Source organism: Pseudomonas taiwanensis (assembly GCF_013393345.1).
Lineage (GTDB): Bacteria > Pseudomonadota > Gammaproteobacteria > Pseudomonadales > Pseudomonadaceae > Metapseudomonas > Metapseudomonas resinovorans_C.
In genome coordinates, this window is the sequence record NZ_QJRF01000053.1 from 1 (window position 1) to 55,652 (window position 55,652).

At 65.6% G+C, this 55,652-nt stretch carries 51 protein-coding genes, 1 tRNA gene and 1 pseudogene (1 of these 53 running past the window's edge); 32 read left to right on the forward strand and 21 right to left on the reverse strand.

From position 1 onward, the window contains the following. The coding region (locus tag DM872_RS11650; protein WP_218649246.1) for a VCBS domain-containing protein at window positions 1-961 on the reverse strand (961 nt) is incomplete at its 3' end. A gap of 481 nt (window positions 962-1,442) precedes the next feature. Between DM872_RS11650 and pbpC the strand changes: the two genes are divergently transcribed. The 3 genes and pseudogenes from pbpC (at window position 1,443) to DM872_RS31060 (ending at window position 5,861) form a co-directional block, all read left to right on the forward strand. Next, a complete protein-coding gene (pbpC, locus tag DM872_RS11655; RefSeq protein ID WP_256873385.1) occupies window positions 1,443-3,794 on the forward strand; it encodes a peptidoglycan glycosyltransferase PbpC in 2,352 nt (783 codons plus the stop codon). Window positions 3,795-4,031: 237 nt separating this feature from the next. Continuing rightward, window positions 4,032-4,997 (forward strand): annotated as a pseudogene (locus tag DM872_RS31055) (HAMP domain-containing protein); the annotation flags it as partial. 135 nt (window positions 4,998-5,132) lie between these two features. Then, window positions 5,133-5,861 (forward strand): methyl-accepting chemotaxis protein, encoded by a 729-nt coding sequence (locus DM872_RS31060; protein WP_444860448.1) that lies wholly within the window; start codon window positions 5,133-5,135, stop codon window positions 5,859-5,861. A 273-nt stretch (window positions 5,862-6,134) separates the two neighbouring features. On the opposite strand, the gene DM872_RS11665 is transcribed toward DM872_RS31060, so the two are convergent. After that, window positions 6,135-6,581: a DMT family transporter gene (locus DM872_RS11665; RefSeq protein ID WP_179059647.1), complete on the reverse strand. Its 447-nt coding sequence runs from the start codon at window positions 6,579-6,581 to the stop codon at window positions 6,135-6,137. 248 nt (window positions 6,582-6,829) lie between these two features. Between DM872_RS11665 and DM872_RS11670 the strand changes: the two genes are divergently transcribed. Together DM872_RS11670 and DM872_RS11675 are read left to right on the forward strand one after the other, a co-directional pair. Then, window positions 6,830-8,734: a collagen-like triple helix repeat-containing protein gene (locus tag DM872_RS11670; RefSeq protein ID WP_179059648.1), complete on the forward strand. Its 1,905-nt coding sequence runs from the start codon at window positions 6,830-6,832 to the stop codon at window positions 8,732-8,734. A 73-nt stretch (window positions 8,735-8,807) separates the two neighbouring features. Beyond that, the gene (locus tag DM872_RS11675) at window positions 8,808-10,478 is read left to right on the forward strand and encodes a ShlB/FhaC/HecB family hemolysin secretion/activation protein (protein WP_179059649.1); all 1,671 of its coding nucleotides are present in this window, start codon (window positions 8,808-8,810) and stop codon (window positions 10,476-10,478) included. Between the two features lie 52 nt (window positions 10,479-10,530). On the opposite strand, the gene DM872_RS11680 is transcribed toward DM872_RS11675, so the two are convergent. After that, window positions 10,531-10,944, reverse strand: coding sequence for a response regulator (locus tag DM872_RS11680; RefSeq protein WP_179059650.1), 414 nt, complete (start codon window positions 10,942-10,944; stop codon window positions 10,531-10,533). A gap of 65 nt (window positions 10,945-11,009) precedes the next feature. Next, window positions 11,010-11,204 carry a Flp family type IVb pilin gene (locus DM872_RS11685; protein ID WP_179059651.1) on the reverse strand — a complete coding sequence of 65 codons (195 nt, stop codon included), beginning with the start codon at window positions 11,202-11,204 and terminating at the stop codon, window positions 11,010-11,012. Between the two features lie 368 nt (window positions 11,205-11,572). Here DM872_RS11685 and cpaB point away from each other — a divergent pair, with 368 nt between their 5' ends. Genes cpaB through DM872_RS11730 form a run of 9 tightly spaced genes read left to right on the forward strand, consistent with a single transcriptional unit; the run spans window position 11,573 to window position 20,762 of the window. After that, window positions 11,573-12,505: a Flp pilus assembly protein CpaB gene (gene cpaB, locus DM872_RS11690; protein WP_179059652.1), complete on the forward strand. Its 933-nt coding sequence runs from the start codon at window positions 11,573-11,575 to the stop codon at window positions 12,503-12,505. A 19-nt stretch (window positions 12,506-12,524) separates the two neighbouring features. Further along, window positions 12,525-13,748, forward strand: coding sequence for a type II and III secretion system protein family protein (locus DM872_RS11695; RefSeq protein ID WP_179059653.1), 1,224 nt, complete (start codon window positions 12,525-12,527; stop codon window positions 13,746-13,748). A gap of 7 nt (window positions 13,749-13,755) precedes the next feature. Then, window positions 13,756-14,922, forward strand: coding sequence for a pilus assembly protein (locus tag DM872_RS11700; RefSeq protein ID WP_179059654.1), 1,167 nt, complete (start codon window positions 13,756-13,758; stop codon window positions 14,920-14,922). Further along, window positions 14,922-16,193 (forward strand): CpaF family protein, encoded by a 1,272-nt coding sequence (locus DM872_RS11705; RefSeq protein WP_179059655.1) that lies wholly within the window; start codon window positions 14,922-14,924, stop codon window positions 16,191-16,193. Before DM872_RS11700 ends, DM872_RS11705 begins: the two co-directional genes overlap by 1 nt. Further along, window positions 16,190-17,074: a type II secretion system F family protein gene (locus tag DM872_RS11710; protein ID WP_179059656.1), complete on the forward strand. Its 885-nt coding sequence runs from the start codon at window positions 16,190-16,192 to the stop codon at window positions 17,072-17,074. The genes DM872_RS11705 and DM872_RS11710 overlap by 4 nt, the downstream gene beginning before the upstream one ends. Window position 17,075: 1 nt before the next feature. Next, window positions 17,076-17,978 carry a type II secretion system F family protein gene (locus tag DM872_RS11715; RefSeq protein ID WP_179059657.1) on the forward strand — a complete coding sequence of 301 codons (903 nt, stop codon included), beginning with the start codon at window positions 17,076-17,078 and terminating at the stop codon, window positions 17,976-17,978. Next, the gene (locus DM872_RS11720) at window positions 17,975-18,724 is read left to right on the forward strand and encodes a tetratricopeptide repeat protein (protein WP_256873377.1); all 750 of its coding nucleotides are present in this window, start codon (window positions 17,975-17,977) and stop codon (window positions 18,722-18,724) included. The genes DM872_RS11715 and DM872_RS11720 overlap by 4 nt, the downstream gene beginning before the upstream one ends. Next, window positions 18,721-18,999, forward strand: coding sequence for a DUF3613 domain-containing protein (locus DM872_RS11725; protein WP_179059658.1), 279 nt, complete (start codon window positions 18,721-18,723; stop codon window positions 18,997-18,999). Before DM872_RS11720 ends, DM872_RS11725 begins: the two co-directional genes overlap by 4 nt. Before the next feature lie 8 nt (window positions 19,000-19,007). Continuing rightward, the gene (locus tag DM872_RS11730; RefSeq protein WP_179059659.1) at window positions 19,008-20,762 is read left to right on the forward strand and encodes a TadG family pilus assembly protein; all 1,755 of its coding nucleotides are present in this window, start codon (window positions 19,008-19,010) and stop codon (window positions 20,760-20,762) included. Window positions 20,763-20,906: 144 nt separating this feature from the next. On the opposite strand, the gene DM872_RS11735 is transcribed toward DM872_RS11730, so the two are convergent. Both DM872_RS11735 and DM872_RS11740 read right to left on the reverse strand, forming a co-directional pair. Next, window positions 20,907-21,668, reverse strand: a complete 762-nt coding sequence (locus tag DM872_RS11735; RefSeq protein WP_179059660.1) for a response regulator transcription factor — start codon at window positions 21,666-21,668, stop codon at window positions 20,907-20,909. Between the two features lie 123 nt (window positions 21,669-21,791). Further along, entirely contained in the window at window positions 21,792-22,262 is a 471-nt protein-coding gene (locus DM872_RS11740) for a prepilin peptidase (RefSeq protein WP_179059661.1), read from the reverse strand. A 115-nt stretch (window positions 22,263-22,377) separates the two neighbouring features. Between DM872_RS11740 and DM872_RS11745 the strand changes: the two genes are divergently transcribed. The 11 genes from DM872_RS11745 (at window position 22,378) to DM872_RS11795 (ending at window position 36,423) form a co-directional block, all read left to right on the forward strand. Continuing rightward, on the forward strand, window positions 22,378-22,830 hold the full coding sequence (locus DM872_RS11745; protein WP_179059662.1) for a TadE/TadG family type IV pilus assembly protein: 453 nt from the start codon (window positions 22,378-22,380) through the stop codon (window positions 22,828-22,830). 8 nt (window positions 22,831-22,838) lie between these two features. Beyond that, a complete protein-coding gene (locus tag DM872_RS11750) occupies window positions 22,839-25,616 on the forward strand; it encodes a PAS domain-containing sensor histidine kinase (protein WP_256873379.1) in 2,778 nt (925 codons plus the stop codon). Between the two features lie 149 nt (window positions 25,617-25,765). Further along, window positions 25,766-28,840 carry a formate dehydrogenase-N subunit alpha gene (gene fdnG, locus DM872_RS11755; protein ID WP_179059663.1) on the forward strand — a complete coding sequence of 1,025 codons (3,075 nt, stop codon included), beginning with the start codon at window positions 25,766-25,768 and terminating at the stop codon, window positions 28,838-28,840. Between the two features lie 11 nt (window positions 28,841-28,851). Continuing rightward, complete coding sequence (gene fdxH, locus DM872_RS11760; protein ID WP_179059664.1) at window positions 28,852-29,778, forward strand: formate dehydrogenase subunit beta; 927 nt, start codon at window positions 28,852-28,854, stop codon at window positions 29,776-29,778. 73 nt (window positions 29,779-29,851) lie between these two features. Further along, the gene (locus tag DM872_RS11765; RefSeq protein ID WP_179059665.1) at window positions 29,852-30,484 is read left to right on the forward strand and encodes a formate dehydrogenase subunit gamma; all 633 of its coding nucleotides are present in this window, start codon (window positions 29,852-29,854) and stop codon (window positions 30,482-30,484) included. A 175-nt stretch (window positions 30,485-30,659) separates the two neighbouring features. Then, complete coding sequence (fdhE, locus tag DM872_RS11770) at window positions 30,660-31,589, forward strand: formate dehydrogenase accessory protein FdhE (protein WP_179059666.1); 930 nt, start codon at window positions 30,660-30,662, stop codon at window positions 31,587-31,589. Window positions 31,590-31,637: 48 nt separating this feature from the next. After that, window positions 31,638-33,044, forward strand: coding sequence for an L-seryl-tRNA(Sec) selenium transferase (gene selA, locus DM872_RS11775; protein WP_179059667.1), 1,407 nt, complete (start codon window positions 31,638-31,640; stop codon window positions 33,042-33,044). Beyond that, complete coding sequence (gene selB / locus DM872_RS11780) at window positions 33,041-34,954, forward strand: selenocysteine-specific translation elongation factor (RefSeq protein ID WP_179059668.1); 1,914 nt, start codon at window positions 33,041-33,043, stop codon at window positions 34,952-34,954. Before selA ends, selB begins: the two co-directional genes overlap by 4 nt. Before the next feature lie 11 nt (window positions 34,955-34,965). Further along, a tRNA-Sec gene (locus tag DM872_RS11785) sits at window positions 34,966-35,061 on the forward strand. Between the two features lie 434 nt (window positions 35,062-35,495). Next, on the forward strand, window positions 35,496-35,777 hold the full coding sequence (locus tag DM872_RS11790) for a hypothetical protein (protein WP_179059669.1): 282 nt from the start codon (window positions 35,496-35,498) through the stop codon (window positions 35,775-35,777). A gap of 193 nt (window positions 35,778-35,970) precedes the next feature. After that, on the forward strand, window positions 35,971-36,423 hold the full coding sequence (locus tag DM872_RS11795; RefSeq protein ID WP_179059670.1) for a hypothetical protein: 453 nt from the start codon (window positions 35,971-35,973) through the stop codon (window positions 36,421-36,423). Between the two features lie 86 nt (window positions 36,424-36,509). Here the strand turns inward: DM872_RS11795 and DM872_RS11800 are convergent, their stop codons facing one another. From DM872_RS11800 to DM872_RS11830, 7 genes are all read right to left on the reverse strand, one after another. Beyond that, window positions 36,510-36,977, reverse strand: coding sequence for an aminoacyl-tRNA deacylase (locus tag DM872_RS11800; protein ID WP_077523645.1), 468 nt, complete (start codon window positions 36,975-36,977; stop codon window positions 36,510-36,512). 194 nt (window positions 36,978-37,171) lie between these two features. Then, on the reverse strand, window positions 37,172-37,669 hold the full coding sequence (locus DM872_RS11805; RefSeq protein WP_179059671.1) for a GNAT family N-acetyltransferase: 498 nt from the start codon (window positions 37,667-37,669) through the stop codon (window positions 37,172-37,174). A gap of 7 nt (window positions 37,670-37,676) precedes the next feature. Then, a complete protein-coding gene (locus DM872_RS11810) occupies window positions 37,677-38,234 on the reverse strand; it encodes a DUF4136 domain-containing protein (protein ID WP_179059672.1) in 558 nt (185 codons plus the stop codon). A gap of 92 nt (window positions 38,235-38,326) precedes the next feature. After that, window positions 38,327-38,926, reverse strand: a complete 600-nt coding sequence (locus tag DM872_RS11815) for a DUF4136 domain-containing protein (RefSeq protein WP_179059673.1) — start codon at window positions 38,924-38,926, stop codon at window positions 38,327-38,329. Window positions 38,927-38,937: 11 nt separating this feature from the next. Beyond that, window positions 38,938-39,687 carry a methyltransferase domain-containing protein gene (locus tag DM872_RS11820; protein ID WP_179059674.1) on the reverse strand — a complete coding sequence of 250 codons (750 nt, stop codon included), beginning with the start codon at window positions 39,685-39,687 and terminating at the stop codon, window positions 38,938-38,940. Then, window positions 39,684-39,986 (reverse strand): MazG-like family protein, encoded by a 303-nt coding sequence (locus DM872_RS11825; RefSeq protein ID WP_077523640.1) that lies wholly within the window; start codon window positions 39,984-39,986, stop codon window positions 39,684-39,686. The genes DM872_RS11820 and DM872_RS11825 overlap by 4 nt, the downstream gene beginning before the upstream one ends. Window positions 39,987-40,039: 53 nt before the next feature. Beyond that, complete coding sequence (locus DM872_RS11830; RefSeq protein WP_179059675.1) at window positions 40,040-40,894, reverse strand: MaoC family dehydratase; 855 nt, start codon at window positions 40,892-40,894, stop codon at window positions 40,040-40,042. 169 nt (window positions 40,895-41,063) lie between these two features. On the opposite strand from DM872_RS11830, the gene DM872_RS11835 reads away from it, so the two are divergent. Continuing rightward, a complete protein-coding gene (locus tag DM872_RS11835) occupies window positions 41,064-42,062 on the forward strand; it encodes an AraC family transcriptional regulator (protein ID WP_179059743.1) in 999 nt (332 codons plus the stop codon). 493 nt (window positions 42,063-42,555) lie between these two features. On the opposite strand, the gene DM872_RS11840 is transcribed toward DM872_RS11835, so the two are convergent. Continuing rightward, window positions 42,556-43,911 carry a 3-oxoacyl-ACP reductase gene (locus DM872_RS11840; protein WP_179059676.1) on the reverse strand — a complete coding sequence of 452 codons (1,356 nt, stop codon included), beginning with the start codon at window positions 43,909-43,911 and terminating at the stop codon, window positions 42,556-42,558. A gap of 162 nt (window positions 43,912-44,073) precedes the next feature. Between DM872_RS11840 and DM872_RS11845 the strand changes: the two genes are divergently transcribed. After that, window positions 44,074-45,351 carry an acetyl-CoA C-acetyltransferase gene (locus DM872_RS11845; RefSeq protein WP_179059677.1) on the forward strand — a complete coding sequence of 426 codons (1,278 nt, stop codon included), beginning with the start codon at window positions 44,074-44,076 and terminating at the stop codon, window positions 45,349-45,351. Window positions 45,352-45,465: 114 nt separating this feature from the next. Here the strand turns inward: DM872_RS11845 and DM872_RS11850 are convergent, their stop codons facing one another. Both DM872_RS11850 and DM872_RS11855 read right to left on the reverse strand, forming a co-directional pair. Continuing rightward, window positions 45,466-45,795, reverse strand: coding sequence for a hypothetical protein (locus DM872_RS11850; RefSeq protein ID WP_179059645.1), 330 nt, complete (start codon window positions 45,793-45,795; stop codon window positions 45,466-45,468). Window positions 45,796-46,026: 231 nt separating this feature from the next. Then, window positions 46,027-47,031 (reverse strand): bile acid:sodium symporter family protein, encoded by a 1,005-nt coding sequence (locus tag DM872_RS11855; protein ID WP_179059678.1) that lies wholly within the window; start codon window positions 47,029-47,031, stop codon window positions 46,027-46,029. 81 nt (window positions 47,032-47,112) lie between these two features. Here DM872_RS11855 and DM872_RS11860 point away from each other — a divergent pair, with 81 nt between their 5' ends. After that, window positions 47,113-47,907 carry an AraC family transcriptional regulator gene (locus tag DM872_RS11860; RefSeq protein ID WP_179059679.1) on the forward strand — a complete coding sequence of 265 codons (795 nt, stop codon included), beginning with the start codon at window positions 47,113-47,115 and terminating at the stop codon, window positions 47,905-47,907. A 123-nt stretch (window positions 47,908-48,030) separates the two neighbouring features. On the opposite strand, the gene DM872_RS11865 is transcribed toward DM872_RS11860, so the two are convergent. Both DM872_RS11865 and DM872_RS11870 read right to left on the reverse strand, forming a co-directional pair. Next, the gene (locus tag DM872_RS11865) at window positions 48,031-48,315 is read right to left on the reverse strand and encodes a DUF2218 domain-containing protein (protein ID WP_179059680.1); all 285 of its coding nucleotides are present in this window, start codon (window positions 48,313-48,315) and stop codon (window positions 48,031-48,033) included. Between the two features lie 11 nt (window positions 48,316-48,326). Further along, on the reverse strand, window positions 48,327-48,968 hold the full coding sequence (locus DM872_RS11870; RefSeq protein ID WP_179059681.1) for an NAD(P)-dependent oxidoreductase: 642 nt from the start codon (window positions 48,966-48,968) through the stop codon (window positions 48,327-48,329). A gap of 101 nt (window positions 48,969-49,069) precedes the next feature. Here DM872_RS11870 and DM872_RS11875 point away from each other — a divergent pair, with 101 nt between their 5' ends. From DM872_RS11875 to DM872_RS11890, 4 genes are all read left to right on the forward strand, one after another. Then, window positions 49,070-49,963 (forward strand): LysR family transcriptional regulator, encoded by an 894-nt coding sequence (locus DM872_RS11875; protein WP_179059682.1) that lies wholly within the window; start codon window positions 49,070-49,072, stop codon window positions 49,961-49,963. A 72-nt stretch (window positions 49,964-50,035) separates the two neighbouring features. Next, a complete protein-coding gene (locus DM872_RS11880) occupies window positions 50,036-50,929 on the forward strand; it encodes a PA4780 family RIO1-like protein kinase (protein WP_077526330.1) in 894 nt (297 codons plus the stop codon). A 66-nt stretch (window positions 50,930-50,995) separates the two neighbouring features. Further along, window positions 50,996-51,460, forward strand: coding sequence for a bacterioferritin (gene bfr / locus DM872_RS11885; protein ID WP_077526329.1), 465 nt, complete (start codon window positions 50,996-50,998; stop codon window positions 51,458-51,460). A 294-nt stretch (window positions 51,461-51,754) separates the two neighbouring features. Continuing rightward, entirely contained in the window at window positions 51,755-52,657 is a 903-nt protein-coding gene (locus DM872_RS11890) for an EamA family transporter (RefSeq protein ID WP_179059683.1), read from the forward strand. On the opposite strand, the gene cueR is transcribed toward DM872_RS11890, so the two are convergent. The 3 genes from cueR to DM872_RS11905 all read right to left on the reverse strand — a co-directional run. Continuing rightward, window positions 52,623-53,024: a Cu(I)-responsive transcriptional regulator gene (gene cueR, locus DM872_RS11895; protein ID WP_179059684.1), complete on the reverse strand. Its 402-nt coding sequence runs from the start codon at window positions 53,022-53,024 to the stop codon at window positions 52,623-52,625. The two genes, DM872_RS11890 and cueR, sit on opposite strands and share 35 nt — an antisense overlap. A gap of 92 nt (window positions 53,025-53,116) precedes the next feature. Then, entirely contained in the window at window positions 53,117-55,498 is a 2,382-nt protein-coding gene (locus DM872_RS11900) for a heavy metal translocating P-type ATPase (protein WP_179059685.1), read from the reverse strand. A gap of 61 nt (window positions 55,499-55,559) precedes the next feature. After that, on the reverse strand, window positions 55,560-55,652 hold the 3' end of the coding sequence (locus tag DM872_RS11905) for a hypothetical protein (RefSeq protein ID WP_179059686.1). Its footprint extends 279 nt past the window's final position; the window shows 93 of its 372 coding nt (coding positions 280-372); its start codon lies off the right edge, out of view — the gene reads right to left on this strand; its stop codon occupies window positions 55,560-55,562.

Below are 55,652 nucleotides of genomic sequence, written 5' to 3' on the forward strand. Positions count from 1 at the left end.
GGCTGTCACCGACATTCAGTTCGTTGAAGGCCGAATTGGCGGTGTAGGTCCAGGCACCGTTGGCGTCGATGCTGAACTTGCCGTAGTCGCCCACGACGTTGCTCTGCGCCTCGAAGGTCTCCGGGCTGTCGACGTCGCTGATGGTCAAGGTGCCGCCAGTGCTCAGCGGGAGATTGGATTCATCCAGTTCGACGGTGGCCGAACTCAACACGGCCGCGTCGTTGGTGCCCTTGATGGTGACCTTGACGCTGGTGGCGGTACCGTCGGCGCTGAGCACCTGGAAGGTGTCGACCAGGCTGTCATTGACGTTCAGCGCATCGAACGCGGAGTTGGCGGTGTAGGTCCAGACGCCGGCGGCGGTGATGCTGAAATGGCCATAGGTGCCGGCGGTATCGGGCTGGGCCTGGAAGGTCGCCGGGCTGTCGATGTCGTTGATGGTCAGGGTGCCGCCGGTGCTCAGCGGGAGATTGGATTCATACAGCTCGACATCGGCCGAGCCCAGCACGGCGGCATCGTTCACCCCTTCGAGCTGCACCGTAGCAGTGGCCCAACTGAGGGTGCCATTACCCATGCGGATGGCGTAGGTGAAGCTGTCGGTCATCAGCTCGCCGGCCGCCAGGCTCCGGTAGGCGTCGCTATTGAAAATCGCGCTGGCGTCGTAGAAAACCTTGACCGCCCCGCCCAGCGGGTCTTCGGCAATCCAGATCCGCGCGCCATAAGCACTTTCACTCACGATGGCATGGGCCAGGAGGTCGGCCTGGATCTCTGTCCGGCTTGCGGCGGTGCCATCGTCCTGCACGCCATCGGCCAGCGAGTAGAGGGTCTTGGCCTTGCCGCCCAGGTCATTCGCCATGACGTCCAGGCAGATGTAGTTGGAACCGGTCCGCACCAGGTCGTCGTAGATGAAGCTGTCGCCTTTGGCCTGGGGAGTGTTGCCGAAGGAGATGGGGGAGATGGCCATGCTGGGTTCCTTGCATTGAGTTTGTTGGACGTATGGGCTTTACCGGGGCCGGGCGACAGCGCCGGGTGGCCCATGGAAGTCCGCGGCGGACCGCTGCGGCAGGCGTGCACGAAGCCCGAAGGCAGCGCGCAGGAATCTGCGAGCACCCATGCAAGGGACTCCTGAATTGAGTAAGGGACCGTGAAGAAGAAGGGCACCGACTACAGCGACGGCCAAAGCACTGATGTCAGTTTGATATTCGTTTAGGAGGGGGCCGAGCCTCTGTAAAGGAACGGGCTGGGGCGAGGTGTACTGACGGTCAAAATCACGACGAACGGCGAAATGGAGTCGGGAATTTGACTGACGGTGTGATGACGCCCCGCTCGCGGAGAACGGTGACTTGTAGTGAAACCCGGATGGGACGACCATCTGCCCCTTGATTCGGCCCTGCCCTGGAGAAGACATGGCCCGGCACCCGCAGGTCGACCCGATATCCGCCAGGATGGCGTGGATAGGGTCTGGCCGCCCCTGGCGCGCCCTGCGCCGGCCCTCGTTGCTGATACCGCTGCTGATGCTGGCGCTGCTCTGGTCGGCCGACCGCTTGTTCCCGTTGCCGCTGCCGGACGACGACCTGGCGCGGGTGGTACTGGCCGAGGACGGCACGCCGCTGTGGCGCTTCGCCGATGCCAACGGCGTCTGGCGCTACCCGATAAGCCAGGACGAGGTGTCGCCCTTTTACCTCGAGGCGCTGCTGACCTACGAGGACCGCTGGTTCTACCAGCACCCCGGCGTGAATCCCCTGGCCCTGGCGCGTGCAGCCTGGCTCAACCTCACCGGTGGGCGCGTGCTTTCCGGGGGGAGCACCCTGTCGATGCAAGTGGCGCGGCTGCTCGACCCGCATTCGCGGACCTTCGCTGGCAAGTTGCGTCAGCTCTGGCGTACCGCGCAGCTGGAGTGGCACCTGTCCAAGGACGAAATCCTCGGCCTCTACCTCAATCGCGCGCCTTTTGGTGGCACCCTGCAGGGCGTGGCGGCGGCCAGTTGGGCCTACCTCGGCAAGCCACCGTCTCAACTGACCCGTGCCGAGGCCGCACTGTTGGCGGTTTTGCCCCAGGCGCCCAGCCGACTACGGCCGGACCGCCACCCCGAGCTTGCCCAAAAGGCGCGTGACAAGGTGCTGCGGCGCCTGGCGCAGTTCGACGTCTGGCCCGAAGGCGCGGTGAAGGAAGCCATGGAAGAGCCGGTGCTGCTGGCGCCGCGCCAGGAACCCAGCCTGGCACCGCTGCTGGCGCGGAGGCTGAATACCCCGAAGAGCCCGCCGCTGATCCGCACCACCCTCGATGCCGCGTTGCAGCGCCGCCTGGAAGACCTGTTGCTGGGTTGGCGCGCGCGCCTGCCGGAGCGCACCTCGGCGGCCATCCTGGTGGTGGAACACCAGGCCATGGCCGTACGTGCTTACCTGGGCTCTGTGGATATCGCCGATGAGCGCCGCTTCGGTCACGTGGACATGGTCCAGTCGTTGCGCTCGCCCGGTTCCACCCTCAAGCCGTTCCTCTATGGCATGGCCCTGGATGCCGGGCTGATCCACTCCGAATCCCTGTTGCAGGACGTGCCCCGGCGTTACGGCGACTACCGCCCCGGCAACTTCGCTGCGGGCTTCATCGGCCCGGTGTCCGCCAGCGAGGCGCTGGGCATGTCCCTCAACCTGCCAGCGGTGCAACTGCTGGAGGCCTACGGGCCGAAGCGTTTCGCCGGGGAGCTGCGCAACGTCGGCGTGCCGCTGGTGCTGCCGGCGGCCAGTGAGCCGAACCTGGCGCTGATCCTCGGTGGCGCCGGCAGCAAGCTGGAAGAACTGGTCAGCGGTTACAGCGCCTTCGCCCGTCAGGGCCGCGTCGCCCACCTGCGCCTACAGCCCCAGGATGCTTTGCAGGAACGCCGCCTGCTGTCGCCCGGCGCGGCCTGGATCATCCGCCGCATCCTCGCCGGACAGGCGCGCCCGGACCGCGACCCGCGCGCACGATTGACGCAACGACCGGTGTTGGCCTGGAAGACCGGCACCAGCTACGGCTTCCGCGACGCCTGGGCGATTGGCGTTGGTCCGCGCTACCTGATCGGCATCTGGATAGGCCGCCCCGACGGCACACCGGTGCCCGGTCAGTTCGGTCTGGCGTCGGCCGCCCCCTTGTTGTTGCAGGTGCATGACCTGCTGGTGAACCGCGATACCCAGCGCGGCATCGCCCAGCCGGTGGACCCGCAACCCCCTGAAGTCGGCGTCGCCGCCATCTGCTGGCCCCTTGGCCAGCCCATGGCCAAGGGCGATCCGAACTGTCGTCGCCAGCGTTTCGCCTGGACCCTCGAAGGCACCACGCCACCGACCCTGCTGGCGGCCGACCAGCCACTCGGCCTGGGGCTGCGCCAACCCCTCTGGGTGGACGCCGAGGGCCGTCAGGTAGCCGCCGGTTGCAGCGGCGCCCAGTCCCGCGAACTGGTGCTCTGGCCCGCCCCTCTGGAGCCCTGGTTACCCCGCCGCGAGCGTCGGGCTGCGCGCGTGCCGGAGGTGGCCCCGGCCTGCCCACCGCAGTTGCCGCCGCCCGCCGCACCGCTTTCCATCGTCGGGGTTCGTGAAGGCGACCAGCTGCGCCGCCCATCGGGCAGCGCCGGCCCCTTGCGTCTTCAGCTCTCCACCCTCGGCGGCAGCGGACGGCGCTGGTGGTTCCTCGACGGCGCGCCGCTTACCGCCACGGCCGCGGAGGAGAGCTTCAACCAGGAGTTCCGGCGCAGCGGCCGGCACCAGCTGAGCGTGCTCGACGAGGCCGGACAAACCGCTCGTCTGGAGTTCGCCGTCACGGACTGACCGAGCGTTCAAGTTTTTGGCATGGGGCGCCGATAGTAGTTGTTGGCAATGGATGAAAAAATTGTCGAACAGTTTGTATACAATCCTTCGCCCCCTCGTCCTGCCTCAAACAAGAACTCCCAAGGAGACAACTCCATGCGCCTCTGGCAACGCAGTATTCAGTGGCAGCTGATCCTCAGCATGGGCGCAGCCCTGCTCGCCGGCATTCTCATCGTCATTGGCATCTATTCGGTGTTGATGAACCGCCTCACCGAACGTTTCCTGCTGGATGAAGCCCTGCCCGCCCGCGTGCAGGCGATCGGCAACTCCCTGGAGCGCACACTGGCAGCCCCCATCACCGCCAACGCCGGCATCGCCGAGAACGCGCTGGTGCAGGACTGGTTGGCCGAAGGCGAAGACCCGGCCCGCGCCGAGGCCTTTGCCCGCTACCTGGAAGGCGTGCGCGCCCAGCAGAACGCCACCACCACCTCCATCGCGGTGCTGGACAGCGGTCACTACTACACGGGCCAGGGCCTGGCGCGCACCATTTCCCGCAGCCAGCCGGAGAACCAGTGGTTCTACAAGCTGGTGGACAGCGACCGGAACCGGGTGCTGGAAATCGATATCGACAAGGGCACCCGCCTGCCGACCCTGTTCATCAACCAGCGCATCAGCCGCAACGGCAAGACGCTCGGTGTTTCCGGCCTGGGCTACAGCCTGCAGTCCATGTCCGAGATGATCCGCGATTTCCGCTTCGGTGAGCGCGGTCGCGTCTTCCTGATGGACCGCGAAGGCAACATCAAGGTGCACCCTGACGCCGCCCTGAATGGCAGTGCCCGCCTGGCCGATGTTTTCGGTACCGACTCGGCGGCCCAACTGCTGGCCTCCGGCGGCAAGGCGATCCACTTCAGCCGCGATGGCGAGGATTACCTGGCCCTGGCCCGTCCCCTGGAAAGCCTCGGCTGGCAACTGGTGAGCGAAGTGCCCGAGGCGGAAATCTACGCCGAAGCGCGCAAGGCCATGTGGACCAGCAGCTTCGCCGGTTTCGGTGTCCTCGCCCTCTGCCTGCTGTTGGTGGTGGTGCTGGCGCGCGGCCTGGTTCGGCCCATTCGCCAGGTCACCGCGGCGCTGGTGGAAATCGGTGGCGGGGGTGGCGATCTCACCCGTCGCCTGGACGAGTCCCGTGCCGATGAACTGGGCGATCTGGCCCGTGGCTTCAACCGTTTCCTGGAAAGCCAGCGCAGCCTGATCGGCGAAGTGCTCGATACCAGCCAGCGCCTGCATAAGGTGGTCGGCCAGGTGGCCCAGGTGGTGGACAACACGGCCAGCCGCTCCAGCCAGCAACAGGAAATGACCGACATGGTCGCCACCGCCGTGCACGAGATGGGCCTCACCGTGCAGGAGATTGCCCGCAACGCCGGCACCGCCGCCCAGGCTTCGCAGCAAGCCCGCGACGAGTCCTTGCAGGCGCGCCACGTGGTGGGCGAGTCCGTCGGACACATCGAGAAGATGTCCAACGAGATCGGCGTCGCCGCCTCGGCGGTGAGCGAGCTGGCCAGCCAGGTCGCTTCCATCGACCAGGTATTGGCGGTGATTCGTGGCATCTCCGAACAGACCAACCTGTTGGCGTTGAACGCCGCCATCGAGGCCGCGCGTGCCGGCGAAATGGGGCGGGGCTTCGCCGTGGTCGCCGACGAGGTGCGTACCCTGGCCAGCCGCACCCAGGCTTCCACCGATGAAATCCAGCAGATGATCCAGCGCCTCAAGCACGGCGCCGAAACCGCGGTGCATTCCATGCACGCCGGCCAGGCCGCCACCGGCACGGGTGTCGAGGCCAGCCAGCGCACCGGCACCTCCCTGGGGGCGATCACCGATCAGGTGGAACGCATCAGCGACATGAACCACCAGGTGGCGGCGGCGACCGAAGAGCAGTCGTCGGTGACCGAGGAAATCAATCGCAACGTCCAGGGCATCGCCGACCTGGCCCACGCGACAGCCAGCGAAGTACGTGGCTGCCGCGAGGAATGCCAGACCTTGAGCCGCCTGGCTGGAGACCTGGCGCAGCAGGTGGGCAAGTTCAGGTTGTGAGGCGAAGAGGCGAAGCACTGCTTCGCCCGTAGGGTGGACCACGCTTCATCGGTCCACCATGCGAGGGTAGGCATAGCGCCGCTGGTGGATGGAAAAGCGTCATCCACCCTACCGGTCTCCGACCTTCAGTCGCCCGGATGCCGGCCGCTGGTGGCTTCAGGAGTACTGGCGCGAAGCTCGGAGGCCGAGCGCGAATCCTCTCTTTTTCAGGAACAGGCACCCGGCGAAAATGACGCTGAACCGGGCTGTTCTCTCGCCAGATATCGCCTCGGCTTATCCCCGACGAATGAGCCAGACGCCACCCACGATCAGCGCCAGACCAGCCAGTTTGCCGATGCTGACGGGGGCCTCGCGGAAGCCAGCCCAGCCGAAGTGATCCAGCGTCAGGGCCATGCTCAGTTGGCCAGCCAGCACCAGCGTCATGAACAGCAGCGCGCCGATACGCGGGCCGGCAAAGGCGGCGGTGGCGATGAACACGGCGCCCAGCAGGCCACCACTCCACTGCCACCAGCTCACGCCCTTGAGTGCATCGAAGGTCGGCAACTCGCGCTGGATCAGTACCACCGTGAGCAGGGCCAGGGTGCCCACCACGAAGGACATCAGGGCAGCGCTCATGACGCTGGAAATCTGTTTGGCCAACTGGCCATTGATACCGGCCTGCAGGGGCAGGAAGGCACCGGCGACGAAGGGCAGGGCGAGCAGCCACCAGGCCTTGGGCATGGCGATCTCCGGGGGAAATTCGAGGGGCGCCTAGTATGCCCGAGGCCCTTCCCGGTTAGCGCGTCGATCGCCGGACGAAATGCTGTCTGTCCGCTGCAGCCCGCGCCAATCGGGGCTCACAGCGCGCCTTATACAAACTGTTAATACCAAGTCGAAGATTGTCGATGGCTGTTGCGTGAACTGTCATGGCTGCAGAAGTACGGGGCTGAGGGGCCCCGGCGAGTAGGCACGACAAGGTAGGGACGCAAATGAACAACAAGACGAACTGGATCAATCTGGGCACTGCCCTGACCCTGGCAATGGTGTTTTCCGTGACGGGGTGCAGCAGCGGCGGCGGTGGTTCGAAGAGCTTCGTGGACAGCGCGAGCAGCGATACGCCGGCGGATGCAGCCGCTGGCACTGAGGGCGGAACGAGCACCGATGGTGGGGCCGGCGGTGGAGCGGTAGACGGCGGCACCGGCGGAGGAGCCGGGGGTGGAACCGATGGCGGCGTCGTCGGTGGCGGTACAGGCGGTGGCGGTGTTGTAGGTGGAGGGACCACAGGCGGCGGTGGAACTGGCGGTGGTGTGGTGGATGGCGGTACCAGTGGCGGCACGGGCGGTGGTGTGGTGGACGGCGGTACCGGCGGGAGCACCGGAGGCGGCACCGGAGGTAGTACGGGCGGCGGCGTGGTGGACGGCGGCACCGGCGGAAGCACCGGTGGCGGTTCGGGCGGTGGCAGCGGCGGTGGATCAGGTGGCGGCAGTGGCGGCGGAACCACAGTTCCCGGCCTGGTGACCGGTGACGTGCTGCAGGACGCGGGCGGCATCGTCTCGGGTGCCGGCGATGCCGTCGGGCAACTGGGTCAGGCCGTCGGCAATATCCCGGTCGCCGGCAACACGGACCTTACGGGCGGCGCGGGTGATCTGGTGTCTTCCGTTGGCCAGGCCACTGACAGCCTGGGCGATGGCATCAAGGACGGTGTCGGCCAGTTGGGCAAGGACGACAATGCGCTGGGCACCTCCGTCGGCAGCATCGGCGAGGCCGTGAACGACCTCGGCGGAGGCGTTTCGGCACTGGGCGATGGCGTGAAGGATCTCTCCGATTCATCAGTGGTGCAGCATCTGCCGGTACTCGGCGGCACCGTCGGGGGTGTGGTCGACAAGACGGGCGTGCTGGTGGATGGCGTCGGCGAGAAGGTCTCCATGCTCGGCAATACCCTGGACACCGCAGTAACATCCGGCCCGCTGGGGGATGTCACCGGCGCTGTAGGCGACAAGCTGGTTCCCGTGGTCAGCCTCGCGGAAAGCGTCACCGGCAAACTGGGCACCGCCACCGGCCTGAACGAACCGGTGGGCGGCCTGCTGGACAAGGTCGGCGACACACTTGGCGCGGTCGGTGACAAGGTGGCCGATGGCGTCGATAACCCCCTGGGGCAAGCCGTCGGCGATACCTTGGCCAAGACCGGCGATGCCCTGTCCACCAGTGGCGGCCTGCTCGACCAGCAGGAAGGCGGTAGCACGCCGCAGACGAGCCTGGATGCGGTGGTCAGCAATGTAACCGACGCCACCCGACAGATCGGCCAGCAGACCGGCCTCGCCGCGCCTGTGGACAACCTGCTGGAAACCGCCGGCGGCGTAGTCGCCGGGGCGGGCAGCGGCCTGGACGCGGGCAGCCACAACGGACTGGTCAGTGCGGCAGGTAGCGCGGTGGTGGAAACCGGGCAGACGGTAGCCTCGCTCGGCACCCTGGTGGGTGGCGACGGCGTCACCAACAACCCGGTGGGTGCGCCGATGGCCGAGGTTACCAGCACTGTAGGGGCGGTGCTCACCCCCGTGGTTCAGGACGTGGGTGGTGTCACTCAGCAACTGGGGGCGAGCACTGGACTGGGCGACCCGGCCGGCAATCTGGTGCAGCAGGTTGGCGGTACCGTGGCCGACCTTGGCCAGCAAGTCGACGCCTCCAGCGGCAATCCGGTGATCAGCCAGGTTGGGCAGACCGTCGACGGTGCCGGCCAGGTCGTCGAGAAGGTCGGCACGCTGCTCGAGGGCGGCGGCAGCCCCTCGGGCAATGGCGGCGTCCTGGGCGGCCTTGGCGCCACGCTGCAAGGCAACATCTCCGGAAGCGTGAGCGGCAGTCTCGGCACCGGCCTGCTGGGCGGCCAGCGCAACTGACCTGCCTTCGCCGGGCTCCCGTGCGGAGCCCGGCAATCTCTTGCCCTTCGGCTACGCCATCAGGGAGTGACCCATGCGTGCTTCAGCAGCGCTGCTCGCGCTTGGCTGCGTAGCGTTCAGCCACGCCCATGCGCAACAGAACCCGGTTTACCTCAACAGCAACGAAATCGAACGTCAGCTGCCCACCCCCAACCTGCCGGTGGACGCCTATCGACCGAAGGTGCCAGCGCTCAAGCTGCCAGAGGCGGGCAAGCCGCAACCCCTGATGATGAGTACCCGGATCAGGGTTCGTGAGGTGCGGATCGAGGGCGGCAGCGTCTATCCCTCGGCCGAGTTGAATGGGGTCTACCAGCCCTTCGTGGGCCGCGAGGTGAGCCTGGGTGAACTGATCGAGGCCACCCGTGGAGTGACGCGGCGTTACCAGGGCGATGGCTACCTGCTGTCCTATGCCTTTCTGCCGGTGCAGGGTTTCGAGCAGGGCAGGGTCCGGGTGGTCCTGGTGGAGGGATACGTCAAGGACTACCAGGTACAGGGTGACATCGGCGCCGTGCACGCCCATGTCGACAAACTGGTCGCGCGCCTTCAGGCCGAGCGTCCACTGACTCGCAAGACCTTCGAGCGCTACACCAGCCTGATGGGGCGCATCCCCGGCGTCACCTTGAGTGCGCGGGTGCCGCCGCCAGCCACCACCGACGGCGCCAGCCGCCTGCAGATACAGGCGTCGCGCAAGCCCTGGACCAGCAGCCTCAACTTCAGTGAGGACAACCGTGGTAGCGCCCAGGCGGTGCTGGGGCTCACCAGCAATGCCCGGACGGCCATGGCCGAGCAGGTGGGCATCAGCGTGCTGGCGCCGCCCGGAGAAGACGACGAGCGCTACTACCGGCTCGACTACAGCCAGTACCTGGGCAGCGACGGCACGCGCCTGAATCTCTACAGCTCGCACTATCGCAGCCAGCCGGAAGACAACCTGCGCCTTGCCAACGGCCTGGAACTGGAGCGCCACCTCAGCAATGACCGGCTCTCCATCGGCGCGAGCCATCCGCTGATTGCCGCGCAGAAGGAATGGCTGAGCCTCGGTGCGCGCCTCTATGGCGTGAATGACCGGGTGCGCTACGAGGTGGTCGGCTACCCCCTGAGCGTCGATGCCGATACCGACCTGCGTGCACAGGCCTTCGAAGGCGATTGGAGCCGTGCTGACGAGCGCCGACTGCGCATTCTCAGCGCCGGCCTCTATCGCGGGTTGGATGCCCTGGGTGCGCGCACCGACAGCGAACTGTTCGACCTGGAGTTCACCCGCTTGCGCCTGTCCGGCGTGCAGAGCGACCGCTTCGGTGAGCGGTGGCAAGGCGTGCTGTCCGCCGCGTTCTACTGGAGTGAAGACAGCCTGCCCGATGCCGAGCAGGTGGTATTCGGCGGCCAGAACTTCGGTCGAGGCTACCCGAGTGACCAGGCATCCGGAGACAAGGGATGGGGCGCGGCCTACGAAGTGAATCTCAGCCATCAGCGCGACGGCCGCTGGATTCGCCTGTTGCAACCCTACGTGGTGGTCGACACCGCACAGGCCTGGTTCAACGAGCAGCCGCTGTCCCGCTCACACCTGTCTTCGCTGGCGACTGGCGTGAGGATGGGCGACGCGCACTACTACAACGTCGCCCTGGAAGTGGCCAGGCCGATGTCGGACGAAGCCCTCGACAGCCGCAACCGCAGCCCGCGCGTGACCTTGAGTTTCAGCTACCAGCTCTAGCAACGAAAAAGGCCGCCATCCCGGGCGGCCTTGTTCTTTCGATTCGTGTGTATCAGTTGCTCACCAGTTTCAGCTGGGTTTGCGGGAACTGGGCCTTGATGACCTCCACCAGGCGTTCCAGGTAGATGGGTTTGCGGAAGAAGTCGATCACATGAAGGCGCAGCACATCGATCACGTCGTCCATGTCGGCATGGCCCGAAGTCACGATCACTGGCAGGTGTTGCTTGTTGGTATGGGCACGCAGTCGCTGGATCAGTCGCATACCGCTTTCCTCGGGCATGCGCAGATCGGTGACGACCAGGGAGATATTGGGGTGGAGTAGCAAAAGGTCTATCGCGCTCCTGACCGAAGTGGCGGTGTGGCAGTAGAAGCCTTCGCCTTCGAGCATCTCTGCCAGTTCCAGCAGGATATCTTCTTCATCATCGACCAAGAGCAATTGCTGTCGGAGCAGGGGAGTAGAGGGCATAGTTGGCCTCCTGCCGAGTTTCTACGTTATCCAGTTTTTTATTGATCAAACAGATAACTTTATTTTTATGGGGTTGAGGCAGTGGTCATTCCGTTTTTGATTGAAGTGAAAGTGGTTTCAACCCCTTTCTTGATATCCGGGCTGAACGAAATAATCGCCACCGCAACCATCGCTGCCACTATCGCGTACTCAATACCGGATGCACCCTCTTCTTCCTTTCCAAACTTCCGCAGCTTCTTTGCAAGAGACAACAGGGACATGGTTATGGACTCCTCGCCTGATGGGGGTTTGCCTAAGGCAAGCTGAGCGTTGTCGAGAGACTTCTCCGCCGCAACTGTAAGAAAGCATTAATACCAAAGATATATATCCGGGCGGCTGTGGATTACTCCCCAGTAGTGGGGAATAAAACCCGGAACTGGGCGTATGTCTACAGCCAAATGAAACTTCAGGGCGTGTGAGAATTGTTTTCAGGCGAGGGAAAAATAAATTTATTTGCCAGGAAGAACTTCTGCTAAACAGATTTCAGGGCAAGTTAATGAAGTTGAGGAAGGCGGCCGCAGGCTGGTCGCAAAGTGAAGATGCCCCCATACGCAGGGGCCTGTAGTTCTCACGGCAGAGGAAGTGCCAGATGAATAGCCGGATGACCATGGCTTTGGCCGCGGTGCTGCTGTTGGGCGCCTTGTTGGCCGGATACTGGGGAATAGTGCTCAGCCGCGCACCGCAGGCCGTCGAGACGGTTTCGCCGGTCGCTCCCCGTGATACCTCCCCCCTTGCCACCGACGCCGCCGACAAGCTGCGCACCCCCGTGGTGGTCGCCGCGCGGGCCCTCAGTCCCTTCGTCGCGGTGACGGCTGAGGACCTGCGCATCGAAGAGCTGCGCATCGCGCCGCCCGGCAGTTTCAGCAAGGTCGAAGACGTCATCGGCCGCCGCCCCTGGACGGCGGTGCCGGCCGGTAGTTGGCTGGAACCGGCCAGTTTCGAGGCCGGCGGCCCGCTGGCGCGGATGATCCGCACCGATGAACGCGCTGTGGCAGTGGCAGTGGATGAAGTGGTGGGCGGCGGGGGTCATCTGCGTCCGGGCGACTACGTGGACGTCCTGCTGTTCCTGCGTGGCGAGGCCGGCGCCAGCCAGCAGAGTGCCCAGGTGGCGGTGCCCGCCCTGCGCCTGTTGAGCTTCGGCGAAGACCTCGGCCCCGACGCCGAAGGCCGCGCCAGCCAGCCCGCCAAAGAGGGCGAGCAGGTCGAGCGTCGCGCGCCGAGCACTGCCGTCCTGGCCGTGCCCGAACAATGGGTGACCCGCCTGATGCTGGCCAGCCAGGCCGGTTCCTTGCGCCTGGCCGTGCGCAGCGCCGATGAACGCCTGCTGGAGCGCTACCAGACCGGTGAATCGACGGCGGTGTCCCTGGACGCCAACAGTCGTCATCTGATGCCTCTCGAACAACTGAGTGCGTCACCGACTCCCCGACGCACCGTGGCACCCGCCCCGACGGTGGCGCCCGCCAGCAAGGGGCCCGGAGTCGCCGTCTACCGTGGTGCCGAACTGACCCGCCAGATTCCCTGACCCCGCAAGGAACGCCTGAATGAAGCACTGGATCGCCTCCCTGATCTTTCCACTGCTCGGCTGCGTGCCCCTGACGGCCTTGGCTGCGTCGGGCTGCGATGCGTTGGGCCAGGCGGCAGGCGTGGTGGAGGTCGGGCAGGGTCGTCAGGAAGTCATGAGCTACCCGCAGGCCATTACACGCCTGGCCGTGGGCGATCCGGAAGTGGCCGACGTCCAGCTCGCCGACAAGCACTCCTTCCTTGTTACCGGCAAGCGCGCCGGTGCCACCAGCCTGATGGTCTGGACCAGCTGCAGCCGCGAGCCGCGCCGCAGCCTGCTGTATATCGAAGGCGTGGCCAGCGCGGCGCTGGCCGAATCCCTGGATGAGCCGCAGGTTGCCGATCCGGTGCCGAGCCAGGTGCAGACCGATATCCGCTTCGTCGAGGTCAGTCGTGGCAAGCTCAAGCAGGCCAGCACCTCGTTGGTACGTCAGGGTTCCAATCTCTTCGTGCTGGGCGCGCCGGGCAGCCTCAACAACATTTCGGTGACCCCCGACGGCATTCTCGATGGCACCTTCGGCGGCGCCACCGGTGGCTTCAACGTCATCTGGGGGGGCGGCAGCAGCAAGGTGCTGGGCTTTATCAACGCGCTGGAGAACAGCGGCTTCGCCTACACCCTGGCCAAGCCCAGCCTGGTTGCCCTGAGCGGCCAGAGTGCGAGCTTCCTCGCCGGCGGCGAATTCCCCGTTCCAGTGCCCAATGGCGAGGGCGACAACATCACCATCGAATACAAGGAGTTCGGCGTGCGCCTGACCCTTACTCCAACGGTGGTCGGGCGTCAGCGCATTTCCCTGAAGGTGGCGCCCGAGGTCAGCGAACTGGATTTCAGCGCCGGCGTCAGCATCGCCGGTACCCAGGTGCCGGCGCTCAAGGTACGGCGCACCGATACCAGCATCTCCCTGGCGGATGGTGAGAGCTTCGTCATTAGCGGCCTGATCAGCAGCCAGAACATCGCCAACATCGACAAGTTCCCCGGTCTCGGCGACCTGCCGGTGATCGGTGCGCTGTTCCGCTCTTCGCAGATCGATCGCGAAGACCGCGAGCTGCTGATGATCGTCACCCCGCACCTGGTCCAGCCGCTGGCGGCGGGTGCACAACTGCCCGAGCTTCCCGGCGAAGGTCTGCGCCGCTACGACCCGGGCTTCTTCGACTTCTACCTGAACGAGCGTGGCGACTTCGATCGCCGCGCCGGGCTGTCCGAGTGAGGCCGGCATGAGTCAGACATTCCTCGCTTTCACCCGCCGCAGTGCCGATCTGGAATGGTTGCAGAGCGCCCTGACGCCGTTGGGGCAGGTGCTCAGCGCCGGTCGCGGCGCGCTCGACGAGCTGCTCGGGCTGATCGACGTCACCAGCGCCAGCCTGGTCTTCGTCGGCCTGGACCGCGAAAACCTGGTGGCCCAGACCTCGCTAATCGAAGGCGCCCTCGCGGCGCGGCCGATGCTGGCGGTGGTGGCCATGGGCGATGGCCTGGACAACCAGCTGGTGCTCAACGCCATGCGCGCTGGCGCCCGTGATTTCGTCGCCTACGGCGCCCGCACCAGCGAGGTGGCCGGATTGGTGCGGCGTCTGGTGCAGCGGCTACCAAGCGTGCTCCCCAATCACAATGCCGGACGCCTCACCGCCCTGTTCAGTCGCCAGCAGGATGCCGATGCGGCGCTGCTGTCTGCGCACCTGGCGCTGGCGATCCAGCAGTGCGGCCAGCGCACCTTGCTGCTGGACCTCGGCCAACCCCAGGGCGACAGCCTGGCGCTGCTCGGGCTGGAAGCGTCCTTCCATTTCGCCGATGCCCTGCGCAACCTGCGCCGGCTGGATGCCGCCCTGATCGACAGCGCCTTCGGCAGCCACCCCCAGGGGCTGCGCCTGCTGGTGCAGGAGGCAGGCGGCGAAACCCTGGAGCGGATCAACGCCGCCGAGCTCTACCTGTTGCTCGGCACCCTGCGCCAGCACTTCCAGCACATCGTGGTGAACCTGGTGGGGCAGCCCGATAGCGAGGCCCTGCGCATCCTCGTCGGCAACGCCGACCAGTTTCTCTGGTGCACCGACCAGAGCGTGCCGGACTGCCGCCGCAACATCGAGCTGCTGGGACGCTGGCGCGAAGCCGGGGTCAAGCTGGAGCACGCGCAACTGCTGGTGGATCGTCACCTGCGCGGCGTGGCGCCGGAAACCGAAGTACTGGCGCGCTCCTTCAACCTGCCCGTAGCGGAAACCCTGCCCAACAGTCCCGAGCTGCGGATGAATGCCAAGAACCAGGGCCGCAGCCTGTTTGAGCTGGCGCCCCGTGAGCGCCTCAGCCAGCGCCTGCGCCAGCTGGGCGAGCGCCTGGCCTGCAGCGAGCAGCCGCGCCTGCGGCCGTGGCAACGGCTCTGGAGCGTCCGCTGATGAGCGGCGAGAGCCTGTTCGGCGGCGCCGCCCGCTACACCCAGCTGGGCCATAACGATCCTCAGGGCCTGAAGCTGGTGCTGCACCGCTACATCATCGATGCCATCGACGATGACGGCGTGAACATCCTCGAAGGCGCGCGTGGCGCGGTCTCCCAGTACGTCATCGACAAGGTGGTGGAGTTCGTCGGTCGCCATCACCTGGCGGTGTCGCGCTATGAAATGGAGCGGCTGGCCGAAGAGCTGGTAGATGAACTCACCGGCTTCGGCCCGCTGGAAGTGCTGCTGCGCGACCCCGGCGTCACCGAGATCCTCGTCAATGGCCCTTGCCGCATCTTCATCGAGCGCGAGGGCGTGCTGCACCAGAGCGATCTGCGCTTCATCGACGACCAGCACGTGCTGCGGGTGATCCAGCGCATCCTCGCGCCGCTCGGCCGGCGTCTCGACGAGTCCAGCCCGATGGTCGACGCGCGCCTGCCGGACGGCAGCCGGGTCAACGCCATCATCCCGCCCATCGCCCTGGATGGCCCCTGCATCTCGGTGCGCAAGTTCCGCAAGGATCTGCTGCAAAGCTCCGACCTGCTGGCCTACCAGTCCCTGGACGAACCCATGCTGCAGTTCATTCGCCGTGCCGTGGGCGAGCGCTGCAACATCCTGGTCAGCGGCGGCACCGGTACCGGCAAGACCACGCTGCTCAACGTCATGAGCCTGTTGATCGACAGCCATGAACGCCTGGTGACCATCGAGGACACCGCCGAACTGCAACTCAACCATCCCCATGTGGTGCGCCTGGAAACCCGCCCGCCGAATGCCGAGGGGCGCGGCGAAGTGGCCGCCAGCGACCTGATCCGCAACGCCCTGCGCATGCGCCCGGACCGCATCATCCTCGGTGAGATTCGTGGCGTCGAAGTGCTCGACGTGTTGCAGGCGATGAACACCGGTCACGACGGTTCCATGAGCACCGTGCACGCCAACTCGGCGCTGGATTCGCTGCTGCGCCTGGAAACCCTGGTGGGGCTCACTGGCCGCCAGGTGGCCGAACGCACCTTGCGGCAGATGATCTGCGCGGCCCTCGACCTGGTGGTCCAGCTCACCCGCCTGCCCAACGGCCGACGCTGCATCAGCGAAGTCGTGGAGGTGGTCGGCGTGCGTGACGACGTCTACGTCACCAACTGCCTGTTCCGCCTCGACCGCGCCAGCGGTCGCTTCATCACCGAGGCGGTCAACCCCGCCGGGGAGAAGCTGCGCCAGGTCGTGGGGGGCGCCCGATGAGCGCGCCGCTTCTGCTCGGCCTGCTCGGCAGCCTGCTGCTGGCGCTGGGGCTCGTGCTGCTGCAGAAGGGCTGGCGCCAGTCCGGCCAGGAACGGGTGCTGCAACGCCTGGGGCAGGGCATGGCGGCGACGGGGCCCGTGTCCAACCGCGCCGGATGGCTGGAGCGGACCTTCCTGCGCGCCGGCCTGGACCTGCCACGCGAACGGCTCGGGCTATTGCTGACGACATGGCTGGCGGCAGTCTTGCTGGCGGCACTGGCCGGCGGCTGGATACCAGCACTGGCGATGGCGCTGCTGATACCCCTGGGCCTGCGCGCCTGGCTGGGGTGGCGCTATCGTCGGCGGGTGCGGCGCCTGGTCGAGCAACTGCCGACGTTGCTCGATCAGGTGGTCCGCAGCCTGCATGCCGGACGGACCCTTGGCGATGCCGTGGTGCGCGCTATCGACGCGTCGCCCGACCCGCTGCGCGCGGCCCTGTCGCGGGTGTCGCGGGATGTGCAGTTGGGCGTCAGCCTGCCCGACGCGTTGCAGGAAGTGGCCGACCTGTTCGAACAGGAGGAACTGCGCATCCTCGCCCTCGGCGTACGGGTCAATCACCGCTACGGCGGCGGCGCCAGCGAACTGCTGGGCAACCTGATCAAGGTCATCCAGGAGCGCGAACAGATCGCCCGCCAGTTGCGCGCCATGACCGGTGAAACCCGTTTCACCGCCGTGGTGCTGGCGCTGCTGCCGATCTCGGTGGCCGGCTACATCCTGGCGGTGAATCCGGGTTACTTGATGAGCCTGTGGCTGGATGCCAGTGGCCAACGGATGCTGCTCACGGCCTTCCTCATGCAGGCGCTGGGCTGCTTCATCCTCTGGCGCATGCTGAGGAGCGTGTGAGATGGCGCTGATTCTCTTCGCTGTCCTGCTGGGCCTGGCTGCGCTGCTGCTGTTGGCCAGCCTGCTGGGCGCGCGCCAACAGCGCCATCGGGTTCACCAGCGGCTGCTCGGCCACGACTTTGCCGGGCACCTGGGCGACGAGTACTGGCAAGGGCTGATTCGTCGCCTGGGTGCCAGCCGGTTGGCGCGGCGCTACCTGGCCCTGGACGGTGAAACCCAGTTGCTGCTCAGCCGCATCGGTTGGCGTCGTGCCAGTCGCCGCACGCTGTTCCTCGTCTGCCAGCTCATTGCGCCGCTGCTCATGCTCGGCCTGGTGTTGCTGGGACAGTCGCTGCTGGAAGAACCACCGGCGCAATCCTGGCTGGCGCCCTTCCTGGCGGCCGGCTGCGGCCTGCTGTTGCCCAAGCGGGTGCTGGCGATGGTCGCGTTGCGCCGCCAGCACGCCTTGCAGCAGGAGCTGATGGTGTTCATTCCCATGGTGCGCATCCTCTTCGAAGCCGGGCTGACCGTGGAGCAGGCGCTGCGGGTGCTCAGTCAGGACGGTCGTGACCTGATGCCGGTGCTCACCGCCGAGCTGCGTGGCCTGTTGCAGCACGTGGACTCGGGCCTGGAGCTGGGTGAGGAACTGGGCAAGCTGGCGCGCCTGCTGGCAGTGGATGAGCTGACCGACAGCTTCACCATTCTCGAACAGCTGGTACGCCAGGGGGGCGGCGCCATGGCATCGCTGCTGGCACTGAAGAAACTCTTGGACGACCGTCGCCTCACGCGGATGCAGGAGTACATCTCCAAGCTCTCCGCGAAGATGGCGGTGGTGATGATGTTGCTGCTGTTCCCGGCCCTGCTGATCGTGCTGGGCGGACCGGGGCTGATGGCGATAGGCCGCGCAATGAGGGGAATGGGATGAGAAGGATGCTGATGCTTTGCGCGTTGGGGTTCCTGGGTGGGTGCGCAAACCCGCCGGTCCAGGTCGGCTGGTTGGCGCAGGGAGGCTGTGGCCAGCCCACGCAGGAACAGGAACTGGCGCTGAACCTGGCCCGCGACATGGCGACCGAAGGCCGTGCGCACGCTGCCCTGGCACATCTCCAGGCACTGCCCGCCAATCTGCCGGAAGTGCGACTGCGCCAGGCGCGAATCTATCGCAGTCTGGATCGCACCGAGGCCGGGCCGCTCTACCAGAGTCTCCTGGGCACCTGTCTGGCCGCCGAAGGACACCATGGCCTGGGCCAGCTCGCCGCGGCCCGGGGTGATCAGCGCGAAGCCCTGGCGCAACTGCGCGAGGCCGTTGACCGTGCGCCCACCGATGCCAAGGTGCGCAACGACCTGGGGCTGGTGCTGCTGCGCGAAGGGCGGGTGGCGGATGCACGCTTCGAATTCCTGACCGCACTGGAGCTGGGCGAGGGCGATACCTTGCCGGCGCAGAACCTGCTGTCGCTGCTGTTCTATGAAGAGCAGTACCAGCAGGCCGCCGAACTGGTGTCGCGCCTGCGTCTGCCGGCTGATGTGGTACGCGGGGCCGAGGCGCGGGCGCGGGAGATGAAGCGACAGGGGCTGTCCGCGCCGCTGGCAACGCGACCGGTCGAAGCCGATGCGCCGCTGCTGGCGGAAGTGCGCAAGGCCGCGTCCACTGGCGACGAGGAGGTGGGGCCATGAAAGTCTGGATCGCCATCCTTTTCCTGGGTGCCTGCGCCGGCTTGCAGGCCGCCGAAGACGCCCGCCATGCGCAACACGAGCGCCAGCGGAACACCGAACAATGGCTGAGCATCCAGCGCGAAGGCAGCCAGGCCTCGCGCCACGCGCAGACGGCCAGCGCCGCTGAACGCGAGCTGGCCAACCAGCGCTGGCTGGAGAGCTTCAAGTACGCCATTCCCGAGCGCTACTACGGCGATGGCATGAGCGTCGACGGCGGGTCGTCTTCGAGCGAGTGAGGCACGTCATGCGCAGCCTTCGCCGACAACGCGGCGCCATCGGACTGATGGCGACCATGGTGCTGTTGATCGCCCTGATGATGCTGGCATTGACGGTGGACGCCGGCCGCCTCTATTTCGAGAAGCGCAAGCTGCAGCGCGTGGCCGACATGGCGGCCATGGAAAGCGCCGCGCAGTCCGGACTCTGCGGCACCACGACGGCTTCCGGTGTGCTGGCGCTGGCCAACACTGCTGCGGCGCGGCATGGCTATTCCGGCAGCCTGGGTACAGGGAAGAACAGCGTCGGCCTCGGTTATGTGGCGCTAGATGGCGCGGAGGAACGGCGGGTGTTCACGCCCTCCGCGACCCGCGCCGAAGCGGTGCGGGTACTCGCCAACCAGGAAGTGCCTGCCAGCCTCGTGCTGGGCGGTCTTTGGGGCGAACGTGTGAATCTTCAGGCGGTGGCCGTGGCGCAGCGTCCGGCATTGGCCGCCTTCTCCCTGGGCAGCGGGCTGGCTTCCCTGGACCCCCAGCAATCGGCCGTACTCGATGCGTTGCTGGGCAAGATGCTCGGCACCACGCTGAACCTCGACGCAGCGTCCTACGACGGCCTGGCCAATACCCGGCTGAACCTGCTGGAACTCAACCGCTACCTACCTCCGGCCGCGCAGGTGGACCTTTCCGCCGGTGACGTGGACCGCCTGTTGGACACGACGCTGACCCTCGACCAGGTCCTGGACGCGACGGTCGGTGCCGCCAATTCGCGCGAAACCCTCTCGGTCGGCGTGCGCAACGGCTTGAACAGCCTCACCAACGTCACCCTCGGCGCCACCCACGTGAAGCTGGCGGACATCCTCGATGTGATCACCCCCGCCGGTGGCGGCGAACAGGCGCTACGCACCGACCTCAGCGCCCTTGACCTGGTGACCGCCCTGGCATTTCTCGCCAACAAGGCTCATGCGGTGGATGTGGCGTTGGGCGTTAGCATGGGGTCATTGCTCAACGCCAAGGTCGCGCTTTACGTGGTCGAGCCGCCGAAGATTGCCATCGGGCCGCCGGGCAAGGACGCCAACGGACAATGGCGCACCCAGGCGACCACTGCACAGGTAAAGCTGCAAGTCAGCTCCGATGTGAACGTCTCTGGATTGCTGACCATCAGACTGGGGTTGGCATTGAATGTCGCGGAAGGTTGGGCTGCTTTGGACCGGGTCGATTGTGGAAGCATCCTGCCGGGACAGCGGAGCGTGCAGATTAAGGCGCAGCCGGGCATCGCCTCGCTGGGGTTGGGGACTTTTCAGGCGCTGGGTGGCCCGCAAACCACGCTGAATCCGGTATCGGTGACGCTGATACCGTCATTGCTCGGCGTATCGGTGAACATCAGCTCGCAGACCCAGGTTGCCAGCGCTACGGCGGAGGATCTTGAATTCAAGTTGGCGAGCAACACGCAGTTACCGCTGCGGCAGCGTGCAGGGTCCGATGTTGGGGATGCGCTCGATGCGGGATTGAACAACCTGGTCGGGAATCTCAACGTCAGCGTGTCGGGCGTCGAGGGCAAATGCCTTCAGAACATCTTGAACTGCGTCATCTCCGGGGTGACCAGCTTGCTGAATCCGCTTACCAGCGCATTGCTTCGAAGCCTGGTTATCGCTGTGCTCCAGACCACCATTCCAGTGCTGGGGGACGCCCTGATCGAGCCGGTACTCAGGTTGCTCGGCGTCGAACTGGGCTATGCCGACGTGCGCCTGATCGATCTGGATACATCGGCGCCGAGGCTGATGCTCTGAGCCGGGGAAGGCTCGTGCAGGTTGCGCTGGAGCGAAGGTCGGTCGCCGAACCTGTAGGAGCGAGCTTGCTCGCGAACAGCCCGGGCAGAACCCTTTCGCGAGCAAGCTCGCTCCTACAATTTTGAATTCGCGCCTACATCGTCATCAATGCGCCACCTGCTGCGCCCGCCGTGCCGGTGGGGCCATGGCCAGGGCGAGCTGGGTGCGGTTGTGCATGTGGGTCAGACGCAGGATCTGCGAGACATACAGCTTCACGGTGTTTTCCGTCAGCCCCAGCTCGCACGCCGTCTGGTAGTTGGTCATGCCCTTGCCCACCAGCCTGGCCACTTCCAGCTGGCGCGGCGAGAGCTTGTCGAACGGTGGCTGCGTGCCCATGTCCTGGCATTCCACCAGCTGCGGGCTGTGATCGACGGGGCCGCGACGGCGCCTGTTGATGTCGTGGTACAGCTCGTCGATGGATTCGGCGAGGGTGCGCAGCTTGTTGTTCAGCAGGGCCAGTTCCAGGTTGTCCTGGCGACGCTGCTGCAGCCGTTCTTCCAGGCGGCGCACGGCGCGCAGGACGTGCTCTGGATCGATGGGTTTCTGGTAGTAGTCGGCGACGCCGGCGCGCATGGCCTCGATCACGTCTCGTGGCTCGGCCTGGCCGGTGAAGATGATCGCTTCGAAGGCGCGACTGCTGCTCAGACGCTCCATCTCCTGGACCAGGGCGATGCCGTCGAGCTCCGGCATGTGCAGGTCGCAGAGCACAATGCCGATGTCGGGGTCTTCATGGAAACGCCTGAGGGCCTCAAGGCTGGAGGAGTAGCCAACGCAGTGGTAACCGCAACTTTCGAGGAATTCCTGGAGTTCGATGACTATGGCTTCATCGTCATCCACGACGAGCAGGGTACAAGGTTGAGAATCCATATCCAGCCTTCCAATGCGAGCGATCCGGGCGATTGATGCTTGCGCTTCCCCAACCCGGCACGCGGGATTTGGAACGGCGGTGCAGTAAGTACGAAAGATATAGCACTTTCATATCACTGCCAGTCAATTCGTCAGAATTAGTGCTGCCAAAGAACCGACGAACAGAAAGGGGGCGAATGGATAGCGGCGGGCGTGCTCCGGGGACACCTGCGCCAGGGATTGCCGCATGCCGGCGGTCAGCACCGGCCAGAGCGGGCGCGAGAGGATGGCCCAGGCCAGGTAGGCCACTCCCGCGCCGATCAGGCAATGAAGGACGAATGCAGGAGCGCTGCACAAGGCGATGCCCAGCAGCAGCTTCACATCACCCGCGCCCAGTTTGCCGATCCACCAGCCCGGAACGGTCAGCAACAGGGCCAGGCCGGCCGCGAGCAGGCCGTCGGTAGGCGAGGCGTGCAGCAGGGTTTCGCCACGCAGCTGCAGATAGAGCAGGGCAAGTGCCGTGCCGCCGAGGGTGAGCCAGTTGGAAATGCGCCGCTGCCTGAGGTCCTGCAGGGCGCAAAGGGCGATCCAGAACAGCAGGGGGAGGGCCGACATGAATTATCCGTTGCGTCCGAAAAGTCCTTCTATGCTGCTATCTGTGTAGACGAATCTTCAGAAGGCAGCTGAGCATTTTCTGCCGCAGTGCGGCCGCCAGTCAGGAAGGTTTCCAATGAGAAAAGGGGTTGCGCCGCGCTTCGCCAGGTCGCAGAAGGGTGCTGCGGCTATCGAGTTTTCCCTGGTCTTCGTCATCTTCTTCGCGATCTTTTACGGCGTGGTCAGCTACTGCCTGCCGCTGCTGATGCTGCAATCCTTCAATGAAGCTTCGGCCGAGGCCGTGCGCCGCGCGGTTTCGATCAACCCCGAATCCGCCAACTACCTCGCCCTGGCCACCACCGAAGCGAATACCGCGATCATCCAGAAGCTCGCCTGGTTGCCGGCGAGTGTCCGCAGCAACCTGCCGCCGGCGGTCAGCCTCAGCGGCGGCGTGCTGACCGTGCGCATTGCCTATCCCTACAACGCCAAACCGCTCGTGCCGTTCCTGGTGCTGCCGGGGATCGGGCGAGTACCGCAACTGCCGGACGAACTGGCGGCCCAGTCAAGCCTGCGGATACAGAATCCGTGAGGCTCGACATGCACGATGGTGCGGAACAACTGGGGTCGTCGAGCCAGGCCTTGCTGCAGGCGGCCCGCAGCACCCCATCCAGCCTGCTGATGGCGCTGGACGTCCAGGGCCGGGTGATGGGCATCGCTGGCGCCCTGGGATTACGTCTGGGACGTTCGGCCAACGGTCAGAGCCTGCCGCTGGCGAGTTTCGTCAGCGGCCACTGCGCGGCGCTGTTGCACGGGGCGCCGGAGCAATGGAGCCGCGATTGCCTCGACCTGGATTTCATCTGCCCCGACGGCCAACTGCTGCACACCCGTGGGTGGCTCAGCGCTACCCGTGACGGCTGGTTGCTGCAGGCGCTGGATATCGGTGACCTGATCCGTCACCAGCAATCGGGCGACCTGCGCCGCCAGGCCCTGCTGCATGCCGGGCAGGCGGCGGAGCACCTGCGCATGGCCAGCGCGTCCCTGCTGCCCCAGGTCACCCACGAACTTCTGGAGGCGATTGCCTTGCGCTGGCGGGTGCCCTGCCTGGCGCTGGCGCTGCATATGCCGGGTGGTCAGGGTTGGCAAGTCTATGCGCAGTACCGGGGCCACGGCGCGCCCGGTCTCTGGCAGGAAGGGCAGCGCCTGGGGCAGGAGCTTGCCGACCTGCCTGGTCGGGCTCCGCAGCGCTGGAACTGGTCCCAGCTGTCGCAGCATCCACGGCTGTTCGCGCTGCTGGGTGATGGCCCAGCCTATCTGGTGCCCTTTGTGGAACTCGCCGGTGTCAGCGCCTGGCTGTTCTGCGCGCCGTTCGAACCCGACCCCCACGCCGCCTTGGGTGACGCCGAATGGCAGCAGATTTGCGCCCAGATCGCCGGCCCCCTGCTCACGCGTTTGCGGGAGCAGAGCCAGCGCCATGAAGGGGGCCGCCTCGATGCGTTGCAGGATCTACTGGGCGCCGGTTGGTGGGAATACCTGCCTGCCTCGAAGGAAGTCATGCTGGCCCCCGCGCTGGCCAGGGCCTGGCAGGCCGACAGCCAGGACCGGTTGTCGCTGGAAAACTGGCTGCAACAGGTGCACCCGGCCGACCGCGACGAGTTCCGAGCCCGACTGCGCGCCACCGAGTTGAACGGCCAGGGTTTTACCCAGTGCCTGCGGCTGTATTTGCCTGGCGTACAGGAGGAGGCGATCTGGCATCGGGTGCAGGCGCGAGTACAAGGCCCGGCTTCCCAGCCACGGGTATTCGGCTTCCTGCTGGACATCAGCGACATCAAGGCGCAAGAGGCCAGCGCGGCGGCGGCCCATGCGCGCCTGCGCAACCTGATCGCCAGTGCCCCGGCGGTGATCTACGTATTGCGCTACGACGACGGTGCATTGCTGCCGGAGTTCTGTAGCGACAGCCTGGGCCCCATGCTCGGCTGGTCCCTGGCGGAGCTGCAGCAGGGCGGGCTGGCCGAGCGTGTCCACCCCGACGATCACGAGATTTTCTTTGCCCGTACCCGCAGCCTGTTGCGTGATGGGCAGGTCAGTTGTCGCTACCGCCTGCGCGACCGCCAAGGCAACTACCACTGGCTGATGGACGAAGCCCGCCTGCTACGCAACGAACTGGGCCAGCCCCAGGAAGCGGTGGGTATCTGGCTGGACGTGACGGAAGCCACCCTGGCCGCCGAGCGGGTGCGCGAGAGCGAGGAGCGTTACCGCATCCTGGTGGAAGACTCTCCGGCGATGATCTGCCGTTACACCCCCGACCTGGTGCTGCGTTTCGCCAACCGTCCGCTGGCGGACTACCTCGAATGCCGGCCGGAAGAGGTCGCCGGCACCCACCTTGGCGCCTGGCTCTCCGGCGAGCAGCGCCAGACCTTCCAGGAGCGGCTGATCGGCCTCACCCCGGAGCAACCGATGAGCACCGCCGAAATCTGCCTGCAACTGCCCGGCCGCGAGCACGCCTGGTGGATCTGGGCCGACCGTGGCGTGTTCGACGAGCACGGCCGCCTGCTGGAGGTGCAGGCGGTGGGCCGCGACAACACCGAGGTGCGCAAGGCCCAGCAGCAGCTCTACCAGGGCGCCAAGATGGCCACCCTGGGCGAGATGGCCACCGGCCTCGCCCATGAGATGAACCAGCCACTGAACGTGATGCGCATGGCGGTGGCCAATGTGCTCAAGCGCCTGGCCAGCGACGAGGTACAGGTGGACTACCTGCGCGACAAGTTATTGCGCATCGAGGCGCAGGTGCAGCGCGCGGCGCGCATCGTCGACCACATGCGCGTGTTCGGCCGGCGCTCGGACGTGGAGCAGCAATTGTTCGACCCACGCCAGGCGGTCGAGGGCGCTCTGTCGCTGCTCTCCGAGGGGCTGCGCGGCAAGGGCGTGGAGGTGCGTCTCGCGCTGGGCGAACAGGGTTTCTCCGTACGCGGCTTCGCCGACCAGCTGGAACAGGTGCTGATCAACCTCATGGTCAACGCTCGCGACGCCATGCTCGGCAAGAAGGAAAAGGAGCCGGACTTCGCCCCGTCCATCCTCGTTGGGCTGGAGCCGCGCGGTGCCTGGGTGGAGTTGCGGGTGGAGGACAACGGCGGCGGCATCGACCCGCGATTGCTGGAGAAGATCTTCGAACCCTTCTTCACCACCAAGCCCGTGGGCAAGGGTACCGGGCTAGGGTTGTCGGTGAGCTATGGCATCGTCCAGCAAATGGGTGGCCGCCTCAGCGTCGAGAATGCGGCCGAGGGCGCCTGCTTCCGCATCGCATTGCCGCTCTATGAAGGATCACCGGGCGTGGAGGTCGTCAGCCCGGTAGAGGAAGGGTCGGTACTCGTCAGCTAGCATCCTGGCGATCAGCGACTGCATTCCCAGCCAGGCTGCTCTGCCCCTAGCCGCCCCCCCATTCTGGCAATACCCCCGAACCTGACTAACCTTTCAAGAGGTATGCCTGGCATGTACCGGGTACCGCCTGCCTGATAAGGGAGAACACGATGGACATGAACCGTCGACAGTTCTTCAAGGTCTGTGCCGTGGGCCTTGGAGGATCGAGCCTGGCGGCTCTGGGGGTCGCCCCCCCGGTAGCCTTCGCCGACCAGGTGCGTCATTTCAAACTGGCGCGCACCATCGAGACGCGCAACACCTGCCCTTACTGCTCGGTCGGCTGTGGCCTGATCATGTACAGCCAGGGCGATGCCGCGAAGAACGTCGCGCAGAACATCATCCATATCGAAGGCGACGCGGATCACCCGGTAAACCGCGGCACCCTCTGCCCGAAAGGCGCGGGCCTGCTGGATTTCGTCCACAGCCCCAACCGCCTCAAGTACCCCGAGATTCGCGAGCCCGGTTCCAGCGAATGGAAGCGCATCGAATGGGATGACGCCCTCGACCGCATCGCCAAGCTGATGAAGGCCGACCGCGACGCCAACTTCGTCACGCAGAACGACCAGGGCCAGACCGTGAATCGCTGGCTGAGCACGGGCTTCCTCGCTGCGTCGGCTTCCTCGAACGAGGCGGGCTACATCACCCACAAGGTGGTGCGTTCCCTGGGCATGCTGGGGTTCGATAACCAAGCGCGTGTCTGACATGGCCCGACGGTGGCAGGTCTTGCCCCGACGTTTGGCCGAGGAGCCATGACGAACCACTGGACCGACATCAAGAATGCCGATCTGGTGCTGATCATGGGCGGCAACGCCGCCGAAGCCCACCCCTGTGGATTCAAATGGGTCACCGAAGCCAAGGCGCACAACAACGCCCGGCTGATCGTGGTCGATCCGCGCTTCACCCGTTCGGCCTCCGTCGCCGACTTCTACGCGCCGATCCGCACCGGGACCGACATCGCCTTCCTTGGCGGACTGATCAACCACCTGATCACCCAGGACAAGATCCAGCACGAATACGTGCGCAACTACACCGACGCCCCCTTCATCGTGAACGAAGGCTTCACCTTCCAGGACGGCCTGTTCAGCGGTTACGACGAAGCCAAGCGCGCCTACCCTGACAAGTCCACCTGGAGCTACGCCAAGGGCGAGGACGGCTACGTCCGTTCCGACATGACCCTGCAGGACCCGCGTTGCGTGTTCCAGCTGATGAAGCAGCACTACAGCCGCTACACGCCGGACCTGGTCAGCAGCATCTGCGGCACGCCGAAGGAGCAGCTGGAGAAGGTCTGGAGTCAGGTGGCGGAAACCTCGGACCCGCGCAAGACCATGACCATCATGTATGCCCTCGGCTGGACCCAGCACTCGGTGGGCTCGCAGATGATCCGCACGGGCGCCATGGTGCAACTCCTGCTCGGCAACATCGGCATGCCCGGTGGCGGCATGAACGCCCTGCGCGGTCACTCCAACATCCAGGGCCTGACCGACCTCGGCCTGCTCTCCAACTCCCTGCCGGGCTACCTGACCCTGCCGGCCGACGCCGAGCAGGACTACGCCGCCTACATCGACAAGCGCGCCGCCAAGCCGGTTCGACCGGGGCAGATGTCCTACTGGCAGAACTACGGCAAGTTCCACGTCAGCCTGATGAAGTCCTGGTTCGGCAAGTCGGCCACCGTCGAGAACAACTGGTGCTACGACTGGCTGCCCAAACTCGATGTGCCGGCCTACGACGTGCTGCGCTACTTCGACCTGATGTATCAGGGCAAGGTGAACGGTTACTTCTGCCAGGGTTTCAACCCCATCGGATCGTTCCCCAACAAGGCCAAGGTCACTGACAGTCTCAGCAAGCTGAAGTACTTGGTGGTCATGGACCCGCTGGCCACCGAGACCTCGGAGTTCTGGCGCAACGCCGGCGAATTCAACGACGTCGACACCGCCAGCATCCAGACCACGGTGTTCCGCCTGCCGGTCACCTGCTTCGCGGAGGAAGACGGTTCCCTGGTCAACAGCGGGCGCTGGCTGCAGTGGCACTGGAAGGGTGCCGAGCCACCCGGCCAGGCGCGCACCGATATCGCCATCATGGGCGGCCTGTTCCATCGCCTGCGGGCGGCGTACGCAAAAGAGGGCGGCGCTTTCCCCGATCCGATCCTGGGCCTGGACTGGAACTACCTGCGTCCGGACGAGCCGGGGCCCGATGAAATCGCCCGCGAGTTCAATGGCAAGGCCCTGGCCGATCTCACCGATCCGGCAACCGGCGCAGTGCTGCTCAAGGCCGGCGAGCAGGTGCCCGGATTCGCCGTGCTGAAGGATGACGGCACCACCGCGAGCGGCTGCTGGATCTTCGCCGGCAGCTGGACTGCCGCAGGCAACCAGATGGCCCGTCGCGACAACGCCGACCCGTACGGCATGGGCCAGACGCTGGGCTGGGCGTGGGCCTGGCCAGCGAACCGGCGCATCCTCTACAACCGCGCCTCGGCCGACCCGTCCGGCAAACCGTGGAACCCGGACAAGAAGCGCCTGGTGTGGTGGAACGGCAAGGCCTGGACCGGCACCGATGTGCCCGACTACAAGGCCGATCTCGCGCCGGAAGCCGGCATGAGCCCGTTCATCATGAACCCCGAAGGCGTGGCGCGATTCTTCGCCCTCGACAAGATGAACGAGGGGCCATTCCCCGAGCACTACGAGCCCTTCGAAACCCCGATCGGACGCAACCCGTTGCATCCGGACAACGCCAAGGTCACCAGCAACCCGGCGGCTCGAGTGTTCAAGGGGGACTGGGAGATGTTCGGCAAGGCGGACCAGTTCCCCATCGCCGCCACGACCTATCGGCTCACCGAGCACTTCCACTTCTGGACCAAGCACTGCCGGTTGAATGCGATCACCCAACCCGAGCAGTTCGTGGAAATCAGCGAGGCCCTGGCCAAGGAACTGGGTATCGCCGCTGGCGACCGGGTCAAGGTTTCCTCCAACCGCGGCTTCATCAAGGCCGTCGCGGTGGTGACCAAGCGTCTGAAGCCGCTCACGGTCGACGGCAAGACCGTGCACCAGGTCGGCATCCCGCTGCACTGGGGCTTCTCCGGCGTGGCCAAGGCCGGCTACATCACCAATACGCTTACGCCCTTCGTGGGTGACGGCAACACTCAGACGCCGGAATTCAAGTCGTTCCTGGTCAAAGTGGAAAAGGCATGAGGAGCTGAGCCATGGCATCACAAGACATCATCGCCCGCTCCGCCACCACGACACCCATGCCGTCCGTTCGCGAGATGGACGAAGTGGCGAAGCTCATCGACGTATCCAAGTGCATCGGCTGCAAGGCCTGCCAGGTCGCCTGTTCGGAGTGGAACGACCTGCGCGACGAGGTGGGCCAGAACCATGGCACCTACGACAACCCGACCGACCTCTCGGCCAACTCCTGGACGGTGATGCGCTTCACCGAGCACGAGAGCGAGGCCGGCAACCTGGAGTGGCTGATCCGCAAGGACGGCTGCATGCATTGCGACGAACCCGGCTGCCTGGCGGCCTGCCCGAGCCCGGGCGCCATCGTGAAGTACGCCAACGGCATCGTCGACTTCAACCAGGACAAGTGCATCGGCTGCGGCTACTGCATCACCGGCTGCCCCTTCAACATCCCGCGCATCTCGCAGAAGGACCACAAGGCCTACAAGTGCACCCTGTGTTCGGACCGCGTGTCCGTGGGGCTGGAGCCGGCCTGCGTGAAGACCTGCCCCACCGGCGCCATCGTCTTCGGCAGCAAGGAAGACATGAAGGAGCACGCCGCCGAGCGCATCACTGACCTCAAGTCCCGTGGCTTCGAGAATGCCGGGCTGTATGACCCGCAGGGGGTCGGCGGCACCCACGTCATGTACGTGCTGCACCACGCCGACCAGCCGTCGCTCTACGCCGGCCTGCCGAACGACCCGGCCATCAGCCCCATGGTCAGCCTGTGGAAAGGCGTGACCAAGCCCCTGGCCCTGTTGGGGATGGGCGTGGTGGCGCTGTTCGGTTTCTTCCACTACGTGCGGGTCGGCCCGAACAAGGTGGAAGAAGACGAAGCCCCGCGCGCTGATCCGGCCGTGCACAAGGTCGACCCAACGGTGCACAGCTTTGATCCCAAGGCACCGAGTTGATGTGCTTTTTACTCCCTCTCCCTGTGGGAGAGGGCCGGGGTGAGGGTGGCTTGCCCCGAGCATGGAGCCCGACATGAACAAAGACATCGAACGCTACACCCCCTCCGAGCGCAGCAATCACTGGGCGGTGGCCATCCTGTTCTTCCTCGCCGGGTTGTCCGGCCTGGCGTTGTTCCATCCGGCCCTGTTCTGGCTGACCAACCTGTTCGGCGGCGGTCCCTGGACACGCATCCTGCACCCCTTCCTCGGCGTCGCCATGTTCCTCTTCTTCATCTGGCTGGCCATGCGCTTCGCCCACCACAACCGCTGGGAAAAGTCCGATAGCCAGTGGCTCAGGCAGTGGAAGGACGTGGTCAACAACCGCGAGGACCGATTGCCGGATGTGGGGCGCTACAACGCCGGGCAGAAGCTGCTGTTCTGGGTCCTGCTGCTCAGCATGCTGGTGCTACTGGCCACGGGCGTGGTGATCTGGCGGCAGTACTTCAGCCATCTGTTCGGTATCGAACTCATCCGCCTTGCCGTACTGCTGCATGCCGTCGCGGCCTGGGTGCTCATCTGCAGCATCATCGTCCACATCTACGCCGGTATCTGGATCAAGGGCTCCATCAGCGCGATGCTCCACGGCTGGGTCAGCACCGGCTGGGCCCGCAAGCACCACAGGGGCTGGTACAAGGATTTGGCCAAGGGCGAAGACAACAAGCGCTGAGATTGCCTGTGGCATTTCTGTAGGAGCGAGGGGGACGCCGAGTTCTTGCTCGCGAAAGGTTCGTAGGATGGGTTGAGCCAGGCGATACCCATCGATTGGGCGCAAACGACAGGTAACGCCTGGCTCAACCCACCCTACACATTGTTCAACGGAACCCATCGACAAGGAGTCCTGCGTGCCAGCCCAGATTCTCGAACCCGGACAGATCGAAGCCGCCGCGAACATCCCGCCCTTTCTCCACCTGCCGGGGCCGGACCTGTTCCACAAGCGCGCGGCACGTCTGCGCCAGCTCGCCGAAGGTCATCCGCTTGCCGGCTACCTGCTGCTGATCGCTGCACTCTGCGATGCCCAGCAGCAGGTGCTGGACAATCCGCCGCCACTTCCCGGCCCGGCTCCCGAAGCCCTGGCGCGCAGCCGCGAACACGGCATGCCGCCCATTGCCTACGAAGCACTGGTGCGCGCCGATGGCTGGCTTGCCGCCTTGGATGCCCTGCTGGCGCGCTTCCCGGTGCCCAGCAACGCGGCCGTCGCCGATGCCTTGCGACAGCTGGGCGAAGCCGATACTGCCCAGCGCAAGACCTGGGGCGTGGGTCTGCTCAGCGGCCAGTTCGACCTCCTGCCTCCGGCCATCGCGCCCTTTGTCGGCGCCGCCCTGCAAGTCGCCTTCAGCCACTGGATGCTGGTCCTGCCCGACGGCGCGATCGTCGAGAACGAGGCCAAGGTCCTCTGCCCGGCCTGCGGTTCGCCGCCGGTCAGCGGCATGATTCGTCATCGCGGCAAGCACAACGGTCTGCGTTACCTGGCGTGTTCGCTGTGCTCGTGCGAATGGCACTACGTGCGCCTGAAATGCAGCCATTGCCAGGAGAGCAAACACCTCGCTCACCTCTCCCTCGAACGCGACGGCGTGAAGAGCGAGCAAGCGCCCATCCGCGCCGAGACCTGCCCAAGCTGCCAGGGCTACCTCAAACAGTGCTACCTGGAGTTCGATGCCGAGGCCGAAGCCCAGGCCGACGACCTGGCCAGTCTCGACCTCGACGTACGCCTGAGCGAGGAGGGTTATCTGCGCCGCGCCCCCAACCTCCTGTTGGCCCCCGGATCGGAATAAGCACCTAGACTCAAGCACGGACCCAATGCCCCGCGCTAAGGAATGCTCATGTCGGCCGCTCGCTTGCCTTCTGTCGACCGCCTGCTGCGCAGCCCGGCCTGCGCCCCACTGCAACAGCGTTACGGCCGCGAGGCCCTGCTCAAGACCCTGCGTGACCTGCTCGACGAATTGCGCGAGCCGGCGCGCCATGGTCAGCTCGCCGCCATCGAACTGACTGATGCAGTGCTCGCCGGACGCGCTGGCGAGCGCCTTGCCGCAGCACACTCCAGTCGGGTGCGGCGGGTGTTCAACCTCACCGGCACCGTGCTGCACACCAACCTCGGCCGCGCTCTGCTGCCGGATGAAGCCATCGAAGCCATCACCCTTGCCGCACGCTTCCCGCTCAACCTGGAATTCGACCTCGCCAGCGGCAAGCGCGGCGACCGCGACGACCTCATCACGGGCCTGGTCCGCGAGCTGACCGGTGCCGAAGCGGTCACGGTGGTCAACAACAACGCCGCGGCGGTGCTGCTGGCGCTGAACAGCCTTGGCGCGCGCAAGGAAGGCGTGATTTCCCGAGGCGAACTGATTGAGATCGGCGGCGCCTTTCGCATTCCCGACATCATGGCCCGGGCCGGTGTGAAACTTGTCGAAGTGGGCACCACCAACCGCACCCACGCCAAGGACTACGAGGCCGCCATTGGCCCGCGCACCGGCCTGCTGATGCGGGTGCACACCAGCAACTACAGCGTGCAGGGCTTCACCGCCAGCGTACCCACGGCAGAACTGGCGGCCATCGCCCACGCCCATGGATTGCCGCTGCTGGAAGACCTCGGCAGCGGCACCCTGGTGGACCTCTCGCGCTGGGGCCTGCCCAAGGAACCCACTGTGCAGGAGGCCCTGCGTGACGGCGCCGACATCGTCACCTTCAGCGGCGACAAGCTGCTGGGCGGCCCCCAGGCTGGGCTGATCGTCGGCAACAAGGAGCTGATCGGGCGGATCAAGAAGAACCCGCTCAAGCGTGCCCTGCGTGTGGACAAACTGACCCTTGCCGCCCTCGAAGCAGTTCTTGGTCTCTACCGCGACCCGGAACGCCTCGCCGAACGCCTCACCACCCTGCGCCTGCTCAGTCGCCCGCAGCAGGACATCCAGGCGCAGGCCGAACGCCTTGTGCCACCGTTGGCTGCGCAACTTGGTACCGGCTGGCTGGTGAGCGCGGCGCCGGCACTCGGCATGATCGGTAGTGGCGCGCAGCCGGTGGCACGGCTGCCCAGTGCAGCCCTCTGTCTGCGCCCGCAACAACCCAAACGCCTGCGCGGCCGCGCCCTGCGATTGCTGGAAGAGAGTCTGCGCACTTTGCCCATCCCGGTGATCGGCCGCCTCGACGATGACGCCCTGTGGCTCGACCTGCGCCAACTCGACGACGAACCCGCCTTCCTCGCCCAACTGCCGCACTTGCAGGGGGCCGTTGAGTGATAGTCGGCACCGCAGGCCATATCGATCACGGCAAAACAGCACTGCTGAAGGCCCTCACCGGCCTGGAAGGCGACCGCCGCCCGGCTGAGCGCGAGCGCGGCATCACCATCGACCTCGGTTACCTGCATGCAGACCTGGGTGACGGCCAGCCCACCGCCTTCATCGATGTGCCCGGTCACGAACGCTTCATCCACAACATGCTGGCCGGTGCCTGCGGTATCGACCTGTTGCTGCTGGTCGTGGCCGCCGACGACGGCGTGATGCCGCAAACCCGCGAACACCTTGCCATTGCCGAGTTGCTGGGGGTTCGCCGGGCCGTTGTTGCGCTGACCAAGCTCGACCGCGTCGATGCCAAACGCATGGACCAGGTGCGCGCTGAAGTCACTGCGCTGCTGGCGCCGGGGCCCTTGGCAGGCGCCGAAACATTCCCTGTGGATAGTTTGAGCGGCAAGGGCATCGAAGACCTTCGCCAGGCTTTGCTGGCCGCAGCCGCACGTAATCCAGAGGGCGGCGCTGACGGGCATTTTCGCCTACCCATCGACCGCGCCTTCAGCGTTTCCGGTGCCGGGGTGGTGGTCACCGGCACTGCTTTCGCGGGGCAGGTGAAAGTGGGCGATGAACTGGTCCTCAGCCCCTCAGGCAAGACGGTGCGCGTGCGCGGCCTGCAGGCACGCAATCAGCAGGTCGAAGAGGCCCAGGCGGGGCAACGCGTGGCCCTCAACATCACGGGCGACCGCCTGAGCCTGGACCAGATTCATCGGGGCGACTGGCTGCTGGCCCCAGCCTTGCTGGCGCCCACCACGCGGGTGGACATCGATCTGCGTTTACTGTCCAGCGAGCCCCATGACTTCGCTCACTGGACGCCGGTGCATATCCACCTCGGCGCCCAGGATGTCACCGGCCGCGTGGCCTTGCTGGAAGGCAACAGCCTGCTGCCAGGCCGTCGCATGTTCGCCCAGTTGCTGCCGAATGCGCCTGTCCATGCGGTGCATGGTGATCGTCTGGTGCTGCGCGACCAGTCCGCCCAGCGAACCCTCGGCGGCGGCCGCGTACTCGACCCCTTCGCGCCTGCGCGTAATCGCCGTACGCCGGAGCGATTGGCGCAACTGCAAGCGCTGCGCGGCGAAGGTCTGGAAGCCGCCTTGCCCGCCCTCCTTGGGACGGCCAGCAACGGCCTCGCTCCGCATTTGCTGGAGCGGCAGTTCAACCGACCTCGCACCGGCTGGACGCTGCCTCCCGAGGCGGTAGAAATCACCACCCGTATTGGTCAGCGACTGTTCGCCAGGGAACGCTGGCAGGCACTGGAGCAGCAACTGCTCGACGGCCTGGCACGCTTCCACGCTGAACTCCCCGACGAACTCGGCCCCGACCGCGACCGTCTGCGCCGTTACGCGCTCTCCGAACTGGAGCGGCCCGTCTTCATCACCCTGCTGGAACAGCACCTGTTCGCAGGCACTGTTCAATCCAGCGGCCCCTGGCTGCATCTGCCCGATCATCAGGTCCAACTGAACGAGGCCGACGAAGCCCTGCGCCAACGCATCTGGCCGCTCCTGGAGGCCGGCCGATACGACCCGCCCTGGGTTCGCGACCTGGCCAAGGAGCTGGCGGTGGAGGAGGGCGCCATGCGCCTGCTGCAACGCAAACTCGCGCGTCTCGGCCTGCTGCACCAGATCGTGAAAGACCTGTTCTACCCCGACACGACCATCCACCAACTGGCTACACTGGCCCGGCAACTGCAAGACGAACACGGCACCATCAAGGCCGCCGCCTGGCGCGACCGCCTCGCCATCGGCCGCAAGCGGAGCATCCAGCTACTCGAATACTTCGACCGCATCGGCTTCACGCGCCGCATCGGCGATCAACGCAAGATCAGGGAAGACTCCGCACTGGCCCAAGCGCCCAGCCCCTGATCACAAGTTATGGAAGGCAAGCACGCCCGGTGGCGTGGCCGGGCTTCAAACCCGGTGGGGGACGGCAGCCGTTCCTGGGTGAGTTCGACTCTCACTGCCTTCCGCCATTTTCCTTCTTCCCACTCCCCGCCTTGCATGTGAGGAATAGCGGCCTACTCGGCTGCGAGTTGCCGTTCCTACCAAACATCTACCCGTCCTTCCGGTCGATATGGAAAAGCACATACGGATACCGCTTGAGCTTTTCAGGAGCGAAATTCGGCCCTCGGTTTTTTTCTTGAGTTTCCGTGGCTTGCGCCCGCTTCTTAGTGTCGATCCTGACATTTAGACAAACGGTCAGTCCGCTTGTGCGTGTGGTTCTTGCAGGCTTGCGTCGTGCTCATCACTATTCAATGCAGTTCTCTCGCAGTTGCTTCAAGGGGAGCGGGCAGCCGGCAGTTTGCTGCTCATTCAATTGAACGTACCGCAATGACACAGGTATCACCGCTCCAAGGCAGCGCCTCTGAGAAGGCGCACTGAAGCAAGCGATTATCAGGAGTTGGACATGACTATCCGATTCGCATTCGGCAGCGCGCTGGTCCTTATGGCGAGCGTGGCATTTGCCGGGGCTCCCGCAGCCAAGAAAGACAGCGATAACTATTACCTGAACTGGCAGGAACGAAACGGCGCCATCGCGCTGGACACCGTCTGCAGCAAGAACGAGAAAGGCACCAAGCAGTTCCGTAATTGCCAGCAGCATGCCCAGGTGATCTTCCGCAACTCGTGCACAAAGGCGAAAGACCCAGCCAGCAAATGGTGCGTTGCGCAGACCCAATACAAACCCTGAGTTCGTCTCGATCACGGAGGAAGGCATCAACTTCCTCCGTACCTCTCTCGAAGCCTCGATTTGCGGGGCTTTTCTCTGCTCTTTTGTTGCGTTCTCGACCGCTGGGTAGAGCGGCGCGGCTGCCTTCAATCGCCCGTTTATAGTGGATAAGTGACCCTTGCAACGGCGCTTCTCTCACCGTGGGAGGCCAGCGATGAATGCAGCAAGGTATCGGGTACTGATCATTGCCGTTTTCGGACTGTGCGCGTGCGCGGGACCGGCAGGCGACGCCAGGAAAGAATTGCTCGAAGTCAGATTGAACGCCACGCCGAAGAACGCCGGGCGTATCGCCCAGGCGACGCTGGTGCCGCGGGGTGATGAGACGAGCATTTCGTTTGTGATCAGCGGCGTACCTTCCTTCACGACCCGCCCCGTCCGCCTTTACACCTTCATCTACCCGGGAAGTTGCGCGCATCCCGGGGCAGCGCCCGCCTATGAGTTGAACAATACGCTAACCACCGAACGCCATTTCCGGGGTGATGTCTGGCGGATGTCGAAGTCCGCGCCTGTTCCATTCTCGACGTTACGCGCAGGCGATTACTCACTCGTACTGCGGACGACGCCCGCAGATGGCAACTACGACATTTTCTGTGGGGATATCCACTGAGGGCACCGGACATTCTGTAGGAGCGAGCTTGCTCGCGAATGAGCGTGCACAGCCTGTTCGCGAGCAAGCTCGCTCCTACTCGCCGATTACTCGCAAAGTTTCCCGCTCTTGGCTTCCGGCATCAGCGCCATGTATTGCTTGCCGCTCATGTGCACCAGTTCGTCATGGCGACCGGATTCGAAGTAGATGTCCGGTTGTTCCGCCAGGGATTGGTCGATGAGGGTGTCGAGACCGAACAGGTTACCCACGGCGGGGATGGCGCCGGTTTCGCAGTTGGCGAAGCGTTTGCCGAAGTCCCGTTCGCGCACCAGGCGCCAATGGCGGTGGGTGAGTTTGTGGACCTTTTCCAGGTCGACATGACGTGACGCGGGCACCACGGCCATCATCCAGTGGCCCTGGAAGTCGTCGAGGATTACCGGTTTGGCCATTTGCTGCGGTGGCACGCCGGCGCGGCGGGCGGCTTCGCGGGTGGTCATGGATGCGGTGTGATTGAGCACGTCGAAGCGTGTCTTGTGCTGCATGAGGCTGCTTTGCAGCTGGGTGATCATGGTCATGGGACACCTCCTGCCAGGCGGTGGCTCATCGCTCCCGATAAGCCTGCGTTGCCGGCACGCAAGGAGGAGCCTCCCGCTCCCCACCCGGCATCGGCGCTGGCCGATGCCATGTGGATAAGTTTAGTGAGGGGATGGGCTGTCGGACCGAAAGGTGCCGACCGGTTCAGGGCCGATCACGGCGCATGGTCATGGACTCAATCCGTGAGGGCTTTGTCCATCTGCACCAGGGCGACCCGCCGGCCGTTCGGGGCGAGGCGTTCGACGATTGCGCGTGGCTGGTAGCCGAGCCGGGAGTAGAGGAGCAGGCCGCCAGCATTGGCGTTGAAGCAGGACACTTTCATCAGCCTGGCCTTGTACTGCTCGCGGGCCTGGCGCTCCATGGCGCTGATCAGGTACTGGGCCACGCCATGGCCGCGTGCCCAGAGCGCCACCATCATGTTGCCGAGGGCGCAGAACTCGCCGTGCTGCCATTGGTAGAAGTTGGCGAAGCCGGCGACTTTGCCGTCCAGCAGGGCCACGGTACTACCGCGTCGCTCGGCCATGGCGGCGGCGAGCTGGCCGACGGTGAGCGGCCAACTGGCCTTGGGGTAGGCGAAGAACAGTTCGTCCGCATCCTGGGGGAAGCGGACGATTTCGTGGAGGTCTTCGGCGCTGGCGGGGCGGTATTGCAGTTGGGGATTGACAGCGGGCATGAGGTCCTCAGTGCGGCGGGTACTGGGCGATCACCTTGGCGACCGTTTCGCGGATGGCGGCTTCACGTTCAGCCGGAGTCGGCGGCGAGTTTTTCATGATCTGTTCTGCACTTCCGCGCCAGACCAGCTTGCCGTCCTTGGTGTCATACAGGTCCACCTGGATGGTGGCGACCTTGTAGGTGTAGACGCGGGTTTCGGTGTAGGCCGGTCCACCCCAGTAGCCTCCCCAATATCCGCCCCAGTAGCCGCCGTAGTTGTAGCTGCTCTGCTGCTGGCGCTCATCGACTATCAGCCAGGATTGCACGTCCAGGTCGGCCTTGCCGCTGGTGGCCGGGCGCAGGCCGCGCTGGTCGAGCTGCTGGCCGACGGCGTCGCGGATGCGCTGTTCGGTGAGGTCACTCTTGATGCGCGGGTCGTCGGGGCTGTACTGCAGGGCGGGCTCTTTCCAGCTCCAACTGCGGTACGCGCCGAAATCGCGAGAGCTGTCGTAATCGCGATTGACGTTGTAGTTCTGGCAGGCGGCCAGGAGCAGGACGGTGGAAAGGAGTAGCGTGAGGCGGGTCATGATCGGATCTCCTCTGCCGGAATCATTATCGAAACGCAAGGCAAGACAGTCGGCAAGGGGAATTTGAGGGCGCTCTATCCCGAGGCTTTCATTCAATTCGGCGGATAGTCGTCCAGGGCTTCCTTCACCGCTTCGCGCAGCGCGGCCACGCCGTCGGAGCGGCTGCCGTTGGCGTAGGTTTCGCCGCTGCCACTCCACACCGGCTGGTTGTCGCGGGCGTCATAGAACTCCAGGTAGACCACGGCCACCTGTTCCTCATAGGTGCGCACGACCGGCACGGTGGCCCATGCCCCGTACTGGTCGCGCCACGGACCGCTGCCGTAATAGGCGCCGCCATAGTCGTCGTACTGCCGCAGGCGCCGTTCGTAGCGCAGGCTGGCGCTGACCTTGAGATCGGCCTGGCCGGGATCGCGTGCCTGGCGCAGGCCATGCTGGTCGAGGCCGGAGTTGACCATGTCGGCCATCTGCTCGGGCGTCGCCCAGTTGTTGCCGGCGGGAAGCTGGCCGTCGAGCCAGGTCCAGCTGCGGTAGCGGCCGAAGTCGCGCGGCGCGGCGGGATAGGCGCTGCTGTCGAAGGTGGTCGCCGCACCCGGTGGAGCGGGAGGCAGCGGGCGAGACTCGGCCTTGTACGGGTTCTGGCTCTGGCAGGCGGACAGTAACAAGGCAAATGCGAGCAGCGCGGGCTGTTTCATGGGGCCTCCGTTCAAAGGGGGCGGCAAATCCAGTGCAAGTAACGGCCTAATCCCAAATAGCTGGGGTGTCGGCGGTAAGCCAGTTCCATTTCCAGCAGGTCCACCAGCTCGGCCTTGGCCTGGAACTCCTGGGGCATGTAGTCGTGGAACACGCGCACGCCGCTCTGGTTTTCGACTTTCCAGTGGCCTTCGAGCTGTGTCGCCAGGTCACGCGGGTCCAGCGGCTGCTGCGGGGTCAGGCTTTGTCCTTCGCCGGCGAACTTGTGTTTGCGCAGCTTGCGGAAATGCCCCTTGAGCAGGTTGCGATAGATCAGCGCGTCCTTGTTGTAGAAGGCCAGCGACAGCATCCCATCCTTGGCGGTGAGCTGATGCAGCACGGGCAGGATGGCGTGCGGGTCGGCAAGCCATTCCAGCACGGCGTGGCAGAGCACCAGGTCATAGGGCTCGGTGAGCTGGCCGAGCAGCTCCTGCCAGGGCGCCTGGATGAAGGTGGCAGCCTGGCCGGCCTCGGCAAAGCGCTGGCGGGCGCCTTCGAGCATGGGCTCAGCCGGCTCGGCGAGGGTGACCTGGTGGCCGCGCTCGGCCAGCCAGAGCGCCATATGGCCGAGGCCCGCGCCCACATCGAGCACGCGCAACGGGCGGTCGGGCAGGACTTCAGCGAGGTCGGCCTGCAGCACGGCGAGGCGGATGGCGCCCTTGGCACCGCCGTAGATCTTTTCGGCGAAGCGCGTCGCCAGTTCATCGAAGTGACGGTCGCTCATGTGAAGCGCCTTTCGCTGTCGGCCAGCTTGGCACGGACCACGGCGTCCATGTCCAGGCCGAGTTCGGCGCAGAGCAGCAGGAGGTAGAGCACGATATCGCCCACTTCCTGGCCGGCGTGGGCGAGTTTTTCGGGGGGCAGCTGGCGAGACTGGTCTTCGCTCAGCCACTGGAAGATTTCCACCAGCTCGGCCATTTCCACGCTGGCGGCCATGGCCAGGTTCTTCGGACTGTGGAATTGCCGCCAGTCGTTGTTATCGCGGATGGCATGCAGGCGGGCGGTGATTTCGTCGAGGTTCATGGGGCTCTCCTTGAACCGCCTATGGTCCCGCTGGCCGCCCGGCCGCGCAAGGGTTATCCCAGCGGGCGCCAGCTTCCCGCCATGTGCGGGATGTCGCCCTTGCCGAGCAATGCGAGTTGGCCTTCGGCGGCCGGTGCGCTGGCCAGCAGGGTGACTTCGGCCGGCAGGAGAACCGGCTTCTGGAAGCGGACTTCCACTTCGTAACCGGCGCTGGGCAGGTGGATTTCCAGCGCCGCCAGGCAACGGGCCTTGTTCCACAGCCCATGGGCGATGGCGCGGGGGAAACCGAACAGCCTGGCGCTGGCGGCCGAAAGGTGGATGGGGTTGTAGTCGCCGGCCACGCGGGCATAGCGCCGGCCGATGTCGGCGGCGGCGTACCACTGATCCAGGTGCGTCAGCGGCAGGCTTTCCAGGGTAGCGCGCGGCTCCGGCTGGCCGGGCAGGCGAAGGCCGCGGAAGAGAATGCGGCTATCGCCCTCCCAGACCAGGCCGAGCTGGTCTTCCAGGCGAGTGATCAGGCTGAAGGTGGCGCCTTTCTCGTGGGGCTGGAGATCGCTCACCTGCACGCTGGCAACGAAAGGCCCCAGGCCACCCAGGGCGCGCAACACGCGGATACGGTTTTCCAGGTGCACCAGGCCCAGCAGTGGGAAGGGGAAACGCGGATCGGTGAGCAGGCGCATCTGCAGCGGGAAAGCGAGGATGTGCGGGTAAGTTGCCGGCATCAGCCCCTTGTCGCTGAAGTCGCAGACGGCGCGATAGCGCGCCAGATGATTCGGGTCGACGCTTACCTGGCAGCGCACGCCCACGTCGGGCAGGGCCTTGCCGCGCATGCCACGGCGCACGGCGGCGCGGGCGAACAGGCCAGGAAGGGCGGGAGGTGCGGAAAGGTCGAGCCAGTCGGTGGCCATGCGTGATCTCCTCAAGGCGAATGGGGCTCAGCATAGTCAGCGGATTGTGTCGCACATTGGCCGGTCGTCCCGGGAGTGCGGCAGGGCAGTCAATCGCGGCCTTGAGCGGGGATGAAAAAGCCGAATAAGATGGCCGCGCCTCGCAGACAATAAGAATTCTCCGAAAATGATGCGTGATCTGACCGACGATGTGGCGCTGATGCGCCCGGTGATCGACGCCCTGCGTGCCAGCGGTACCGACCCGGACAAGGTTCTGGTGCGCGTCGGCCTGCCGCCAGGCGGACTGCCCGCGGGTCGCTTTCCCCATGCTGCACAAACCCAGTTCTGGAAGGCCGCCGCCGCCGAGTGCGGTGAGGAGCACGTCGGCCTCTACCTGGCGGGTCATTTGCCCGCCTTCCACGGGTTGTTGCTGGAGTACCTGTTCCTCTCCAGCGGTACTTTTGGCGAGGGGCTGCGGCATGCCCTGCGCTATGTGCGCCTGCTCTCCGACACCCTGAGTGCCCATCTCGAAGTCGAAGATGATCGCGCCGTGCTCTCCCTTGGCCGGCACGCGGGCAGCAACCGGCATTTCCCGGAGATGCTCGCGGGTGCGGTGATCCGCCTCTTCCATGCCCTGACCGATGGGCAGTTCAAACCCCACGAAGTGCAACTGATGCACGCCGAAGGCGCTCCCGCCGAGCGTTACCACTCGGTCTATGGCTGCCCGGCGCGGCTGGGGGCTGATCGCTACGCGCTGATCTTCGATGCCGAGGTGCTGGACAAGCCCTCGCGCCACGCTGCGCTGGACCTGTTGCGCATGCACGAATCCCTGGCCCGTCGCCAACTGGCGGAGGTGGAACGCCTGGACCTCGTGCGCCAGGTGCGCGAGTTGATCGGCGAACTGCTGGTGGATGGCGGCGCGACCCTCGAGCAGGTCGCCGCACGCCTGAACATGCCGGCCCGCCGCCTGCGGGAAAGGCTGGCCACGGCCGGGGTGCGATTCAACGACCTGGTCACCGACTACCGTTGCCGACTGGCCAAGGAACTGCTGCTGAAGACCGACGAACGCATCGAGGTGATCGTCGAGCGCACCGGCTTCTCTGAACCGAGCACCTTCTACCGGGCGTTCAAGCGATGGGTGGGCGAGACGCCGGTGGAGTTCCGCAGGAAGGGGAAGGGCGAGGGCTGAGCTATTGGGGCAACTGCGTTGCCCTTAGCGAATGAATTCGCCCCCACAGGGGTTCTGTCCTGAACCAGGTGTTTCAGGTGGGCGATCTTCCTGTGGGGGCTGAAGGTCGCTATGCAGGCCGGAGGTCTGCCCTGCTGAGTTGATTGGGGCGGCTGCGCGCCCTTTCGCGAATGAATTCGCTCCCACAAGAGAGCTGGTGCGTCAGGTGGATGCTTTTCCTGTAGGGGCGAATTCATTCGCCAAGCCAAGCAGGCCGAAGGTCTGCCTAGCAGAACCTATTGGGGCAGCTGCGCTGCCCTTTGGCGAATGAATTCGCTCCCACAGGGATCTGTCCTGAACCAGATGCTTCAGGTGGGCGATTTTTCTGTGGGGGCGATTTCAATCGCTGAGCAGGCCGACGGTCTGCCCCGTCGGATCGCCAGGGGCAACTGCGTTGCCCTTTGGCGAATGAATTCGCCCCTACAGGGATTTGATTCGCGCCGGCGGCTTGGCCTCAAGCCCCCAACAGACTCTGCCCGCACACCCGCATCACCTGCCCGGTCAGGGCGCCTGAGCCCGGCTGGGCGAACCAGGCGACGGCTTCGGCCACGTCCTGGGGCAGGCCACCCTGGCTCATCGAGTTCATGCGGCGGCCCGCTTCGCGGATGGTCAGGGGAATGGCGGCGGTCATCTGGGTTTCGATGAAGCCCGGTGCCACAGCGTTGATGCTGATACCGCGTTGGCTCAGCAGCGGGGCCCAGTTCTGTGCCAGGCCAATCACACCGGCCTTGCTCGTCGCGTAGTTGGTCTGGCCCATGTTGCCGGCAATGCCGCTGATGGAGGCGATCAGCACCACGCGGCCGTTGTCGTGCAGCTTGCCAGCGTCCAGCAGGGCCTGGGTGAGCACCTGCGGGGCACGCAGATTGACGTTGAGCACCGAGTTCCAGAAGTCGTCGCTCATCTTGGCGAGGGTCTTGTCGCGGGTGATGCCGGCGTTGTGCACGAGGATGTCCACGCCTTCAGGCAGGGCTTCCACCAGTTGGCTGGCAGCGCTCTCGGCGGTGATGTCGATGACGACGCTGTGGCCGCCCAGGCGTGCGGCCAGGCCGTCGAGGGCGTCCTTCGCCGGGGGGACGTCCAGCAGCACCACCTCGGCGCCGTCACGGGCCAGGGTTTCCGCGATGGCGGCGCCGATGCCACGGGAGGCGCCTGTCACCAGCGCGCGTTTGCCGGCCAGCGGGCGGGTCCAGTCGTGGACTTTCTCGGCGCAGGCCGTCAGGCGCAGCACCTGGCCTGAAACGTAGGCGCTCTTGGGGGAAAGGAAGAAACGCAGCGCGCCTTCGAGCTGGTCCTCCGCACCGCTGCCGACGTAGATCAGCTGCACGTTGCCGCCGCGGCGGATTTCCTTGCCGAGGGAGCGGGTGAAACCCTCCAGGGAGCGCTGCACGCTGGCGGCGACCAGGTCCTCAGTCGCTTCGGGCATGCGGGCCAGGACCACTACTTTCGGGCATTTACCCAGCCCCTTCATGGCCGGTTGGAAGAAGTTGCGCAGCTCGATCAGTTGCTCGAACCGGGTCAGTCCGCTGGCATCGAAGATCAGTGCCTTGAGTTTCGGGCCGTGCTCGGCCGTCCAGCGCGACAGGCCGAAACGTCCGTCTTCGTCGGCGAAATTCTGGTCCGTGAGCTTGTTCAGTACGCCGCTGGCCGCTTCGGCGAGCGCGCCCTGGCCGCCAATCAGCAGGGCTCCGTCAACCGGCCGTGCCCGGCCTGCCATCCAGCGCTCCAGGCGAACCGGTGCCGGCAAGCCCAAGGCGCCCACCAGGCGCCGGCCAGTGTTGGAGTTGGCGAAGGCGAGGTAACGGTCGTTCATGGGGTAGCTCCTGCTGGTCAATCGAAAGTGGGCTCACTCTACGCAGACACGCGTTGAGCGCAATTGACCGCGCTGACCTGCCGAGCGGCGAGGCGGCCAATCCAGCCGTCTAGTCTTGTACCCGACACTGCAACCCGCAAACCCTCATCGCAAGGAGTCACCATGGCCCAGCTTCGCCGGGTCGCCATCGTCGGCGGCAACCGTATCCCCTTCGCCCGCTCCAACACCGTCTACGCCACGGCGAGCAACCAGGACATGCTGACCAGCGCCCTGGAGGGCCTGGTGGAACGCTTCAACCTGCACGGCGTGCGCGTGGGCGAATTCGCCGCCGGTGCGGTGCTCAAGCATTCCCGCGATTTCAACCTGGCCCGTGAATGCGTACTGGGTTCGCGCCTGGCGCCGGAAACTCCGGCCTACGATATCCAGCAGGCCTGCGGCACTGGCCTGGAGGCTGCCATCCTGGTCGCCAACAAGATCGCCTTGGGGCAGATCGAATGCGGCATCGCAGGTGGCGTGGACACCACGTCCGACGCGCCCATCGGGGTCAATGAGGGGTTGCGCAAGATCCTGCTCCAGGCCAATCGCGCCAAGTCCACGGGCGAGAAGATCAAGGCCTTGCTGCAAGTGCGTCCGCGCCACCTGGCCCCCCACATTCCGCGCAACGGCGAGCCGCGCACCGGGCTATCCATGGGCGAACACTGCGAGCTGATGGCGCAGACCTGGGCCATCCCCCGCGATGAACAGGACCAACTCGCCATCGCCAGCCACCAGAAGCTCGCGGCGGCCTATGCCGAGGGCTGGCAGAACGACCTGATGAGCCCTTTCCGCGGTCTGAACCGCGACCAGAACCTGCGCCCGGACATCAATGCCGAAAAGCTGGCGGGCCTGAAACCGGTGTTCGAGCCCGGCCCGCGCGGCACCCTGACGGCGGCCAACTCGACGCCGCTGACCGACGGCGCCTCGGTGGTGCTGCTGGCCAGCGAAGAGTGGGCCAAGGCACGCGGGCTGCCGGTCCTGGCCTACTTCCGCGACGGCGAAGCGGCGGCGGTGGATTTCGTCAGTGGCGAGGAAGGCCTGTTGATGGCGCCGGTCTACGCAGTGCCGCGCCTGCTCGCGCGCAACAATCTCTGCCTGCAGGACTTCGATTACTACGAAATCCACGAAGCCTTCGCGGCCCAGGTGCTTTGCACCCTCAAGGCCTGGGAGGACGCCGACTACTGCAGGAGCCGTCTCGGCCTGGACACGCCGCTGGGGTCCATCGACCGCAGCAAAATGAACGTCAAGGGCAGCTCGCTCGCGGCCGGACACCCCTTCGCGGCCACCGGCGGGCGCATCGTCGCCAACCTGGCCAAGCTGCTTTCGGTGGCGGGCGAGGGGCGAGGACTCATCTCGATTTGCGCTGCAGGCGGCCAGGGTGTGACCGCGATCCTCGAAAAGTAATCCAATACCCGTGGCGGCAAGTCATCGCCGCCACGCGATGTAAGCAACTCCGTGATTTAGGGCGGCCCGCAATGTCGGGGCCGCCCTTTTTTTGTCGGGCGGGTGGGAAGGCTTTCAGCCATCGATCAATACGCCGTCCTTGACGATCTTCACCTGCTGATGGCGTTCAAGGCGCACCGGATCGCGGCCGGTGATGCTCCAGCCCTGGTCGAGCAGCTTTTCGATGTGCTTGCGCATGACGTGAAAGCCGCGTCTTTCCTGCGGCACGTCGCGGCGGCGTTTGAGCACCACCCACTGCCCGGCGACGTACTCGATCCAGGGCGTCTCGGGTATCTCCCTACGGTCGGCCGCGGCCGGCAGACTGCTCTTGAAGATGGTCTCTTCGGGGAACAGCAACTCGGTAAGGCTTGATTCGTGTTCGCACAGCAGCCTGGGGTCAGTCATTTCGAAACAACCTCCCTATTGCACGATTGCGTTTGGACGCGTGTTGCCGTCCGGGCCTGGACCTGGGTGTATCACCGTTGCAACAGGTGCAGAGCAATGGCTGTGCCACAAGCGCCGCACCGCTCTGGGCTGGCGCTTGCAGGGGAGGCGGGGCGCTTTGCCGCGCCGGGACTGGGGATTGGGACTCAGGAGTGGGGCAACCCTCACCCCCGGCGGGGTGAGGGGCGCTGATCAGACTGCGGCGGCGGCCAGGGCCTGTCCGCGCAGCGAATAACGCTCGGCCATGACGGCGCAGACGATCAGCTGCATCTGGTGGTAGAGCATGATCGGCAGCAGGATCAGACCGAGGGCCGGGCTGGCGCCGAAGATAATGGCGGCCATGGGTGCACCCGCCGCGAGGGATTTCTTGGTGGCGCAGAACACCGCGGCGATCTCGTCTTCATGGCTGAAACCCAGGCTGCGCGCCGAGCGGGTGGTGAGCCAGAGCATCAGGGCCAACAGCAGAGCGCAGCCGACGAACGCCACGATCAGGGTTTCCGGGCCTTGCTGCTGCCATACGCCACCGGCCACCGAATCGCTGAAGGACGCGAACACCAGCAGCAGGATCACCAGCTTGTCGAACACGCCCGTGTAGCGTTTGTAGCGGGCGAAGAATTTGCCCCACAGCGGGCGCAGTATCTGCCCCAGCAGCAGTGGCAGGAGCAGCAGCAGGCTGAGATCCAGCAGGGTCTTGCCAAGGTCGATGCCGCCGTTGGCGTCGGCCACCAGGCTGATCAGCCAGGGCGTCAGGAACACCCCCAGCAGGCTCGACAGGCTGGCATTGAGGATGGCTGCCGGGACGTTGCCCCCTGCACTGCCGGTAAGTGCCACGGACGAGGAAATGGTCGAGGGCAGGGCGCAGAGGTAGAAGAATCCAAGCATCAGCGCAGGCGGTACCTGGCCCCCCAGCAATTTGTTCGCGCCGAGCCAGAACAGCGGGAAGATGGCGAAGGTGAAGACCTGCACCATCGCGTGCAGGCGCCAGTTGCCCAGGCCCTTCTTGATCTGCTCGGTGGAGAGGTTGATGCCATGGAGGAAGAACACCAGGAAGACCCCGGCATTGATCAGGCTGCCGGCATGCAGGGTGCCGCCGTGCTTGCCGACGTTGGGGAACAGCCAGGCCAGGCTGACCGCCAGCAGCATGCCGCCGAGGAACCAGTCGGTGACCAAGCGTTTCAGGGGTTTGAGTGCCGACATGGAGCCTCCGGATTCGCGCGAACTTGAGGCCGGAGACTAGCGGGCGCAGAATCCGGCCGTCTAACGACATGGGATCAACAGATGTCGCCAAACGGACAACATGACCTGCAACGCCAGATTCCCCGGCTCGAACACTTGCCGCGGCCGCTCTACGCCCGCGCGGAAAGCCTGCGCGCCGGCTCCTGGACCGCCCGTCACAGCCACGACTGGGTGCAGCTCTCCTACGCCATCAGCGGCGTGCTGGGCGTGCACACCGCAGCGGGCAGCTTCTACGCGCCGCCGCACTGGGCGATCTGGGTGCCGGCGGGGCTGGAGCATGAGGTGGTGAGCTCGATGAACGCCGAGATGCGCAGCCTCTACGTGCGCCGCGACGCCAGTGCCTGGGCACCGGAGCGCTGCCGGGTGCTGGAGGTGACGCCGCTGGCACGGGAGCTGATCAAGTCGTTCTGCGAACTGCCGGTGGAGTACCCCGAGGGCGAGAGTGCGGAGGCGCGGTTGGTGGCGGTTCTGCTGGACCAGCTCCAGGCGCTCCCCGAGGCGGGGTTTTCCCTGCCGATGCCGGCCGAGTCGCGCCTCTTGCGGCTGTGCAGCGAACTGGTGGCCCAGCCCGATCTCGCCCATAGCCTGGGAGATTGGGCGCTGCGGCTGAATACATCGGAGAAGACCCTGACCCGCGCCTTCCAGCGTGAGACGGGGCTAAGTTTCCGGCAATGGCGCCAACGCCTGCGCCTGCTGGCTGCCTTGCAGCCCCTGGAGGGCGGTGCCAGCGTTACCGAAGTGGCGCTGGCCAGCGGGTATGAATCGCCGTCGGCATTCATCGCGGCGTTCAAGGGGCTGTTCGGCGTGACGCCTGGTGAGTTGTTTCGGGCGGGATAGGGACTGGGATATTTGTGGGGGCGATTTCAATCGCTATGGGCAGCATCGCTGCTTAGCGAATAAATTCGCCCCCACAGGAAGGGATCAGTTCGTAGGGGCTCGAATGAATTCACCCCACAGGGGTCAGTCCCTCCATTCCAGCTCTAACTCCTCCTGCCAGGCCACCCGCACGAAGTGGCTGCCGACGATGTCCTTCAGGCGCTCCAGGCCTTCGCTGGATCCGCTTTCCACGGCCAGGGTCAGGCCATCGCCTTCGGCGCGCAGCAGGCCGAGGCCCAGGTCGAATTCGATGCGGCCCTGCTGGTCGTCATGGCTCACCGGCACGCGGTGGGCGAAGTGCTTGCACAGGCGGGTGATGTAGCGCGCCGGGGTGGCGGTGGCGACGTGGGCGGATGCGGTCAGGGTCATGGGCAGGTTCCTCAGTAGCCAACGGTGAAACGTTGGCGGATGTGTTGGGGTTGCTCCAGTTCGTCGACGATGGCAACGGCGAGGTCAGCCACCGAGATGCGCGCCGGATGGTCGCCGCTCATCAGCAACTGGTCGCCGCCGACGCGGAAGCGGCCGGTACGCTCGCCCGGCTCCAGCAGGGCAGGCGGGGAAATGAAGGTCCAGTCCAGGTCGTCAGCGTCGCGGATCAGGTTGAGCGCCTGGCGTGCACCTTCCGCGCCTTCCTTGTACTCGGCAGGGAACTCCGGGGTATCGATCAGTTGCAGGTTGGGCGCGACATAGAGGCTGCCGGCGCCGCCGACCACCAGCAGGCGCTTCAGGCCTGCCTGGCGGACACCCGCGAAAATGCTTTGGGTGCCTTCGATGAACAGCTCGCGAATCTTCGCCTCGCCCCAGCCGGGATTGAAGGCGTGCACCACTGCGTCGTGGCCGGTCACCGCTCGGGCGATGTTGGCGGCGTCATAGGCGTCGCCTTTCACGGCGTCGAGGCTGGCGTGCTGCGGGAGTTTTTCCGGGTGGCGGACGATGGCGGTCACTTCATGGCCGCGCTGCAGGGCTTCGCTGAGGACGGCGGAGCCGACGAAACCGGTGGCACCGATCAGGGCGATTTTCATGTGCATCTCCATGCAGGGTTGCGAGGTGGCGCATAATCGCTGCTGGATAATCGATGGAAAAAGTACCGAAAGGTGCTTTCACAATTAAGCAGGGCTTACGAATGGAGCAGCTCAAGCGCATGGCGGTGTTCGCCACCGTGGTGGAACGCGGCAGCATGGTGGGTGCGGCCGAAGTGCTGGGCATGACGGCGTCGGCGGTCAGCCAGCAGATCCGCAAGCTGGAAGAGGAAACCCAGGTCAGCCTGCTGCACCGCACCACCCGCAAGCTGACGCTGACCGAGGCGGGCGCGGTGTTCTACAAGAGCTGCGCCCAGGTGCTGGAGCTGGCGCAGCAGGCCGAGCAGCGCCTGGCGGAACTGCGCGATGCACCGGTGGGCGAGCTGCGAATCGCCGCTCCGGTGGGTTTCTCCAACGGCATGCTGACCGAAGCCCTGGCGCCTTTGCTGGAAGCCCATCCGGGGTTGAGCCTGCAGCTGTTCTTCCACGACGAGCAGATCGATCTGGTGGAGCAGCGCATCGACCTCGCTATCCGCGTCGGCCCTCAGGAGGACTCCAGCCTGGTGGCCCGGCATCTTGCCGACTGGCCGGCGGTACTCTGCTGCGCGCCGGCCTACCTGGCCCGTAGCGGCCCGATCCTGCGGCCTGAACGATTGCTGGAGCTGGACTGGATCAGCCTCAACGGCGAGCGCCAGCAGCATCAGGTGACCTTCACCGGCCCCGCTGGCGAGCAGCAGCGGCTGCGCTTGGAACCGCGCGTCGCGTGCAACAACATCCTCGCCGTACGCAGCTTCACCCTGGCGGGGCTGGGTATTTCCTTGCAACCCGAGCCGGAAGTCCGCGAGGAACTGGACAGCGGCCGGCTGCTGGCGCTGCTGCCGGAATGGCAACCGAGGCCCGTCGGCCTGTACATCGTCACCCCACGTCGCGATGCGCTGCCGGCCAAGGTGCGTTATGCGATCGAAGCCCTTCGTCGCGGTCTTTTGCGTCGTGGATAGCCGCCGCTGCCCGCATGCCGTATAACGTCGGCCCATCCTCTCTCGTCCTTTGAAGGCACTCGCAGCACCTGCATGAAGACCCCGAAACGCCTTGAGCCATTGCTGGAAGATGGCCTGATCGATGAAGTCCTGCGCCCGCTGATGAGCGGCAAGGAAGCCTCCGTGTACGTGGTGCGCTGCGGCAGCGAGCTGCGTTGCGCCAAGGTCTACAAGGAGGCCAACAAGCGTGGTTTCCGCCAGGCCGCCGAGTACCAGGAAGGCCGCAAGGTGCGTAACAGCCGCGATGCCCGAGCCATGGCCAAGGGCTCGAAATACGGCCGCCGCGAACGCGAGGAAACCTGGCAGAACGCCGAGGTGGCCGCGCTGTTCCGCCTGGCCAACGCCGGCGTGCGGGTGCCCAAGCCCTACGACTTCCTCGATGGCGTACTGCTCATGGAGCTGGTCAGTGACGGTGAAGGCGATGCCGCGCCGCGCCTGAACGATGTCGACCTGACGCCTGAAGACGCGCGCGAGTTCCACGGCTTCATGATTGGCGAGATCGTCAAGATGCTCTGCGCCGGACTGGTCCATGGCGACCTGTCCGAGTTCAACGTGCTGCTCGACCCCTACGGTCCGGTGATTATCGACCTGCCCCAGGCCGTGGATGCCGCCGGCAACAACCACGCCTTCCGTATGTTGGAGCGTGATGTCGGCAACATGTCCGAGTATTTCGGCCAGTTCGCCCCCGAGTTGAAGTTCACCCGCTATGCCAAGGAAATGTGGGCGCTCTTCGAGGAAGGCAAGCTGACCCCGGAATCCCCGCTCACCGGTCAGTTCGACGAGCCCGAAGACGCCGCCGATCTGGATGCCGTGATGCGCGAGATCAAGGCGGCCCTGGCCGATGAAGCCCGGCGCCAGGCGGCGCTTGCCGAGCAGGACGCGCCGCAAGTACGCGAAGAGCCTGAGCCGCCGTGGATGCGCGGCTGAGCATCACTTGACCTGACAGGGCCGGAGCACGATCCTTGCTCATTGGTTTTTTCAGGAGATGTGCAGATGCAAGGCCAAGCCGAAGTGGTTGATTACCTCAAGGACCTGTTGCGCGGCGAGCTGGCTGCCCGCGATCAGTACTTCCTGCATTCGCGGATGTACCAGGACTGGGGCTTCAACAAGCTTTTCGAGCGCATCAACCATGAGATGGAAGAAGAGACCCAGCACGCCGACGCCCTGCTGCAGCGCATCCTCTTCCTCGAAGCCACCCCGGACATGCGCCCGCGCACCATCCATCCCGGTAGCACTGTGCCGGACATGCTGCGCGCCGACCTCAAGCTGGAGTACGAAGTCCGTGCCGCGCTGAGCAAGGGCATCACCCTGTGCGAGAAGCACAAGGACTACATGAGCCGCGACATCCTCGCCGCCCAGCTCAAGGACACCGAGGAAGACCACGCCTACTGGCTGGAACAGCAGCTCGGCATGATCGACCGCATCGGCCTGGAGAATTACCTGCAATCGCAGGTGTGAGGTTCCAGGTTGACCAGAAAGGGCCGCGATTGCGGCCCTTTCTATTTGGGCGTCGTTCCGACGCCTTTCGCGAATGAATTCGCTCCCACAAAAGAGCGGCAAGTGCGCACGCAGTTGCCGGCACGAGTCACCCCTCGCCCTCTGGGAGAGGGGCCGGGGGTGAGGGCAGGTGGGAGTGGCACGGCATTGAGGGGCAAGACCCCACACAGCCCACCACAATTTTCCCGCGCATCTGTATCCATACATTTCAGCGTCCGGCTGCTAGCGTGTGCCCCAATTCCCGGAGCCCTCGCCATGCCGCTTCCACACATTCTCCTGGCCCTGCTGGTCACCCTGATCTGGGGCGTCAACTTCGTGTTCATCAAGGTCGGCCTGGAGGACTTCCCGCCGCTGCTGTTCTGCGCCCTGCGCTTCGCCCTCGCGGCGCTGCCGCTGCTGTTCCTGCGTGGACCGATGCCGGCGCCGTTCTGGCGCATCGTGCAGATTGGCATGCTGCTCGGGGTGATCAAGTTCGGCATCCTGTTCGTGGGCATGCACATGGGGATGCCGGCGGGCCTGTCGTCGCTGGTGCTGCAGAGCCAGGTGTTCTTCACCATCCTGCTTGCCGCCCTGTTCCTCGGCGAGCGTCCCAGCCCTCGGGGCCTGGTGGGGCTGGTGCTGGCGGCGTCTGGCCTGGTGCTGATCGGGCTCGACCGGCCGATGGGAAATAGCCTGGTGGCGTTCATGATGGTGATCGCCGCCGCGCTGGCCTGGGCTTTCTCCAACATCGCCACCAAGCGCAGCGGTGCGACGGACATGCTGCGGCTGATCTGCTGGGTCAGCCTGATCCCGCCGTTACCGCTGCTGGCGCTTTCCTATCTGCTGGAGGGGCCGGAGACCATAGTCGCGGCCCTGACCCATCCCAGCTGGGGCGGAATCGGCGCGCTGCTCAACGTCGCCTTCCTCGCCACCACCGTCGGTTACGGCTTGTGGAGTTTCCTGCTGCATCGCTACCCGGCCAGCCTGGTGACGCCCTTCGCCCTCGCGGTGCCGGTATCCGGCCTGCTGGCCGGTTGGCTGTTGCTGGGCGAAGAACTCAGCACGAGCGGCTGGCTCGCTTGCGTACTGGTGTTCGCCGGCCTTGCGATCACGGTGCTGCCCAAGTCGGTGATCGATCGTGTCTTCAGTGGCAGCAGCCGCCTGACTCCAGATCCTTGAGGATCGGGCAGTCCGGGCGGTGGTCGCCTTGGCAGTGGTCCACCAGTTCCTGAAGGGTGTCGCGCAGGCCAGCGAGCTCGGCGATCTTGCGATTGAGCGCGTCGATGTGGTCGCGGGCCAGCTCCTTAACGTCGGCGCTGGCGCGTTGGCGGTCCTGCCAGAGCTGCAGCAGTCGGCCCACCTCTTCCAGTGAGAACCCCAGGTCCCGCGAGCGCTTGATGAACGCCAGGGTGTGCAGGTCCTGGCTGCTGTACTGGCGGTAACCGCTGTCGCTACGCCCGGCTTCGGGCAACAGGCCGATGCCTTCGTAGTAGCGAATCATCTTCGCGGTCAGCCCGCTCTTCTTTGCGGCTTGGCCGATGTTCATGGGGATTTCCTCTCTTGTGCACGCGCTCGACCGTAGGAGCGAGCTTGCTCGCGAACCTTCGCCAGCAAGCTGGCTCCTACAGGAGCGCATCATCAATCCGGTTTCCAGGTTTTCAGCAGCAGGGCGTTGCTCACCACGCTGACACTGGACAGCGCCATGGCCGCGCCCGCCACTACCGGGCTGAGCAGGCCGGCGGCGGCCAGGGGGATGCCGATCAGGTTGTAGATGAAGGCCCAGAACAGGTTCTGGCGGATCTTCGCATAGGTCCGCCGGGAGATATCCAGGGCTGCCGGCACCAGTCGCGGATCGCCGCGCATCAGGGTGATACCCGCTGCGTGCATGGCCACGTCCGTACCGCCGCCCATGGCGATGCCCACATCGGCCGCGGCGAGGGCAGGGGCGTCGTTGATGCCGTCGCCGACCATCGCCACAACCGCTCCCTCGGCCTTGAGCGCCGCCACCGTGGCGGCCTTGTCCGCCGGTAGCACCTCGGCGTGTACCGAGCCGATGCCCAGGGCCTCGGCCACCACTCGCGCACTGCCGCGGTTGTCGCCGGTGATCAGGTGGCTGTGGATATCCCGCTCGCGCAGGGCTGTCACGGCCTGCGCCGCGCCCTCCTTGAGCGTGTCACCGAATGCGAAAAGTCCGAGGACACGTGGTTCGGGGTTCAGCTCCAGCAACCACGACAGGGTGCGGCCCTCGGCTTCCCATGCCTTGGCCTGGCTGGCCAGGTCGCCTGCCGCGAGCCGTTGTTCGTCCAGCAGGCGGCGGTTACCCAGGGCCAGCAGGCGGCCATTTACCCGGCCTTCGATGCCACGGCCGGCCAGTGCGCGGCTGTCGTCCACGGCTGGAGCCTCCAGGCCCTGCTCGGCGCAGGTATCCAGTACCGCCTTGGCCAGCGGATGTTCACTGCCGCGTTGCAGCGCGCCGGCCAGTTGCAGCAGTTCGTTCTCGTCGCCATTTGCCGCCACCAGGTGAGCGATGCGCGGGCTACCCGAGGTGAGGGTGCCGGTCTTGTCGAAGGCCACGGCCTTCACCGCATGGGCGACTTCCAGCGCTTCGGCGTCCTTGATCAGGATGCCGTGGCGAGCCGCCACGCCAGTGCCGGCCATGATCGCGGTGGGAGTGGCCAGGCCGAGGGCGCAGGGGCAGGCGATCACCAGCACGGCAACGGCGTTGATCAGTGCGGTTTCGATGCCGGCACCCGCCAGCAACCAGCCAGCTAGGGTAGCCAGGGCGATCAGCAGCACTGCCGGGACGAATACCTGGCTGACGCGGTCCACCAGTTTCTGAATCGGCGCCTTGGCCGCCTGGGCGTCCTCCACCAGACGGATGATCCGTGCCAGGACCGTCTCGCCACCGAGCGCCGTCGTACGCACCAACAGGCGCCCCTCGCCATTGATGGCACCCGCGGTGACGCGGTCGCCGGGCTGTTTGGGCACGGGCAGGCTCTCGCCGCTGATCAGGGCTTCGTCGGCGTGGCTCTGGCCCTCGCTGACTTCACCATCGGCGGGGAAGCGCTCGCCGGGTTTCACCACCAGCAGGTCACCCAGTTGCAAGGCGGCGATGGCGACCTCCTCCTCGACGGCATCCCGCAAACGGGTAGCGCGTTCCGGACGCAGGGCTTCCAGGGCGCGGATAGCTGCGCTGGTCTGGCGCTTGGCGCGGCTTTCCAGGTATTTGCCCAGCAGGACCAGGGCGATGACCACGGCCGAGGCTTCGAAATAGAGGTGCGGCGTATGACCGGGATGCGCGGTCCACCACTGGTAGAGGCTGAGGCCGTAACCGGCGCTGGTGCCGATGGCCACCAGCAGGTCCATGTTGCCGGCGCCGGCTTTAACCGCTTTCCAGGCTGCGCGGTAGAAGCGAGCACCGAGGATGAACTGCACGGGCGTCGCCAGGGCGAACTGCACCCAGGCCGGCAGCATCCAGTGCAGGCCGAACCATTCCAGCAGCATGGGCACCACTAGCGGCAGGGCGAGTGCGAGGGCCAGCAGGACGGCCCAGCGTTCGCGGTGCAGGCGGGCTTCGGCGTCGTCCACCGGCGGCCGGTCTTCATCCACCAGGCTGGCGGTGTAGCCAGCAGCCTCCACGGCCTGGATCAGGCGGGTGTTGTCGGGCTGCCCGAAAACTTCCAGGTGGGCGCGTTCACTGGCCAGGTTCACGGTCACATCGGCCACCCCCGGCACCTTGCGCAGGGCGCGTTCCACGCGGCCGACGCAACTGGCGCAGGTCATGCCGCCGATGGCCAGTTCCAGGCGCTGAGCGGGCACCTGGTAACCGGCGGCTTCCACGGCTGCCACCAGGGCCGGCAGGCTGTCGCCCGAGGCCTGGACGCGAGCCTGCTCGGTGGCCAGGTTGACGCTGGCGGCCTCAACGCCCGGCACCTTGGCCAGGGCGCGCTCCACCCGGCCGGCGCAGCTGGCGCAGGTCATCCCGGCGATGGGCAGGTCGAATGCGGTTGGGTTGGTCATGGGTCGATCCTCCTTGGCATGGGCCTAGGATCAACCTTGACACAAGGGAAAGGTCAAGCGGTCATTGCACGGCGGAAGTCGGTACCAGGTAGAGGCCTTCGGTGCTCTGCGCCAGGCGGTATTTGCGTACCTCGCCGGCCGACAGGGTAATGAT

What these genes read in the sequence shown, in the direction of transcription:
- DM872_RS11750 (WP_256873379.1), top strand. Translation starts at nt 22,839, where the DNA reads ATGCACGATGGTGCGGAACAACTGGGGTCGTCGAGCCAGGCCTTGCTG.
- DM872_RS11680 (WP_179059650.1), bottom strand. Translation starts at nt 10,944, where the DNA reads ATGCCCTCTACTCCCCTGCTCCGACAGCAATTGCTCTTGGTCGATGAT.
- DM872_RS11835 (WP_179059743.1), top strand. Translation starts at nt 41,064, where the DNA reads ATGCGTGATCTGACCGACGATGTGGCGCTGATGCGCCCGGTGATCGAC.
- DM872_RS11700 (WP_179059654.1), top strand. Translation starts at nt 13,756, where the DNA reads ATGAGTCAGACATTCCTCGCTTTCACCCGCCGCAGTGCCGATCTGGAA.
- DM872_RS11850 (WP_179059645.1), bottom strand. Translation starts at nt 45,795, where the DNA reads ATGACTGACCCCAGGCTGCTGTGCGAACACGAATCAAGCCTTACCGAG.
- DM872_RS11745 (WP_179059662.1), top strand. Translation starts at nt 22,378, where the DNA reads ATGAGAAAAGGGGTTGCGCCGCGCTTCGCCAGGTCGCAGAAGGGTGCT.
- DM872_RS11830 (WP_179059675.1), bottom strand. Translation starts at nt 40,894, where the DNA reads ATGGCCACCGACTGGCTCGACCTTTCCGCACCTCCCGCCCTTCCTGGC.
- DM872_RS11890 (WP_179059683.1), top strand. Translation starts at nt 51,755, where the DNA reads ATGCCGCTTCCACACATTCTCCTGGCCCTGCTGGTCACCCTGATCTGG.
- DM872_RS11875 (WP_179059682.1), top strand. Translation starts at nt 49,070, where the DNA reads ATGGAGCAGCTCAAGCGCATGGCGGTGTTCGCCACCGTGGTGGAACGC.
- bfr (WP_077526329.1), top strand. Translation starts at nt 50,996, where the DNA reads ATGCAAGGCCAAGCCGAAGTGGTTGATTACCTCAAGGACCTGTTGCGC.
- DM872_RS11720 (WP_256873377.1), top strand. Translation starts at nt 17,975, where the DNA reads ATGAGAAGGATGCTGATGCTTTGCGCGTTGGGGTTCCTGGGTGGGTGC.
- DM872_RS11845 (WP_179059677.1), top strand. Translation starts at nt 44,074, where the DNA reads ATGGCCCAGCTTCGCCGGGTCGCCATCGTCGGCGGCAACCGTATCCCC.
- DM872_RS11880 (WP_077526330.1), top strand. Translation starts at nt 50,036, where the DNA reads ATGAAGACCCCGAAACGCCTTGAGCCATTGCTGGAAGATGGCCTGATC.
- cpaB (WP_179059652.1), top strand. Translation starts at nt 11,573, where the DNA reads ATGAATAGCCGGATGACCATGGCTTTGGCCGCGGTGCTGCTGTTGGGC.
- DM872_RS11825 (WP_077523640.1), bottom strand. Translation starts at nt 39,986, where the DNA reads ATGAACCTCGACGAAATCACCGCCCGCCTGCATGCCATCCGCGATAAC.
- DM872_RS11840 (WP_179059676.1), bottom strand. Translation starts at nt 43,911, where the DNA reads ATGAACGACCGTTACCTCGCCTTCGCCAACTCCAACACTGGCCGGCGC.
- DM872_RS11790 (WP_179059669.1), top strand. Translation starts at nt 35,496, where the DNA reads ATGACTATCCGATTCGCATTCGGCAGCGCGCTGGTCCTTATGGCGAGC.
- DM872_RS11740 (WP_179059661.1), bottom strand. Translation starts at nt 22,262, where the DNA reads ATGTCGGCCCTCCCCCTGCTGTTCTGGATCGCCCTTTGCGCCCTGCAG.
- DM872_RS11855 (WP_179059678.1), bottom strand. Translation starts at nt 47,031, where the DNA reads ATGTCGGCACTCAAACCCCTGAAACGCTTGGTCACCGACTGGTTCCTC.
- DM872_RS11725 (WP_179059658.1), top strand. Translation starts at nt 18,721, where the DNA reads ATGAAAGTCTGGATCGCCATCCTTTTCCTGGGTGCCTGCGCCGGCTTG.
- DM872_RS11810 (WP_179059672.1), bottom strand. Translation starts at nt 38,234, where the DNA reads ATGACCCGCCTCACGCTACTCCTTTCCACCGTCCTGCTCCTGGCCGCC.
- cueR (WP_179059684.1), bottom strand. Translation starts at nt 53,024, where the DNA reads ATGAACATCGGCCAAGCCGCAAAGAAGAGCGGGCTGACCGCGAAGATG.
- DM872_RS11765 (WP_179059665.1), top strand. Translation starts at nt 29,852, where the DNA reads ATGAACAAAGACATCGAACGCTACACCCCCTCCGAGCGCAGCAATCAC.
- DM872_RS11735 (WP_179059660.1), bottom strand. Translation starts at nt 21,668, where the DNA reads ATGGATTCTCAACCTTGTACCCTGCTCGTCGTGGATGACGATGAAGCC.
- DM872_RS11675 (WP_179059649.1), top strand. Translation starts at nt 8,808, where the DNA reads ATGCGTGCTTCAGCAGCGCTGCTCGCGCTTGGCTGCGTAGCGTTCAGC.
- fdxH (WP_179059664.1), top strand. Translation starts at nt 28,852, where the DNA reads ATGGCATCACAAGACATCATCGCCCGCTCCGCCACCACGACACCCATG.
- DM872_RS11715 (WP_179059657.1), top strand. Translation starts at nt 17,076, where the DNA reads ATGGCGCTGATTCTCTTCGCTGTCCTGCTGGGCCTGGCTGCGCTGCTG.
- DM872_RS11685 (WP_179059651.1), bottom strand. Translation starts at nt 11,204, where the DNA reads ATGTCCCTGTTGTCTCTTGCAAAGAAGCTGCGGAAGTTTGGAAAGGAA.
- DM872_RS11795 (WP_179059670.1), top strand. Translation starts at nt 35,971, where the DNA reads ATGAATGCAGCAAGGTATCGGGTACTGATCATTGCCGTTTTCGGACTG.
- DM872_RS11665 (WP_179059647.1), bottom strand. Translation starts at nt 6,581, where the DNA reads ATGCCCAAGGCCTGGTGGCTGCTCGCCCTGCCCTTCGTCGCCGGTGCC.
- DM872_RS11805 (WP_179059671.1), bottom strand. Translation starts at nt 37,669, where the DNA reads ATGCCCGCTGTCAATCCCCAACTGCAATACCGCCCCGCCAGCGCCGAA.
- DM872_RS11870 (WP_179059681.1), bottom strand. Translation starts at nt 48,968, where the DNA reads ATGAAAATCGCCCTGATCGGTGCCACCGGTTTCGTCGGCTCCGCCGTC.
- DM872_RS11670 (WP_179059648.1), top strand. Translation starts at nt 6,830, where the DNA reads ATGAACAACAAGACGAACTGGATCAATCTGGGCACTGCCCTGACCCTG.
- DM872_RS11800 (WP_077523645.1), bottom strand. Translation starts at nt 36,977, where the DNA reads ATGACCATGATCACCCAGCTGCAAAGCAGCCTCATGCAGCACAAGACA.
- DM872_RS11695 (WP_179059653.1), top strand. Translation starts at nt 12,525, where the DNA reads ATGAAGCACTGGATCGCCTCCCTGATCTTTCCACTGCTCGGCTGCGTG.
- DM872_RS11705 (WP_179059655.1), top strand. Translation starts at nt 14,922, where the DNA reads ATGAGCGGCGAGAGCCTGTTCGGCGGCGCCGCCCGCTACACCCAGCTG.
- DM872_RS11820 (WP_179059674.1), bottom strand. Translation starts at nt 39,687, where the DNA reads ATGAGCGACCGTCACTTCGATGAACTGGCGACGCGCTTCGCCGAAAAG.
- DM872_RS11730 (WP_179059659.1), top strand. Translation starts at nt 19,008, where the DNA reads ATGCGCAGCCTTCGCCGACAACGCGGCGCCATCGGACTGATGGCGACC.
- DM872_RS11710 (WP_179059656.1), top strand. Translation starts at nt 16,190, where the DNA reads ATGAGCGCGCCGCTTCTGCTCGGCCTGCTCGGCAGCCTGCTGCTGGCG.
- pbpC (WP_256873385.1), top strand. Translation starts at nt 1,443, where the DNA reads ATGGCGTGGATAGGGTCTGGCCGCCCCTGGCGCGCCCTGCGCCGGCCC.
- DM872_RS11815 (WP_179059673.1), bottom strand. Translation starts at nt 38,926, where the DNA reads ATGAAACAGCCCGCGCTGCTCGCATTTGCCTTGTTACTGTCCGCCTGC.
- selA (WP_179059667.1), top strand. Translation starts at nt 31,638, where the DNA reads ATGTCGGCCGCTCGCTTGCCTTCTGTCGACCGCCTGCTGCGCAGCCCG.
- DM872_RS11860 (WP_179059679.1), top strand. Translation starts at nt 47,113, where the DNA reads ATGTCGCCAAACGGACAACATGACCTGCAACGCCAGATTCCCCGGCTC.
- DM872_RS11865 (WP_179059680.1), bottom strand. Translation starts at nt 48,315, where the DNA reads ATGACCCTGACCGCATCCGCCCACGTCGCCACCGCCACCCCGGCGCGC.
- DM872_RS11900 (WP_179059685.1), bottom strand. Translation starts at nt 55,498, where the DNA reads ATGACCAACCCAACCGCATTCGACCTGCCCATCGCCGGGATGACCTGC.
- DM872_RS31060 (WP_444860448.1), top strand. Translation starts at nt 5,133, where the DNA reads ATGGTCGCCACCGCCGTGCACGAGATGGGCCTCACCGTGCAGGAGATT.